The following is a 44,550-nucleotide window of genomic DNA, read 5'->3' on the forward strand; positions in this document are numbered from 1 at the left end:
GACGGTCAGATCTTCCTGGAAACCGACCTGTTCTTCCAGGGCATCCGTCCCGCGGTGAACGTCGGTCTGTCGGTGTCGCGCGTCGGTTCGTCGGCGCAGACCAAGGCCACCAAGAAGGTCGCCGGCAAGATCAAGGGCGAGCTCGCGCAGTACCGCGAAATGGCGGCGTTCGCGCAGTTCGGCTCCGACCTCGACGCCTCGACCCAGCGCCTGCTGAACCGTGGCTCGCGCCTGACCGAGCTCCTGAAGCAGCCGCAGTTCTCGCCGCTGAAAATGGAAGAGCAGGTCTGCGTGATCTGGGCCGGCACCAACGGCTATCTCGATCCGCTCCCGGTCAACAAGGTGCGCGCGTTCGAGGACGGCCTGCTGTCGCTGCTGCGCGGCAAGCACGTCGAGATCCTCAATTCGATCCGCGACACCCGCGATCTCTCCGACGACGTCGCTGCCAAGCTGAAGTCGGTGGTCGAAGGTTTCGCGAAGTCTTTTGCATAAGTAGGCCGTCAGGGCCGGGCTAAAGCGCGAAGCGCGTCTTCGCAAATGATGTCCCGGCCATCCACGCTCATTGCGTGGAAGACGGAGACGTGGATGCCCGGGACGAGCCCGGGCATGACGACTGGGATAGGCTAGCGGCTTGACCGTAAGGGTCGAACCGCCGGGGTGAACGAAGAATGGCGTCACTTAAAGACATGCGCGTCCGCATCGCCTCCACCAAGGCGACGCAAAAGATCACCAAGGCCATGCAGATGGTCGCGGCCTCGAAGCTGCGCCGCGCGCAGACCGCCGCGGAAGCTGCACGTCCCTATGCCGACAAGATGAGCGCGGTGATCTCCAACATCGCCGGCGCCGCTGCGGGTTCGCCCGGCGCGCCGGTGCTGCTGGCCGGCACCGGCCGTGATCAGGTCCATTTGCTGCTGGTCTGCACCGGCGAGCGCGGCCTGTCCGGCGCGTTCAACTCGTCGATCGTGCGTCTCGCCCGCGAGCGTGCGCTGGCTCTGATGAACCAGGGCAAGGAAGTGAAATTCTTCTGCGTCGGCCGCAAGGGTTACGAGCAGCTCCGCCGCCAGTTCGACAAGCAGATCGTCGAGCATCTCGACCTGCGCAGCGTGCGCCAGATCGGCTTCGTCAATGCCGAGGATATCGCCAAGAAGGTTCTGGCGCGTTTCGACAACGGCGAGTTCGATGTCTGCACGCTGTTCTACTCGCGCTTCCGCTCGGTGATCGCGCAGATCCCGACCGCCCAGCAGATCATCCCGCTGGTCGTCGAGGAGGGCGTTGCCGCCAACACGACGTCCTACGAATACGAGCCGGAAGAGGACGAGATCCTTACCCGTCTTCTGCCGCGCAATCTCGCGGTCCAGATCTTCCGCGCGCTGCTCGAGAACAACGCCTCGTTCTACGGCGCTCAGATGAGCGCGATGGACAACGCGACGCGCAACGCCGGTGAAATGATCCGCAAGCAGACGCTGGTCTACAACCGCACGCGTCAGGCGCAGATCACCAAGGAACTGATCGAAATCATCTCGGGCGCCGAGGCCGTCTGACCAAGACGTATCGGTACCCATCACACGCAACATCCCGGTCAGATTGATCGTGGTCTAGAAGTTCGGATCGAAGGAGACATTCAATGGCAGCCCAGTCCGGTCGCGTCACCCAGGTCATCGGCGCCGTCGTCGACGTGCAGTTCGAAGGCCACCTCCCGGCCATTCTCAATTCGCTCGAGACCAAGAACGGCGGCAACCGCCTGGTGCTCGAAGTCGCCCAGCATCTCGGTGAGTCCACTGTCCGCACAATCGCGATGGACACCACCGAAGGTCTGGTCCGCGGCCAGGAAGTGACCGACACCGGTTCGCCGATCCGCGTTCCCGTCGGCGAAGGCACGCTCGGCCGCATCATCAACGTCATCGGCGAGCCGATCGACGAAGCCGGTCCGGTCAAGTCGGAAGGCCTGCGCGCGATCCACCAGGAAGCGCCGACCTACACCGACCAGTCGACCGAAGCTGAAATTCTCGTCACCGGCATCAAGGTCGTCGACCTGCTGGCGCCCTACGCCAAGGGCGGCAAGATCGGCCTGTTCGGCGGCGCCGGCGTCGGCAAGACCGTGCTGATTCAGGAGCTGATCAACAACGTCGCGAAGGCGCACGGTGGTTATTCCGTGTTCGCCGGCGTCGGCGAGCGTACCCGCGAGGGCAACGACCTCTATCACGAGTTCATCGAGTCCAAGGTCAACGCCGATCCGCACAATCCGGATCCGAGCGTCAAGTCGAAGTGCGCTCTGGTGTTCGGCCAGATGAACGAGCCCCCGGGCGCCCGCGCCCGCGTCGCGCTCACCGGTCTGACCATCGCGGAAGACTTCCGCGACAAGGGCCAGGACGTGCTGTTCTTCGTCGACAACATCTTCCGCTTCACCCAGGCCGGCTCGGAAGTGTCGGCGCTCCTGGGTCGTATTCCTTCGGCCGTGGGTTATCAGCCGACGCTCGCGACCGACATGGGCGCGCTGCAGGAGCGCATCACCACCACGCAGAAGGGCTCGATCACGTCGGTGCAGGCCATCTACGTTCCGGCCGACGACTTGACCGACCCGGCGCCCGCGACCTCGTTCGCCCATCTGGACGCGACCACCACGCTGTCGCGCTCGATCGCTGAAAAGGGCATCTACCCGGCGGTGGACCCGCTCGACTCGACCTCGCGCATGCTCTCCCCGCTGGTCGTCGGCGAGGAGCACTACGCGGTCGCCCGTCAGGTCCAGCAGGTGCTGCAGCGCTACAAGGCACTCCAGGACATCATCGCCATTCTCGGCATGGACGAGCTTTCGGAAGAGGACAAGCTGACCGTGGCCCGTGCCCGCAAGGTCGAGCGCTTCATGTCGCAGCCGTTCCACGTCGCCGAAATCTTCACGGGCTCGCCGGGCAAGTTCGTCGACCTCGCCGACACCATCAAGGGCTTCAAGGGCCTGGTGGAAGGCAAGTATGACCACCTGCCGGAAGCCGCCTTCTACATGGTCGGCACCATCGAAGAGGCGGTCGAGAAGGGCAAGAAGCTGGCGGCGGAAGCCGCCTAAGGGCGAATGGCGAACGGGGAGTAGCGAAAAGACGCGCTGCTCCCACGATTCGCCGCTCACCATCAGCTATTCGCTACTCGCAGGTACACCATGGCCACCTTCCACTTCGATCTCGTCTCTCCGGAAAAGCTCGCCTTCTCGGGCGAAGTTGATCAGGTCGACGTCCCCGGCTGGGAAGGCGATTTCGGCGTGCTCGCCGGACATGCGCCTCTCGTGGCTGCGGTGCGGCCCGGCATCCTGACCATCATCTCCGGTGGCCAGAAGCAGAAAGTCATCGTGCTCGGCGGTCTTGCGGAAGTGTCCGACGACCGCCTGACGGTGCTCGCCGACGTCGCTACCTCGATCGACGAGATTGATCGCGCGCAGTTCGCCGACAAGATCGCGGAAATGCAGGACAAGCTGTCCGAGAAGGAAGGCGACGAGCTGGATAACGCGATCGCGCGGCTCGACCATTACAAGAGCATCCAGCAGGAGCTCAACACGACGGCGATGCACTAATCCCGCGCGTCGCATTTGCGATCGCGGCGTTACCCCGATCTCGCAAAAACTGTAATAGATTCAGCGCTCGTCACGTAAGTGGCGGGCGCTGAAACTTTGTTGCACCGCGCCGGAGATAGCGGCATTCTGCGCCCGCGAATTTGGTCCGGGGCGGGTCACAGATGAAACGCAAGATCGCAGCGATTTTCGCAGCCGATATTGCCGGTTACTCGAGGCTGGTCGCGGAAGATGAAGAGGAGACGCTGCGGCGTCTGGCCTCCTATCGCCTGGTCATCGACGATTTCATCGCCAAGTCCGGCGGGCGCATCTTCAATACCGCAGGTGATGCCGTGCTCGCGGAATTTCCGAGTGCCGTGGAAGCGGTGCGCTGCGCGATCGACATCCAGGAATCCCTGCGAACCCGCAACATGGCCTATCCGCCGAGCCGGCAGATGTCGTTCCGCATCGGCATCACCATCGGCGACGTCGTCGAGCGCGACGGCGACCTGCTCGGCGACGGCGTCAACATCGCGGCGCGCCTCGAAGGACTCGCCGAAGTCGGCGGCATCTGCGTCTCCCGCGCGGTGCATGAGCAGGTCGCCAACAAGCTGTCGGTGCAATTCGCCGATATCGGCGCACAGGAAGTGAAGAACATCCCGACGCCGGTGCACGCCTACATGGTGGCGATGCGTCGCGAGGACGGGACCTATGCCACGCCACAGTTGAAGAAGGTCGCGAAGGGGGAGCACGGGCCGAACTGGATGTGGCCGCTGGTGGTCGGCGTCGTCTCCGTCGTTGCCATCGGCGTCGGCGGCTTTCTCTATTTCACCAAGCTCGAGAGCGCTCAGGTCGCGACGACCGCGGCCGCGCCGTCGCCGAGCCCAACGTCCACAATGGCCTCGAAGGCACCGGCACCGTCGCCTCTGTCAACGGCGACTCCGACCCAAACGGCTGCCGCAACGCCGACGCCAATTCCGTCGCCGCTAGCCGCATCCAGCGGCAAGATCGCCGCGGACACGGTGCCCTTCATCAACGAGCGCCTCCGCACCTATCTCAGCACCGACTATTCCGCCGCCGGCGACCACAAGGCCTTCGCCCTGAATATCGCCGGCTTCACCGGCGCCTCGCTCAATCAGCCGAACGAAGAGGCCGCGCGCACCGCCGCGCTCGACCAGTGCCAGAAACGCGCGGACGCGGCGCAATCGCCGCGGCGCTGCGAGCTCTATGCGGTCGGCAACAAGGTCGTCTACAGCCATGGCGGCCCGCCGATGCCGCCGCAGCCCTGGGTGCGGCACGACAGCATCACCGAGCGCCCGGCCGCATCGAAGGATTTTCCGATGCTGCGTGACCAGGCCAGGAATCGCGTCGAAAACATTTACATGCCGGCGGCAAAGTCGCGCTCGGTCGCACTTGGTCCGGGCGGTCAGTACTACATGGTGATGGGAGCGTCGTCGGTCGACGAGGCGGCGCGGCGTTCGCTGGAGTCCTGCGGCGCGATCGCGGGCTCAGCCTGCATGGTCGTCGCCGCCGACGATGTCTTCGTCGTGCCGGTACCGACCCTGTTCAGGGCCAACGGCTTCTTCCACGCCGCGACCAATGCCTCGATCGTGGCCGATGCGCGCGACGATGTCGTGCGCAAGCTCGGCGACGGCATGGGCTGGAACGCGGTGGCCGTCGGCACAGCCGGTCGCCCGGGCCTTGGCCTGAGGGCTGCCGACGAGCAGACCGCCGTCAACGGCGCGCTCGCCGACTGCGTCAAGCACGACAGCGACTGCCACGTCATCGCGATCGGACCGTTCACGGTCGGACCGATCAACTAGCGCGCGCTTTCGCTGATTTCGCCCGAACTGTCAGGCGCTTCGCGGGAGCCACCGCGCAAAGCGCCCGCAAGCCCGCTCTACTGTGCATGGGGTTGTTTTCGCGATTTCAGTTGGCGAAGGCCGCGAACGCGCCCGCCACCGCGCGGTAGACGTCGCGGCGGAACGGCACCACGATATCGGCGACACGGTCGAGGCGTTCCCAGCGCCACGCGTCGAACTCCGCGGGCTGGCCATTGCGCGGCGTCAGCGGATCGATCTCGTCGTCCGTGCCGGTGAAGCGCAGCGCGAACCATTTCTGGCGCTGGCCGCGAAACTTCGCCAGCCGATGCGTCTGCGGTCCGTCATAGGGCGGGAATTCGTAAGTCAGCCAGTCGGTCTCGCCGAGATAGGCCGCGCTCCTGACGCTGGTCTCCTCCCAGAGCTCGCGCATGGCGGCATCGCGCAAGACCTCGCCCTCGTCGACGCCGCCCTGCGGCATCTGCCAGTCGAGCCCCGGCAGGATGATCTCGGGGCCGTCGCCCTTGAAGCGGTGGCCGATCAGCACACGGCCGGCGGCATTGAACAGCGCGATCCCGACATTGGGACGGTAGGGCTTTTCGTTCGTCACGCGGAATCTCTCATTGTCAGTCCGGCGATGCCTTAGCACCAAAGCCGGGGTGACAATTTGATTTAGTCGGCCGCGAGCGCGGAAAATTCCTTCACCACGCGCTCGTAGACCGGGCGCTTGAACGGGATGATCAGCCCGGTGAGGTTTTTCATCGGCTCCCAGCGCCAGCTGATGAACTCGGCCTTGTGGCCGCCGCCGCCGGGCTTCTCGACATTGATCTCGCTGTCCTTGCCGGTGAAGCGCACCGCGAACCATTTCTGGCGCTGGCCGCGGTAGCGGCCCTTCCAGGCGCGTCCCGCCACCGTGCGCGGGATGTCGTAAGTGAGCCAGTCCGGCACTTCGCCGAGCCGCTCGATCGAGCGCACGCTGGTCTCCTCGTAGAGCTCGCGTCTGGCCGCGTCCCAATTGTCCTCGCCGGGATCGACGCCGCCTTGCGGCATCTGCCAGACATGACCGTCGTCGACATGCTCGATACCGCCGGCGCGGCGACCGATGAACACCAGGCCTTTCGGGTTGATCAGCATCACACCGACACAGGTTCGGTAGGGCAGATCCTCATAACGCGCCATTCCGCCAAACCTCTCGCGTGCTGACGGCCGGGTCGTCGGGCCCGTGCCGCATCAATTCTTTGATTTAGCTGGATTTTGATTTCAGCATCGCGGTTGTCAATGGCACCAAAAGGATACCCCGGTCGCTCAAAGTCTTGATCCAGGCGCCGACCCGCTCGATCGAGACGGGGAGCGCAGAGGCGGTGCCGATGGCGACGCCGCGCTCACGGGCCACCGATTCCAGCTTGTTCAGGGCGCGGTCGATCTCGGTCGGGGTCGGCACCGCGTCGAGCGCAATATCACCCTTGCCGAACGGAACGGCGAAACTTCCTGCGGCCTGCGGCGCGATGCTGCGCGGCGAGGAACCGTCGTCGAAGAAGCCGAGCCCGCGCTTGGACGCCTCGCGGATGATCGGCTGCATCGCCGCGTCCGTCGCGATGAAGCGGGCGCCCATGAAATTGGTGATGCCGGCATAGCCCTGCATCCGGCTGAGGTGCCAGTACAGGCGGTCGGTGTTCTGGTCCGGGGTGAGCGAGGTCAGCAGCGTCTGCGGCCCGGGATCGTTGTCCGGGAAATCGTAGGGCTCCATCGGGATCTGCAGGAAGATCTCGTGGCGCTGGGCGCGGGCGCGCTCGGCAAGCTTGCCGGGGGCGGAGCCATAGGGCGTGAAGGCGAGCGTCACCGCGCCCGGCAGCTTCATGATGGCATCGGTGGTCTTGGCGGCGCCGACGCCGAGGCCGCCGATCACGATCGCCACCACAGGCATTTTCGCGGCCTTGGCGCGGTCGGCCTCGGCGGCGTAGACGTTGAACGGCTTGAGATCGCCCGAGATCGCGGGGATCATGCCGTAGCGCGACTTCTCCAGCAGCTTTGGGTCGATTCCGGCCATGACGGGCGGGGCCGCGGACGCCGCCTCGCCCTTGTCGGCGGCGTCGCCCGCGCCGATCACCACGTCGTGGCGCGCGCCGGTCGAGCCGTCGATCATGGTGACGGTCTTGTGGTCGCCGGGGGCGGCCTCCTTCGGCGCTTCCTTGGTCGCGTGCTTGCTCTCTTCGCCATGGCCGGCGGCGGGCTTCTCGTCGGCCGCCTTGTCAGCGGTTTTGGGATCGCGAATTGCGATCCGCGTCATCGGCTCGCCGCCGAGCGGATCCTTGTTGAAGATGGCAAAGCCGGCAAAGGCAACCAGGAACAGCCCGAGCATCACGGCCAGCGCCTGCATGGCGGTGAACGGCAGCCGCAGCCGCCGCTTCCGGCGCGGCTTGTCCTGTCCGAGCGGGGCGCTCAGATCATCGGCCGTTTCAGTCATGCGAGATCCCGAATCACTGGCACCGACGATACCACGCCGAGGTCAAGTGGCGGCAGGCCGGGATAGGCCGGGGGCGCCGGGAATTCCAAGCAAAAAGGGCGGCTCCCGGAGCCGCCCTTTTTCGTCAAATCGGATGGTGCGCCTAGTTCGCCGCCTTGGGCTTGTCCGCGGGTGCGGCCTTGTTGTCGCCGCCCGGCGCAGGTGCTGCGGAGGCGCTGTTCTTGATGCCGTGGAGCAGGTCGTCGGCGAGCTTGAGCGCCTTGTCGTCCTTGGCATCCGGCGGAACGTAGGACTGCGAGCCGGTCTTCTCGTCGCCGTCGTTCTTGAGATGGCCGCGCAGCGAAGCCTCGCCCTTGGTGTCGGTGCGCGACTTCAACTCGTCCGGCACGTCCTGGAGCACTTCGATGTCAGGCACGATGCCCTTGGCCTGGATCGACTTGCCCGACGGCGTGTAGTAGCGCGCCGTGGTGAGACGCAGTGCGCCGTTGCCCGAACCGAGCGGGATGATGGTCTGCACCGAGCCCTTGCCGAACGAGCGCGTGCCGACGATGGTCGCGCGCTTGTGGTCCTGCAGCGCGCCGGCGACGATTTCCGACGCCGAAGCCGAACCGCCGTTGACGAGCACGATGACCGGCTTGCCCTTGGTGAGGTCGCCCGCATGCGCGGTGCGGCGCTGGGTTTCCTCGGCATTGCGGCCACGGGTCGACACGATCTCGCCCTTCTCCAGGAACGAGTCGGAGACGGTGACGGCTTCCTCGAGCAGGCCGCCCGGATTGTTGCGGAGATCGATGATGTAGCCCTTGAGCTTGTCGCCGATCTGGGTCGAGAGGTTGGCGACCTCCTTCTTGAGGCCCTCGGTGGTCTGCTCGTTGAAGGTGGTGATGCGGATATAGGCGATGTCGTCGGCCTCGACGCGCGCGCGCACCGAGCGGACGCGGATATTGTCGCGCACCAGCGTGACGTCGATCGGATTGTCTTGGCCCTTGCGGATGATCTTCAGCTTGATCTTGGTGTTGACGGGGCCGCGCATCTTCTCGACCGCCTGGTTCAGGGTCAGGCCCTGCACCGCTTCGTCGTCGAGATTGGTGATGATGTCGTTGGCCATGACGCCGGCGCGCGAGGCGGGCGTATCGTCGATCGGCGAGACCACCTTGATCAGGCCGTCTTCCATCGTGACTTCGATGCCGAGGCCGCCGAACTCACCGCGGGTCTGCACCTGCATGTCACGGAAGCTCTTCGCATCCATGTAGCTCGAATGCGGATCGAGGCCGGTGAGCATGCCGCTGATCGCGGATTCGATCAGCTTGGTGTCGTCGGGCTTCTCGACATAGTCGGAGCGGACGCGCTCGAACACGTCGCCGAACAGATTGAGCTGGCGATAGGTGTCCGCGGTCGCGGCTCGCGCGCTGGAGCCCATGAACACCGCACGCGGCTGAGTCACGAACAGCGTCAGCGCCGCACCGGTGGCCGCGCTGAGGAGGATAACTGAAGTCTTGCGCATCATCCGCGAACCTTCTCGCCTTCATTTGTGGCCCACCATGGGCCTGGATCGATTGGAGTGCCGTCTTTGCGGAACTCGACATACAGCACAGGTTGACTCGCGTTGGTGGCGAGAATGGAGGCGACTTGAGATGTCGACCCCATGGTCGCGACCGGCTCCCCCGTGAGCACAAACTGTCCGATGTTTACCGAAATGCGCTCCATCCCGGCGATCAGGACATGATACCCGCCCCCGGCATTGAGGATCAAGAGTTGTCCATAGCTGCGGAACGGGCCGGCATAGACCACCCAGCCGTCGCACGGCGTTGTGACCTGCGAACCGGGCTTGGTGGCCAGCGAAATGCCCTTCTGGACCCCGCCGACCCCGTCGGAACCGCCAAAATCCCTGATCGTGTTACCGTTAACCGGAAGTGGCAGAAGTCCCTTGGCCGAGGCGAACAGGATGGCCGGGCTGGTCCGGGAACGGTCCTTGAAGACGGCCGGGCCGGGTTTGGCGTTCGCGACAGCGTTTGCCGCGGCCTTGGCCTCCTTGGCCTCGGCCAGCCTTGCGGCTTCGGCGGCCTTCTCGGCCGCCTTGGCGGCGCTTTGCAGGTCCTGCTCCATCTTGGCGATCAGCCCCTGGAGATCGCCGACCTGCTTTGACAGCGTGATCGCGCGCGAGTTCTCGGCGTCGAGGTCCTTTTCGCGCGAGGCCTGCTGGCGCTGCCGCTCATCGACCAGGGCGGCGAGCCGGGTCTGGTCGCTGCGGATCTTGTCGCGGTCGGAGGCCAGCTGGTCGCGCTCTGCGGCGATGCTCTTGCGCAAGGCCACGAGACCGCCGAGCTCGCCCGCGATCTTCTCGGCGCGGCTGCGCAACTCCGGCACGACGGCGCCGAGCAGCATCGCGGTGCGCAGCGATTGTAGCGCATCTTCAGGCCGCACCAGCAGCGCCGGTGGCGTGCGCCGGCCGGCGCGCTGCAGGGCCGCCAGCACCTCGACAATGTCGGAGCGGCGCGAATCGAGCGAGGCGCGCGTCTCCTGCTCGCGGCCATTCAGCGTCCGCAGACGCCCTTCGGCCTCGTCGATCTTGGTCTCGACGGTGCGGACATTGGCGGCGGTGTCGATCAATTGCTGATTGAGCTGGGTGCGGTCCTGGCCGAGCGAGGTGATCTCGGCCTTCAGCTTGGCCTGTGCCTCTTCGGCGCTCTTCTGCCGGGCGCGCGCGGCTTCCAGCTCCTGCTCGCGCTGCTTGATGGCGTCGGGCGAGATGGCCGCCGTCTGAGGCGCCGGTGCCGCCGTCTGAGCTTGCGCGAGGCTTTCTTCGGCGAAGGGGCTTGCGCCGGCGCAGCTTGCAATCAGCAGCAAATTGAGGATCTGCGCTCGCATCTGTGGGGCAAGGTGCTCGTTGTGGCGCGAATCACGCGCGATGATAGGGGTGGCCGGCCAGAATGGTGGCGGCCCGATAAAGCTGTTCCAGAAGCATGACGCGGACCATTTGATGCGGCCAGGTCGCAGAGCCGAACGCGATCGCGAGCTTGGCCTTACGGCGCAATTCGGGCGAAAGTCCGTCCGCCCCTCCGATCATGAAGATAGTATGACCGGCGCCCTCGTCGCGCCAGCGCCCGAGATTCCGTGCGAATACGGTGGAATCGAGGTTTTGTCCGCGCTCGTCCATCGCCACCAGGATCGATTTGTCAGGGATATGGGCGGAGATCGCTGCAGCCTCCTCGGTCATCCGCGTCGCGGCGTCGCGCGCGCGGCTTTCGGGGAGTTCGTGGATGGTGAGTTCGCGGAATCCGAGCTTGCGGCCGGCCTCGTCGAACCGGTCGAAATAGCGGTCGGCAAGCTCCCGCTCGGGACCCTGTTTCAGCCGGCCCACCGCAATGACAGCAACGCGCATGATCTTTTCAGAGTCGTGTTCTCGAGACCGCACGCATTCCGCGCGCGCACGACGCTAGCATGCGCGTCAGCCGATTCGAAATCGGCCAGGTCGACCTAGATCGCCTTCGCCGCTCCAGGGCCCTGCGTGTACAATCTCTCCAGATTGTAGAACTCACGGACCTCGGGTCTGAATACGTGCACGACCACATCGCCGGAATCGATCAGCACCCAGTCGCAATTGGGCAAGCCCTCGACGTGGATGTTCTTGATGCCGTTTTCCTTGAGGCCCTTGGCGACGTTCTCCGCGATCGCGCCAACGTGCCGGTTCACGCGGCCGGTGGTGACGATCATGTAGTCGGAGTATGCCGATTTGCCGCGAAGGTCGATGGTGACCGTCTCTTCCGCCTTCATGTCCTCGAGGCGGGAGAGGATCAGGCTCAGCGTCTTGTCGGCGTCGGGTTGCGCCTTCAAGGCCGCAGCTTTGGTCGATGTTTTACGCGTCGGTTTCGTAGCCTTGGGTAAAACAGACTTCGATGAAGCTGACTTGGACAATACAGACGTGGCCAGGGACCATTCCTTTCACTGTATCGCGAACGCCGAATCCGGCCTTCGCTGGTTACACTACATCATGTGGGGTTAAGGGTTTCAATATGCCAGAGAGCCCGTAAAACCCCACACTCCGTCTCACTTCGTACCTTTCCAGCTCCCGTCCGGGTTCCGTAAGCCCGTCGAGGACAGGTTGAGCTTCAATCCGGTCAGGAAGACCCAGGCCGGCGCCGGCCGATCCGCAAGCAAGGCTGCCTCATTCTCCGGCAGACGATAGCGCGCGAGCGCCTGGGCGGCGGGAGAGGCAAGGGCGCGAAAACTCTGCGGCGGGCGATCAATGACTGCCATCGGGACCTGCGCGGCGATCCGCCGCCAGTCCTGCCAACGATGGAATTGAGCGAGATTGTCGGCGCCCATAATCCAGACAAAGCGCAGGCCGCTGAAGCGGCGGCGCAAGGTGTTGATCGTGTCGATAGTATAGCGGGTGCGAATGACGGATTCGAGACAGCTCACCTCGATCCGGGGATCATTGGCGACGTCGCGCGCCGCCTGCATGCGCGCGCCGAGCTCATGCAGATTGCCGTTCTTCTTGAGCGGATTGCCTGGCGTGACCAGCCACCAGACGCGATCGAGTTGCAATCGCTTGAGCGCAAACCGGCTGATCGCGCGATGGGCCTGATGCGGCGGGTTGAACGAGCCGCCGAGCAGGCCGATGCGCATCCCCTCGGTATGAGGCGGGACCGCTTGCGCCACGAAGCGCGGCACGTCGAAATTGTTACTCAATGCCCGCCCGCCCCGCGACGTTACTTACGGCCGCGTCTGCCCGGTGCCGTGAACGCGATACTTGAAGCTCGTCAATTGCTCGGCGCCGACAGGCCCGCGGGCGTGGAAGCGGCCGGTGGCGATGCCGATCTCGGCGCCGAAGCCGAACTCGCCGCCGTCGGCGAACTGCGTCGAGGCGTTGTGCAGCACGATCGCGGAATCGACCTCGCTCAGGAATTTCTTCGCGACCACGTCATTCTCGCTCACGATCGCATCGGTGTGATGCGATCCGTGATCCTGGATATGCGCGATCGCGCCGTCGACGCCGTCGACCACCTTCGCCGCGATGACCGCGTCGAGATATTCGGTGTCCCAATCGTCTTCGCTGGCAGGCTTTACGCGTGCGTCAGTCTTCTGCACGGCGTCGTCGCCGCGCACTTCGCAGCCGGCCTCGAGCAGCATCTCGACCAGCGGCTTCAGATTCTTGCCGGCAGCGGCGCGATCGACCAGCAGTGTTTCAGCCGCACCGCAGACGCCGGTGCGGCGCATTTTTGCGTTGAGCACGATCGACTTCGCCATGGCGAGGTCGGCGCTGCCGTCGATGTAAACGTGATTGACGCCTTCGAGATGCGCGAACACAGGTACGCGCGCCTCCTGCTCGACGCGCGCGACCAAGCTCTTGCCGCCACGGGGTACGATCACGTCGACGGCACCGTTGAGACCGGACAACATCATGCCGACTGCTGCGCGGTCGCGCGTCGGCACCAGCGTGATCGCGGCTTCGGGCAGAGCAGCTTCGCGCAGGCCCTGCACCAGACATTCATGGATGGCGCGGCAGGAGCGGAAACTGTCGGAGCCGCCGCGCAGGATCACGGCATTGCCGGACTTCAAACAGAGCACACCGGCATCGGCCGCGACATTCGGCCGGCTCTCGAAGATCACGCCGACGACGCCGAGCGGCACGCGCACGCGCTCGATGGTCATGCCGTTCGGGCGCTGCCAGCTTTCGGTGACGATGCCGACGGGATCGGCGATGCCGCGCACCACCGCGATGCCTTCGGCCATGCCCTCTACCCGCGCCGGCGTCAGCGTCAGGCGATCGATGAAGGACGAGGTCGCATTGCCGGAGGCGCGCGCCTCGGCGACGTCCTCGGCATTGGCGGTGAGGATCGCTGCGGCGTTGCTGCGGATCGCCCGCTCCATGGCTTCCAGTGCCCGGTTCTTCTGCTCCGGCGGCGCCAGCGCCAGCACGCGCGCGGCAGCGCGGGCACGGGTGGCGAGATCGGACATCAGGGCCAGAAGATCGGCATTGCCGTCGACGGCTTTGAGGGGGGCGGCCATGGGAGAGTTCAACCTTTTGCTAAGGCGGTGTCCTAGCACGGAAATCCCGCGTCTGCGAAGGGCGGGGAGAGTATGGCAGGTACCCCCGGTTGCACCTCGGCTGGGTCACCGGCCTGGCAAAAAGGGCCGCAGCGGCCCTTACCCGCCAACCACCAGATCGTCGCGATGGATCATCTCCGATCGTCCGCTGATGCCGAGGATGGTCATCACGTCGGGAGAGGAGCGGCCCCTGATCCGCTCGGCGACCTCGGCGTCATAGGCGATCAGGCCGCGGCCGACCTCGCTGGTATCAGGGCCGCGGACGATCACGGCGTCGCCGCGGGCGAATTGGCCCTCGACCTTGATCACGCCGGCCGGCAACAGGCTGGCGCCGGCGCGCAGCGCGGTCACCGCGCCGGCGTCGATGGTCAGCGTGCCCTTCGGCTCCAGCGTGCCCGCGATCCAACGCTTGCGTGAGGTGATGGGATTGGCCGGCGTCAGGAACCAGGTGCAGCGGCCCCCATTGGCGACCGCCTGCAAGGGATGCTCGATCTTGCCCGACGCAATCAGCATGTGCGTACCGCCTGTCGTGGCGATCTTGGCCGCCTCGACCTTGGTGCGCATGCCGCCGCGCGAGAGTTCGGACTCGGCATCGCCCGCCACAGCCTCGATCTCCGAGGAGATGCTGTCGACGACAGGAATGAGCTTGGCGTTCGGGTTGTTCTTCGGAGGCGCGTCGTAGAGCCCGTCGATGTCGGACAGCAGCACAAGCAAATCGGCGCTCGCCATGGTGGCGACGCGCGCGGCGAGGCGGTCATTGTCGCCGTAACGGATCTCGTTTGTGGCGACCGTGTCGTTCTCGTTGATGACGGGGATTGCGCGCCATTCCAGCAATTTGCCGATTGTGGAGCGGGCGTTGAGATAGCGGCGGCGCTCCTCGGTATCCCCAGGCGTGACCAGGATCTGGCCAGCGCCGATGCCATGAGCCCCGAGCACTTCGGACCAGATCCGCGCCAGTTCAATCTGTCCTACGGCAGCGGCCGCCTGGCTTTCCTCCAGCTTCAGCGGACCGCGCGGCAGCTTGAGCCGGCTGCGGCCGAGCGCGATCGAGCCCGAGGACACCACGAGCACGTCGCGGCCTTGCTTGTGCAGCTTGGCCATGTCGTCCGCGAGCGCAGCGAGCCAGGACGCGCGCACCTCGCCCCGGTCGGAATCGACCAGCAGTGCGGAGCCGACCTTGACGACGATGCGGCGGAATTGACTGAGTTCGGGGCTGGCCATGGGCGCTAGGTCGAATTGCTCTGGAAACGGCGGAGCGACGGGCGGCGCCGATGAGGCCTGCTTTTGCAGCAGGACGATGGCCGGCGCAAGGCGGGCGGAATGGTAAACGGCGAAGGTCGGCCTTGTCTTGAGCGCGGAGCCGGTTCTAATGCCGGCAATCACCAATGGGCTGGAGGGGAAGCGAATGGATCGCCGCAAATTCATGGCCGGATGTCTGGGTCTGCCGCTGCTGGCGCAAGCGGGTGAGGCGCAAGCTCAGGCCGGGTTGACGAAGATCATCTTTCCATTCGCGGCAGGGGCGGGAGGCGACACGCTGTGCCGCCTGGTTGCGCAGGAAATCGCCCCGATGCTGCAACGGACCGTCGTGGTCGAGAACCGCACCGGCGGCGACGGCCTGATCGGCATCAAATCGGTGAAGGGTGCGAATCCTGACGGCAGCATGGTGCTGGTGACGACGGGGCCCACCATGTACCTGCTGCCGATGGTGGAGACGACGCCGAGCTTCGACACAGCGAAGGATTTCATGCCGGTGTCGCTGCTGGCGCGGTACGAGTTTGCGCTTGTGGTGGGTCCGGCCATGGACGTCGCCGACTTCAAGGGGTTCGTCGCGTGGCTGAAGGCGCACCCCGACAAGACCTCGTTCGGCGTGCCGAGCAACGGCACCATTCCGCATTTCACCGGCTCGAAGCTGGAGAAGGATCTCGGCATTCCCTTGACCCGCGTGCCCTATCGCGGCAGCGCGCCGATCCTCAACGATCTCATCGGCGGGCATATCTCGTTCGGTATCACGACATTGGCGGATGCGCTGCCACAGCATCGCGCCAAGAGCGTGAAGATCATCGGGGTCTCGAGCGCGGAACGCTCGCCGTTCGCGCCTGACGTTCCGACGCTGAAGGAGGACGGAATCGATCTCGTTGCGGATGCCTGGTACGGCATGTGGCTTCCCGCCGGCAGTCCGCCGGAGTTTGCCAGCAAGCTCGGCGCAGCGGCAAGTGCCGCGCTGGCCAAGCCCGCAGTGAAGGAGAGGCTCACCGCGATCGGCCTGATCCCGGTCGGCAGCAGCGCGGACGGGCTGTCGAAGGAGCTCGCCGCGAACACGGCCTTCTGGCAGCCGATCGTGAAGGCGACGGGGTACAAGATCGAGAATTGAGTCTCCGCCCGGGCCTCATACTCCGGCGTCGTGGCCGGGCTTGTTCCCGCCATCCACATGCGTCGGCAATCTACGCAAGACGTGGATGCCCGGGACAAGCCCGGGCATGACGCGTTGTGAGAGACTAGCTTCGCTCACTCACATCTTGGCGCGCTGCGCGATGCCGTCCTTGATCGCCGCGAGTTCTTGCTCGTCCCAGATGCCGATCAAGATCCCGCCCTTCACCTGCAACTGATTGTCCGCATAGTTCGCGATCTTCTCGCGCGGCGTGGTGATGTGATCGTTGGGATGTAGCGCCCAGTCGAACAGCTCGGCCTGGAGCCGCGCGATGATTGCGGTACAATCCGGATCGTCGCCGCGATCCAGGAACTCTTCCGGATCGGTTTCGAGGTCGTACAGCATCGGGCGGAAACCGGAGGCGTGGATGTATTTCCAGCGGCCGTCAAACACCATGAAAAGGCGGCAGCGCTCGATCGGCTGGTTCAGCTTCAGCCGCACATCCTGCATGGCGTAGTCGTATTCCGAGAATGCCACCTTGCGCCAGTCGCCCGGCGTGGGGCCGCGCAGCAACGGCAGCAGTGAGCGTCCTTCGAGGATGTGACCCGGAACCTTGCCGCCGAAATAATCGACGAAGGTCGGCGCCAGATCGATGCCTTCCACAAGCGCATCGCTGCGCGTGCCGCGCGTGGCGTCGGCCTCCGCGGAGGGATCGATGATGATCAGCGGGATTTTTGCGGACTGCTCGTGGAACAGGTCCTTCTCGCCCATCCAGTGATCGCCGAGATAGTCGCCGTGATCCGAGGTGAACACGATCATCGTGGTGTCCAGCAGGCCGCGCTCACCCAAGAACTTCATCAGCACGCCCATCTGGTCGTCGATCTGGGTGATCAGGCCCATATAGGTCGGGATCACCTTCTCGCGGGCATCGTCGCGCGCCATGTTGCGGGAGTAGCGCATGTCCATATAGGCGCCGAACACCGGATGGGGATTTTGCCGCTCGCGCTCGGAGCGGATTACCGGGATCATGTCATCGGTCGAATACATGCTCGCATAGGGCTCTGGCGCGATGTAGGGCCAGTGCGGCTTGATGTAGGACAGATGCAGGCACCAGGGACGGCCGTCGGTCTCGGCCTCGCCGATGAAGTCCATCGCGCGCCGCGTCATGTAGGGCGTCTCGGAATGCTCGTCCGGCACGCGCGCGGCCTTGTCGGCGTGCACCAGCAGCCAGCCGTTCTGCAAGCTGCCGTCGTCCGCCGCACCTGAATTCGCCCAGTGCTCCCAGGGGTTGGTGGCTTCAAATCCCTGCTGGCGCAGATACGCGTCGTATTTTGGGCGTGGCCGCCCCGTGGGGTGCAGGCCGTCGTCGCGCTCATACGGTTCAAAGCCGCATTCGGCGACATGGACACCGATCATCGATTCCGGCGGGATGCCGAGCGCCTTCATGCCCTCGAGGTCGGGGGCCATGTGGGTCTTGCCGACCAGCACGTTGCGCACGCCGATCTTGTTGAGATGATCGCCGAGCGTGGGCTCGCCGACGCGCAGCGGCCAGCCGTTCCAGTGCGAGCCGTGCGAACGCATGTAGCGGCCGGTGTAGAACGACATTCGCGACGGGCCGCAGATCGGCGATTGCACGTAAGCCTTCGAGAACAGCACGCCACGCTTCGCCATGGCGTCGATGTTCGGTGTCTTCAGCGTGGGATGGCCGGTACAGCCGAGATAATCATAGCGAAGCTGGTCGCACATGATCCAGAGAACGTTCTTCGCGCGCGCCATGCCTCGCCCCTGTCGTTTCTTGATTTTTTGATGCTGCGCTATTGCGCTAGCGAAGACAAGCTGGTGATGCGCGTGCCCGGGTCACGCATTCATATGTCGTCCCGGTGAACGCCGGGACCCATAACCCCAGGGAGTAGTTAGGCGACGACTAGTGGTTCGGTACGACGACCGTTCGCATCGATAGATCACGCGGTATGGGTCCCGGCTTTCGCCGGGACGACAATCAAGCCGACCACGGCTCCGCTTCGGCGGCGCTCTTGGCCTTGGCCGACACCGGGGCTTCGCCGATGACGTCGACGAGCGCGCGGAGCGCGTCTTTGACGCCGTCGCCGGTGACGGCGGAGAGCAGCAGCGGGGTCTTCTTCGCCGCGCGCTTCAGCCGGTCCTTCTGCTTTTTCAGCTCGTCCGGCTCGACCGCGTCGATCTTGTTGAGTGCGACGATCTCGACCTTGTCGGTGAGCAGCCCGCCATAGGCGTCGAGCTCCTTGCGCACCGTCTTGTAGGCCTTGCCGGCGTGCTCGCAGGTGGCGTCGATCAGATGCAGCAGCACGCGACAACGCTCGACGTGACCGAGGAAGCGATCGCCGAGACCGGTGCCCTCATGCGCGCCTTCGATCAGGCCGGGAATGTCCGCGAGCACGAACTCGCGGCCGTCAGCGTTCACGACGCCGAGCTGCGGGTGCAACGTGGTGAAGGGATAGTCGGCAATCTTGGGCCGCGCCGCGCTGACCTTGGACAGGAAGGTCGACTTGCCGGCATTGGGCATGCCGACGAGACCGGCATCTGCGATCAGTTTCAGCCGCAGCCAGATCCAGCGTTCTTCGCCGGTCTGGCCGGGATTGGCGTTGCGCGGCGCGCGGTTCGTCGATGTCTTGAAATGCGCGTTGCCGAAGCCGCCATTGCCGCCCTCGGCAAGAACGAACTTCTCGCCAACATCAGTGAAGTCGTGGATCAGGGTCTCGCGATCCTCGTCGAAGATCTGCGTGCCGACAGGCACCTTCAGCACGATGTTCTTGCCGTTGGCGCCGTGACGGTCCGAGCCCGAGCCGTTCTCGCCCTTCTGGGCCTTGAAATGCTGCTGGTAGCGATAGTCGATCAGCGTGTTGAGGCCGTCGGCGACCTCGACGATGACATTGCCGCCGCGGCCGCCATTGCCGCCGGAGGGACCGCCGAATTCGATGAACTTCTCGCGGCGGAACGCCACGCAGCCGTTCCCGCCGTCACCGGAGCGGATATAGACCTTTGCTTCGTCGAGGAATTTCATCGGCCATAGGTAGGCCAGCCGGGCACGCCCGGCAACCCGGACTTATCCGCAAATGGGCCGAAATTCCGCGAATTTGACCCCTTGCTTAACCAACCGGCCGGCGCCGGATCAGGAATTTCTGCGTACCTTCAAGCACCAGCTCCTTGCGCTGGTTGAAGACAGTGCTCCGAAGCGTCACCGCGCCGGTCGTGCGGCCCGGCGCGAGCTCGGTGACTTCGAGCGCGGGATAGATGGTGTCGTCGGCGTACACGGGCTTGAGGAAGCGGCTCGACTGCTCGAGGAAGCCGACCAGGGACTCCTCGACCATGAACGGAAACAGGCCCGCTCCGGGCGCGGTGTGGATCAGCGTCTGAAAGCCGTGGGCCAGGAGATGCGGCATGCCGCGGCTGCGGCAATACTCCATGTCATAGTGCACCGGATGGGTGTCGCCGCTCGCGGTCTGGAACGCCGCGAACACGCCCGTGGTCTGGGTCCGGCTTGGCAGCACGAAGCGCTCGCCGACCACGAAATCCTCAAACCAGCGTTGCGCGCTGATCATGCGATGCTGGGCCGGGTCGAAGTCGGTCATGCCAAAGCTCTTTCATAAGTGAGATGCTTATCGCTACCGCGGCGCGAGGGGTGCGACAATCCGTTCAATTCGGCTTGCGCGGGCTTGTCGCGGCGGCCTGCTTCATTAAAACGGCGCTCGATGTCTCTCTTCAAAAATCTTTCCGCCTATGACGACCGCTCGGCGCGGCTGGCCGGCATCGCTCTCATGGTGCTGTCGATCTTCCTGTTCTCGTTCGGCGACGCCATGGGCAAGTTCCTGGTCGGGACGTATTCGGTCGGGCAATTGCTATTCCTGCGTGCCTGCGCGGCGCTGCTGTTGCTGTCGCCGCTGATCTGGAAGCAGCGTCACCAGTTCCTGCACCTGGAGCGGCCGCGCCTGCAGCTGTTTCGCGTCGTGCTGTCGACGCTGGAAGTGGCGGCGTTCTTCCTCGCGACTGTCTATCTGCCGCTCGCCGACGTCATCACCTACTATCTCGCCGGGCCCATCTTCGTGACTGCGATGTCGGCGATCTTTCTGGGCGAGAAGGTCGGCTGGCGGCGCTGGACCGCGATTTTGATCGGCTTTTGCGGCGTGCTGATCGCGCTGCGGCCGTCGGCGCAGACGGTGAGCCTGCCCGCGCTGATCGCGCTCGGCGGCAGCCTCTCTTTCGCAACCTTGATGCTGATCACCCGCAGCCTGCGCAAGACGCCTGACATCGTGATGGCATCCTCGCAGTTCATCGGCACGTTTTCGCTGGGCGCGGTGCTGTCGGCGTACCATTGGGTGCCGCCGACGCCGGGGAGCCTGGTGTTCTTCGCATTGGCCGGATGCATCTCGGTCACGGCGCTGTTCTGCGTCAACCGGTCGCTGAAGCTTGCGCCGGCGAGCGTGGTGGTGCCCTACCAATATTCGATGATCGTCTGGGCGGTGATCTTCGGCTTCGTCGTGTTCGGCGACGTGCCGTCCATTGCCACCATCATCGGCGCCGCGATCATCATCGGCGCCGGGTTCTACATCTATGTGCGAGAGCGCGATCTCGGCCGCCCCAGCGAAGAGGTCAATCCGCCGGTGTAGCTTCTCGTCGTCCCGGCCTTCGCCGGGACGACAGCAGAGACTGCCTACCTCATCCGTCGCGCGCTGCTCCAGCTCTTCAGCGACGACCACACGCCGCGCGACAGGCGGAAACAGTCCACCGGTGTCGACGAGCCCAGTGCAAGGAAGCGATGCAGCTGCACGCCGCTCCACTGGAAGCCGCACTTCTCCAGCACGTTGCGCGAGGCTGGATTGGTGACGCGTGCACCCGCATGGAGATGGTCGTCCTCGAACTCCTCGAAGAAGAAGTCGATCGCGCCGCGCGCGGCCTCGGTGGCAAAACCCCGGCCCCAATGCTCGACGCCGAGCCAGTAGCCGAGCTCGGCATTGTCAGGCGTGGAGCGGTCGATGCCGACCATGCCGACCGGTCCGCTGTCGTGCTCGATCAGGAACACGGTCTCGCTGCCGAGCTCGGCGGTGGCGCGGATGAATTCGACGGCGTCGTCCTGCGAATAGGGATGGGGGAGGCGGCGGGTGTTTTCAGCGACGCGGCGGTCGTTGGCGAGGCGGGCGATGGTCCTGACGTCGGCGAGGGTCGGCCGCCGCAAGGTCAGCCGCTCGGTGGCGACGACGCTGGGTCTCGCCTCCTGCAAGGTCACGCTCGAGAAATCCTGCAACATGTCCGGCTCCGTCAAAGTCACTAAGGGAAAAGTGAACACGACAAACAAAAGGGGAGGCCGGTTTCCCTGCCTCCCCTGGAGCCTTCGATCTCTTTTGATCTCTGGACTCCGCCGGTTCGGTCAAGGACCCGGCGGACTCCAAATAAGATCCACCGTCTATTCAGCAGCCTCTGCAAGCGGGAGTACCGCTACAAAGGTGCGGCCGTTGGCTTTGGCCTGGAATTCAACACGACCCTCGATCTTGGCGAACAGCGTGTGGTCCGTGCCCATGCCGACATTGAGGCCGGGATGCCAGGTGGTGCCGCGCTGACGCGCAATGATGTTGCCGGGAATCACGCGCTCCCCGCCGAACACCTTGACGCCAAGGCGCTTACCCTTGGAATCGCGACCGTTACGCGATGAACCGCCTGCTTTTTTGTGAGCCATGGCTCGTCTCCGAAATCCTGCGTATTTCTAGGTCAATTCCTTGACGGAATCATTTCAAAACGTCGCACGCATCAATTCGTGAATTGGCGTGATCAGTTTTCGTTACTCGGCAGCTTCTTTCGCGACCTTTTCCTTCTTCGGACGCGGGCCCTTGGTCGGCTTCGCATTGTCCGTCAGGATCTCGCTGACGCGTAGCACCGTGATTTCGTCGCGGTAGCCCCGCTTGCGGCGCGAATTCTTGCGGCGGCGCTTCTTGAACGCGATGACCTTCGGTCCGCGCTTGTGGTCGAGCACCTCGACCGCAACGGACGCGCCTGCGACCGTCGGCAGACCCAGGATCGGCGTGTCGCCGCCAACCACCAGGACCTCGCTCAGCTGCACGATCGTGCCAACTTCGCCTTCGATCTTGCCTACTTCCAAGACATCATCCGGAACGACGCGGTACTGCCGGCCGCCGGTTTTGATGACTGCGAACATCGTTTTTTCTCCGTGTTCAATCCCGGCCTCGAGACTGGTACGTCCGGGCCGGCTTTTTGATCAGTCGCTATGGGTTTATTGCGAGTTTTGTGCGGGCGGGAGTTATCCCTTTGAAAACCCACGCAAAAACAAGCGGCGCGAGAAACGCCCCGCGCCGGTTGTGCGGACTTATAGCCGCCGGCTGCGAAGAGTCAAGGAAAACTGCCGAAAAGAGCCCGGATTTGAAGGATTTGGGCCAATTTCGCGGCCGCTGCTGAATCTCGGCCGACCCTGCAACCAACGGGTTCCCGCACCGTTGTCCTCGCGATCTGGCATTCGGGCAAGGGCATCCATGGCAACGGACGAACTGGTCAAGACGACGACGGGCATCGCCCATCATGGCGCCGAGCGGCTGCCGTCGGTCGACATCGACAGTTTCAACATCGAGATGAAGGACGAGGATGGCTTCCTCGGCGACCGCGCCAGCAAGGGTGCGTTCCGCGAAATCCTCGACCGCTGGCGCAAGCCGTTGCGCAAGACCGGCGAGGATCCGTTCGGCGACGAGCCGTCGGAGAACATCAGCAAGAAGACGCTGGATTCGATCCTGATCAGCGACGACGTCGAGGCCTCGGCGGTGGTGCACAGCGCGATCGAGGAGTTTGCCCAGGAGCTCGCTTACGTCACGCGCCGCTTCCTGAAGACGAAGGCCTGGGCCAAGACCGAGCGCATCGTGGTCGGCGGCGGCTTTCGCGATTCACGGCTCGGCGAGCTCGCGATCGCGCGCACCGAGATCATTCTCAAGGCCGAGGATTTCAAGATCGACATGGTGCCGATCCGGCATCACCCCGACGAAGCCGGCCTGATCGGCACGCTGCATCTGGCGCCGTCCTGGATTTTCGAGGCCTATGACAGCATCCTCGCGGTCGACATCGGCGGCACCAACATTCGCTGCGGTCTGGTCGAGACCGTCTGGAAAAAGGGCAAGGATCTGTCCAAGGCCAAGGTCGTGAAATCAGAGCTGTGGCGTCATGCCGACGACGAGCCGACGCGCGAAGGCGCGGTGAAGCGGCTCACGAAGATGCTGAAGTGGCTGATTGCCGAGGCCGAAAAAGACGGCTTCAAGCTCGCGCCCTTCATCGGCATTGCCTGTCCCGGCGTGATCAACGAGGACGGTTCGATCGAGAAGGGCGCGCAGAATCTGCCGGGGAATTGGGAGAGCAGCAAATTCAACCTGCCGGCGAGTCTGATCGAGGGCATCCCCACGATCGGCGAGCACGACACGGCGATCCTGATGCACAATGACGGCGTGGTTCAAGGCCTCTCCGAGGTGCCGTTCATGCAGGATGTCGATCGCTGGGGCGTGCTCACCATCGGCACGGGCCTTGGCAATGCGCGCTTTACCAACCGCCACAAGGACAGGGACGGCGGCAAGGACGGGTCGGAGAACGGGAAGAAAAAGGCCAAGGAAAACAACAAGAACGACTAGCTGGCGTTTTCAAGCGAAGTGGATGCCGGTTCGCGTCAAGAAAACGCGCAAAACCAGAATCTGGAGCCTCGGGACTCCAGAGTAACCTTGACTGGTTAGGTTAAGGGACGGATTGCGTTGCGACGCGGCAGCTACACGCTACGGTCGAATGGTCGTCTCACGCAGGCCTGCGAAGCCGCCCTTCCTGGCCAGCATTTCGATGAGCGGCACGGGACCGCCAGTGTTTACCGCGTCTGGCGGTCCCACCCGTTCTTTGCCGCTTCTCCAGCGGCTCAGCTCCAGCCGATGCGCTGAAAGAACGCTGCGATTTCCGTCGCCGCGCGATCCGGATTCTCGCGATGCGGGAAGTGTCCGACGTCGGGAAACATCGCGAGATCGAGTTCGGCAAAAGTTTCTCCCAGCCGGTCGGTCCAGGCGTAGGGAAACAGCGGATCGTGCTCGGCCCAGCGTACGCAGGTCGGCACCTTGATCGGCGGTAGCGGTAGTGCCTCGCCCTTCATCATCGCAACGCGCCCGGCGTGCGACGCGCGATAATGCGCAAAGCCGCCGGCGAGGTTGCCATCCCTGAAGTAGGTGTCGCCGAAGAGGTCGAGGACGTCGTCGAAGGCGTCCTTGCGATGTGCCCAATTCTTCAGGAAGTGCGCGATATAGAGCCGGCAGCTCTCGCGGCTCGCACCGACGAGCCGCGGCGCCATCTCCATCTGCTGGAAAGATTGATACCAGATGTGGTTGAGTCGATCAGGCGCCGCCATCCGCGGACCGATGCCGGGATAGACGAAATCGAAGAAGAACAGCCCGGCGAGTTGCTCGGGCGCCTTCCGCGCCAGCGGCTGCATCACGGCACCGCCGACATCGTGGCCGACGACGCCGAATCGCTCGATGCCGAGCCGGTCCATCAGGGCCAGCATGTCCGCCGCATGGCGATCAGGCCCGTAAGGACCATCCGGCTTGTCGCTGTCGCCAAAGCCGCGCAGATCGGGCGCTACAAGCATGAAACGGTCCGAGAGCCTTGAGATCACCGGCTCCCAGGTCAGCCAGAATTCCGGCCATCCATGCAGCAAAAGTAGCGGTTTTCCACGTCCGGCACGGACCACGTGGAAGTTAGCGCCATTGGCGGAGATCGTCAGGTGCTCCATGGCAGTTCCTCCCAGTGGCGAGGTCTGGGGCAAAAGAGGCAGCGGATTTTCCCCTTTCGCGCCTTGTCTGGCCCGCCATCCTCGCCTATTAACGCCCCCAACCACAGGGGCCGCAGCTCCTACCATGGCGCCTTCAGGAGAGGTGGCAGAGTGGTTGAATGCACCGCACTCGAAATGCGGCATAGGTGCAAGCCTATCGGGGGTTCGAATCCCTCCCTCTCCGCCATAATAAAACGGCTTCGAGAAAGCCCCGTAAATCAGGCCTTACTACATGCCAGAGGCCTCTGGTGTAGCCCCAAGGTCGGTCTAGCCGCCATGGCGAGCCGCAAGTTTCAGCATGCGTGGAATGGCAGGCTTTGCGGGCATTGAAGCGCAACTACGCTCGGCTTGCTGGCGTTGCCGTCCATGATGCGGTGAAGCCGCCCCAAGTGGTCGAGCCCTCGCACACCGTAACGGGGACAGGGTGACCTCGCGACAGGCAGCGATTTCGCGCCAGCCGGGAAACCTCCCAGCGGCGCACGACCTCTTAGAACTGTTGACCCAGATCAAACGTCGATCGCAGCCCCCTGCACCATAGCGTTGGTGCGCAGCCCAGACTGGAGCGGGGATTGATGTTTTTTCGCCGTTCTGCGCCCCGTCCTTTCAAGGGTTCAAAGCGGGCCTTATGGCTGCTCCCGCGCTGGGCGATGAGGACCTCAGGCGCCTTGTTGGTTTGGGCGATTACGTTCGACCCGGGTGCTGCCAAGGCGTTGGAAAAGGTTTCGTTGCAGCTCAAATGGCTGCATCAATTTCAATTCGCCGGTTACTACGTGGCCCTGGAGCAGGGCTACTACCGGGATGCCGGGCTCGACGTTGAGATTCGTCAGGGCGGCCCATTTATCGACGCGATGGTAGACGTCGGGTCCGGCAAGGCCGATTTCGGCGTTTGCGCGAGCGGCGTGGTCCTGCCCCAAGCCGCAAAGAACAAGGTGAGCGTGCTGGGCGTGATCTTCCAGCACTCCGCGGCGAACATCCTCGTGCCGAGCCGTACGCGTATCAACGCCCTCTCGGAATTGACCGGCCATCGTTTGATGGATGCCTCTGGCAGCGAAGACCTCGCCGCCATGCTCAAGCAGCAGGGCGTGGACTACGCGGCGCTACCGCGCGTCCAACATACGGGCAATCCGCTCGATCTGCTCGACGGCAAGGCGGATGCAATGGTTTCGTACGTCACCAACGAACCATTCATATTCGAGCAGCACGGCGTTCCCTTCCGTTCCTTCACGCCGAGGACCTTCGGATTCGATTTCTACGGAGACAATCTCTGCACCAGCGAAGCGCTGCTGCACCGTAGCCCGGCGACGGTCCAGGCGTTCCTTGCAGCGAGCCTGAAGGGCTGGGAGCAAGCGCTGGCCGACAAGCAGGGCACGGTCGAATTGATCCTGCGCGACTATCCCACTATCAAGTCGCGCGAAGCATTGATGTTCGAAGCGGTTCGAACCGAGGCCCTGATACAGCCGGGGCTCATCAAGCTGGGGAGTCAGACGGTCGAGCGGTGGAATGCGATCGCACGAATCTATCAGAGCCTCGGGATGCTGCCCAAGGGCCGTCTGCCAGACCCGCCATTCCACCAGCCCTTTGAGGACAAGCTTCGTGGTTGGCTTAAAGCGATCGTGCCCGCGGCAGTCCTGCTGTTGGTCGTAATCGTCGCAGTCGCGATCTATCGAAGACTCGGCAAGCGAGCTTCTCGCCAATTGCGGTTAAGTATGGTGATGGCCGGGCTGTTCGTATCGCTCAGCATTCCGATCCTGATCTTCATTCTCGGCTTCAATCACCAGAAGAACAGCGAAGCGATCATTGCGCTGCTGCAAGAGCACATCGGAAAATCGCGAGCTGCGACCATCGAGAGTATCGAGAACCTGATGCGCGGCGTCGGCGGTGTTCTCGGCTTACTCGCGGAATCGGCGGCCGCGCAACCGTCTTTCTTCCGGACCAAGGAGAGCAATGAGGCGCTCTATCGTGTGCTCATCTCCTCAACCCAGATCGACGCTGCGTATGTCAGTTTTGAGGGCGGCTACCATCGCATTGTCACGCGCGCCGACGAAGACCGGAAGCGATCAGATCGACAGATACCCGGAGAGGCCAACTGGCACTCGACTTACGTCGATGCATTCTCCGCAGGGGACGTTCGCCAGCGGCACCGCACATTCTACGACACCTGGCCGCATGCGATTGCCCAATCCAGCACTCCTATCGCATTCGATTTTCGGACGCTGCAGGGCTATGCCGCTGCAAGAGAGTCCCGAGCACTGTACGTGACGCCGCCGTTTATCAACCCCGACACCGGAAATCCCATTATTGCGGCGCGTTATCCAATATACCGTGGCGATAACGAATTCCTGGGGTGCGCATCCGTCAACATCACCTTTGCGGTCCTGTCACGCTATCTGTCCAAGCAGCGGCCAAGCCAGAACAGCGTTACAATCATTGCCGACCCCAACGACGGCAAGGTGGTCTCATCATCAGAGAGCGAGAGGCTGACCAGTCTCAAGGCCGGTTCTCTGCAGATCGTAACACTCGCGAACATCGAAAATCGGGATGTGCGGGAAGCCTACCGGATTCATGTCGAGACCAACAACGATGATTTCGTGTTCAACTCGCCGTTGGATGGTCGCGAGATAAGCGCCTCGTTTGCGCGCTTTCCTGAAAGTTTCGGCAGCCCATGGCAGTCGGTGATCCTGACGCCGACGAACGATTTCGTGGGACAACTGCGCCAGACCAATCAAAAGATCATCGTGACGATCGTCGTACTGACCGTGATCGAGCTTGCCCTTATATTCGTTCTGGCCCGGCGGCTGACGCGGCCGCTGGAGCGGGTGACGCGGGAACTGGAGGCGATCGAGGACCTGTCGTTCGAGAAGCGTGAAAATCCGTCTTCGAAGATCAAGGAGATCGCCCGACTGCAGGCCGCGGCAACGTTGCTGCGAAGTTCGCTGCAGTCGTTTTCTTCGTTCGCTCCAGTCGAAGTCGTGAAGGGCCTGGTGAAGTCGGGAATACCGCTGCAGCTCGGAGTCGAGAGGCGATGCCTGACGATATTCTTCTCCGATGTCGAGAGCTTCTCGACACTTGCCGAGCACTCGGACTCCGACTCCCTGCTCGATCAGATGTCCGCCTACTTTGAGATCATCTCGAGGGCGATCGGCGAAGAAGAAGGCACGGTCGATAAGTTCATCGGCGATGGCGTGATGGCCTTCTGGGGCGCGCCCGTCGCGCTACCTAACCCGGCATTCAGCGCATGCCGCGGCGCGCTGCGTTGTCGGCGCCGCCTCGAAGGTCTCAACGCAAATTGGCTCGCGCAAGGGCGCCCGCCGTTCCGGACGCGGATCGGGCTCAACACCGGTGACGTGCTGGTCGGCAACGTCGGTTCTGCCGAGCGCTTCAGCTACACCGCGATGGGCGACCACGTAAACGTAGCGGCCCGGCTGGAAGGCATGAACAAGCAGTTCGGCACTGGGATCTGCGTAAGCGCGAGCGTGGTGAGTGCGGCCGGCGATGCAATCCTGGTGCGGCCACTTCGCCGCGTGGCGGTTAAAGGACGCGAGCAACGCTTCATGGTCTATGAATTGTTGGGCATAAGAGGCAGCGACGATCCGGAACTGAGGGAAGAAGACGGCGCCGCTGAGTTGAGCCGGTTGACCGGGGAGGCTTCCGCCTTGTTCGAAGCAGGAAGATTCAAGGAAGCAAGCGTTATCTATGAGGAAGTGCTTGTTCGCTATCCCGGCGATCCAGTTGCAAGGGCGATGCTGGCGAATGCGACAGACGAGCAGGAACAATTGAACGCCGGCGGAGCTACGGTCTCAGCCTAGAATTAAGCGCCAACGGTGATCTCATGCGCGCGAGACTCAGAACCGTGCTGCCAGTGTGACTCCCACCGCACGGGTCTCTGCCGGATGAACATGACGATCGGCGACTCCATCGATAGGTTCGCCCGGTAGTCGTAACAGATAGTAATATTCGATCTGGTTCGTCTGGGAAGAGATTGAGCACGTCGAGTTGCACGCAGTCCATTATCGAAACGATACCCCGCTCGTGCATTGAATATGAGCGAGGCCAGAGATCGGACGCTGGCGTCCTCAATAAGTGGCCGGGGACCGAAATAGCGAGCGCTTCAAAGCGCCAAACCAGCCGGTCTCGTTGCCAAATGTGAAGGCGGCGCTTCCTACCCATCCAGGCGCGCCGGGAATACGATCGCGCGCGGGGTCAAAGTCCGTGAAGCGCGCGCGAGTGTAGGCGACATCAAGATCGAACGACAGGGCAAGACGGCTATCTCGGCCGAGAATTAGGTCGGTTGAGCGCCAATCTTGAACTCTTGGACCCGAGAGTGATCGGGCATTGTGATCCACGTCCGCGCTTTCGGTTAGCACCTCGCCCGGCTTGTACGTCCGGTCCGGACTCCCCTTCCGGTGCTCTGTGAGTTCACCTTTGACAATGTAGCTCAGCGCGGGGCGGAGCTTGTGACTGTGAAAGCCGACGACACCGCCGGATTCGATGGTGATCTGCCGGATACGCATCTGCCGCCGCGTGAAGTCGTCGAGGCCCTGCTTGCCAAGTGGGAAGTCCGACAATGCCACGGCCTTCATTCCCTTGTTGTCCGTGGGCGGCTGCTGCGCGGGCGCGGCGGTCGTGCCGCCGCCTGCAGCGAGAACGGAGAGCACCATGTCAATCTTGCGATCATGTCGTCCTCCCTTGCCGTGTCTCGATCTCCCGGAGCCGAGAGGCTGCAAACGGTTCCTCTTTTGCGTAGCCAGCGACGTTGTCGCCGAGGAATTCGGTGTTGTTCTGTCTGATCCTGGCAGCGTCATCGTCGTAGATGAACGGCAGGTAAGCGTAGCGCCGGCCGCGCGTCACCCTCGAAACCGAATGCAGGAGGGAGCACGAGAAGATGACCGCGCTTCCCGGTGCTGGCTTGAAGCCGCGCGGGCCGTACTCGGGAAAGTTCACCTCGCCGCCGTCGAAATCGGAATTCAGATTGATGGAGGCTGCGAAACGACGATGCGCGGTGCCTTTGGTGGTGTTGTCGCGATGAGCAACGAAATGACCGCCGTCCGCGGCGGAGTAGCATCCGACAACATGCCGCTCCATGCGCGTCGCCTTGTATTGGTAGGCCTTGAGGAGCTCAGGCGCGACGGCACGTGCGAAGCGCTGCCTGATTGCCTGTATGAGACGTTCGTTCTTGATGACGTAGTCCCTGCGTCGCTTGTGTCCGTGATCCTGGATCGCCACCGTCCTGCCTGCGACTTCACGCATAACCCCGGTTTCGAACCCGCCGTCACGCGCATGTCTTTCTACCAGCTCGTCGCAGAAGCTCGTCTCGAACACGTTGGGCAAGAGAAGAATTGGCGCCTGCATTTCCACGCCGGCGTGTTTGGCGGGCGGCGGTAACGACCGCAGATAAGTCACGAGCTCGCAGGCGTCTCCGCCATCTTGAATGAAGGGAATGACCTTCAGGACACGCAGCGTCGGATCCAGCACGATCCACATCCTGCGAACCGGCACATTCGTAATGACCGGTCCGGCATCGTGCGGGACTGCGCCGTAAAGTCTGCAGATCTCTCCGGTGAAATCCCAGAAGAAGCGATAGCCTCGCTGCCGCGTCGGGAGTCTCTGGCGCGTCTCGTCGCTTGGATCGATGCTTACGCCGAAGAAGGAAGCTGTCGCGTCGTCGAACAGGTCGGGGTACTCCAGCGCGGCCCTGATCGCCGACATGCCTCTCGCATCGGCGGTCGCAAAAAAGCACAGCACGAGATATCGGCCACCCGCCGTATCGAAAGCGTACTGTTCGCGCGTCGAGGCCCGCGCGATAAACCACGGTGCAGGTTCTCCAGACATCAAGTTTCTGTAGGACGGCATCTCGAATTCGCTTTCCCACGAGGCAGGTGCGCGAAAGTTGGATGGTTTTATCCGAGCTATACAGTGAAAACAATACTATCCGGTGCGGAGGCAACGCATCGCAGCGGCGTCACTTGTTCGATGTCAGCTCGATCTCGGCGCTTTTCCCCAGCAGCGCCGCTCCATCCCGCGTGACAGAATACGAGATTCTGTAGCGGCCCGCCGGCCACGACGACTCCTGCCGTTTCCTTCCGGCGTAGAGCAGGTGCTGGGCCTGATCCCGCGCGAGCGGCTGGGGGCGATGCTCAACGATGGCGTTTCCATCGGGACCATACAGCGAGAGGGATTCCTGGTCGCCTTGTTGCAGTCCGATCACGCGCACATAGGCGACAATTGCGCTCGATTCCGTGCTCGCCTGAAGCGGCCCCGTCTCTCCCGACTCGATCAATTCCATCGTCGGCGGATCGCCTGAAACACCCAGGTTCAGGATTTCCCGCGGCCGGTATCCGATTTGCTCGCGGGTTGTTTCTTTCCAGAGCGACTGGCCGCTGCCGCAGACGTCGGCGAGGGCGCCATACGCGAAGGGATCCACGATCTTGCCGAGGTGCCGAACGGTGAAGTGAAGATGGGGAAATTCGGTCGCACCGGAAAGACCGACCAGTCCGATAACGTCGCCGGTGTCGAGCCGGTCGCCCGTCTTGATGCGCACGCTGCCCTTGGCGAGATGACAGTACTGAGTCTGCCATCCCCCTTGGTGATCGATCACGGCTCCATTGCCGCATTCCTTGCCGGCGACCGCCGCCCGTCCGGTGGTTCGGATCGAAACCTCGTCCATCCCGTCTCTGGTAGCGACCACAATGCCGTCAGCGGCCGTCAGGACCGCTACGCCATCGCGCTTGGCCTTGAGATCGAGAAGTCGAATATCGGTGCCGTCGTGACCGTCGTAGCTGCGTCGGCCACACTCGTAGTCACGTACGCCCGCCGATGAATCGTGGTCGACATAGTTTTGGATAAAGCACGTCTCGCCTGGCTGGCACCGCAGGGGAAAATCGAATTTGATCTCACCTGCGGCCGCGAACGCGGGAAGGCTGGCGACTGCCAACGTGATGAATCGCAGGCGTCTCGCCGTGATCACGATCGCGGTCCAAGGGCCATGGAGAGGCTCCTACATCAAATCGGTCGTGGGACGCGGCGCCTAGTCAAAGGTATTGATCGGACGGCACAGACAATGCCCGGCAAAAATGCTAAGCGGGCCTTGCGAGTGGCTCGGCGGCGTCCTCGACTTGAATTCCGGCGCGTTCGGACTCTGCCGATTTTGGAGAGCGACCCCGACACGCGGATAACTGGGCTTGCATCGGGGTCGCCCAGGCCAGCCGAGATTGCTCACGGCAAGACCCTAGATAGGAACACCGGCGGGCTACAACTTCTTCCAACCCGCCTTCGGTAAATCAAATCTCTCGGTTTTTCAAAATCGCGCCAACGCTAGAAGCGGTACAGTCACTTGTCAGCGCCAGCGGAACGGGTGCCGCAGATCGCTTGATCGAAAGCAGGGCGGTCTATCTGGTTGATCGTCCACGCCGTTAGAAACAACGGCAAGGCCGTGCACAGCACAAGGATGCACCATTTGCGGCCGCGCGGACGGCTCTGCAAAATCGTCCCGACCGAACCTGCATTGCGATAGTTTCGCAGATACATCAGCGCCTTCCTATCAAAGGAGGAACTGTCAAGCTGCAGCAGATCAGCCTCGTGGAGGCTGTCTGCAGAATGAGTCTCGATAAAGCTCAACCAAATCCCGAATTTCCGAGCCACACATCGTTTACGGGCCGGGTCAGGTCGCGATTGGGCATAGCCAGACGCTCGAGAAAGGTGCGCACGACCTCGGACAGGACGTTGCCAATCGTCCCTTCATCTCCGAAGGGCACGCATGCGACATACGTTTGGCCCAATCGTGCAAAGTGAACGATGACCTGTCCTTCATCATCGCAGAAGACGAGCCACGGCTCGTATTCGTCCGTAATCCCGAACTCAGCATCGACATCGAGGCCGCGCTGCTTCAAATTTCTCCGAGCTTGATCAAAAATGCAAAGTTCAAAAAGAGACCAATCATGTGGTCCGCCACACTTCGTGGCGTTGCTGGTAATCCCACGCATGAACGCCCCCGCCTAACGGGATGGAATGCCCATGTCGCTCGAAAGCACTATCCGCATAGCAACTGTCAGGTAGATGCATGGAACAAGGCAAGGCAATTTCACGAGATGCGACATTGTGGCACGTTCAAAATCGGGAAAAATCTGCAATCGGGTGATCGATGAAGCCCGCAGCAATCGGCTGGTTAAGTCAGCCGTCATGACCGACCGACGTTGATTCAGGCTCGCCGAGGTGCCTTCGGTTTTCCGGCCTTCGCGCCGAAGAGGATGCCGTAAGTGACGGGATCGTAATAGGACATCAGCGTGCGCACGAAATCCTGAGGGTCGACATCCAGCGCAGTCGCCCAGACAAGATAGCGGTCCGGGGGGATGCGGCCCCGCCCAGTCTCCAGCTGAGATATGAACGTATAATATTCGGCACCGACCTTAGCCGCCAGCTCGCGCTGCGACAGTCCCCGCTTCTCCCGCAGTTCGCGCAACCACGATCCTGCCTGACCCCGAAGCTCCTGTGTCGCCTTGCTCGAGAGGCGCTGTGGGTGTGAATACATCTTGGATCGTCTCGTCCAAATTTGATCGCGCAAGCCTCGCCAGCGCCAAGGCCGCATCCATGTGCTGTCGTGTCTAGAGCTTAGCTGCTGCCCAAAACCCGCACGCATCCTAGTGCCAGCCTTCCCGAAGCACAACTTCGTCGTTCGTCGTGCCAGATGGTTTGTCGACCGCAGTCCCGCGCCTTCCCTTCATTTTGCGCTCACAGACAGGCGCGGCGGCGCTGTATAGATTTCACTGTACATCCGCGCTCGATGAGTATTAACTTTGCTGTACAGAGATATTTTTCGTTTTTTTAACATAGGGGCTTGCCATGGCTGTTCAGTTCATCCGCTCCGATCTCGAATTCATTCTGGATCAAATTCTTATTGCGGAAAGGAATGCAGCCGGCGAGGCCCTTCTGGACATTCTGCCGAATGTCCAGGTGCCGTGGGGGCTTCGAACGGTCGACGGCTCCTACAACAATTTGGTTTTCATCGACAGCCTGGGAATTGACCAGACCCATTACGGCGCAGCGGACACGATCTTCCCGCGCATGCTGACGCCGACGTTCCGCATGGCGGACGCCGGTACCTCCTACGCTCAGACCAGCGGGATGGTCGTGGACGCGCAGCCGCGCATCATTTCAAACTTGATCGTCGATCAGACCGACAACAATCCGGCGGCCGTGGCCGCTGCGGCGAGCAACGGCACGCAAGCCCTCACGCCGAGCCCCGGCAGCCTGGTCACCAGCCCGGGGCTTGATGGCGTCTTCGGCACCCCCGATGACCAGCAGGTCTTCTTCATTCCGAACGTGACGCCTGACTTTGGCCTGACGGTGCCGTTCAACGGGTGGTTCACGTTCTTCGGCCAGTTCTTCGATCACGGCCTGGATCTGGTGACCAAGGGCGGGCAGGACTTCATTTTCATTCCATTGCAGCCGGACGATCCGCTCTATGTCCCTGGCAGTCCGACCAATTTCATGGTCGAGACACGCGCCACCAACGCCGCTGTCCATCCCGGTCCCGACGGCGTGCTCGGCACTGCCGACGACGTTCACGACCATATCAACACGACGACGCCCTTCATCGACCAGAACCAGACCTATACGTCGCACCCGTCCCACCAGGTGTTCCTGCGTGCCTATCAGCTCCTGACCGTCGATCCCGACGGCAACCCCGCCACCGACAATTCGATCACCGGGGCTTTTGCCACCGGCAAGCTGATCGAGAACCGCGGGGCAGGTGTCGATGGTGGCCTGTTTACCGGAAATGACGATGTCTTCATCGGCGGCATGGCGACTTGGGCCGTCGTCAAGGCGCAGGCGAACAAGGTCCTCGGCATCAACCTGACCGATCGCGATTTCGACGACGTTCCCCTGCTGGCAACGGACGCGTACGGCAATTTCATACCGGGCGCGCATGGCCTGCCGCAGGTCGTCATGCGGACAGCCGGTGCGGACTTGACCTACGGAACTGCCGATGACGGCACGACGCTGGTCGAAGGCAATTTGGCGGCGCCGATTGACCTTACCCATGCCATGCGCACCGGCCATCAGTTCCTGATTGATGTTGCGCACAACGCAGTCCCGGTTCTCGGACCGGGTGGCGAACTGGCTCCCGACAGCGATAGCGACATCGGCAACGTGCAGCCGACCGACGCATTTGGCAATAACCTCACCTACGACGACGAACTGCTGAACGCGCATTACATCGCCGGCGACGGCCGCGCCAACGAGAATATCGGCCTCACGGCCGTGCATTCCATCTTCCACTCGGAGCACAACCGGCTGGTCGAGCACACCGAGCAGGTGTTGATGCTCGACGCACTCAAGACCGGCGACGTGACGTTCCTGAACCAGTGGCTGCTGGCGCCGACGACGCTTGCCGCGGTCAATCCCGACCATCCCGAGAACCTGATCTGGAACGGTGAGCGATTGTTCCAGGCGGCACGCTTCGGGACCGAGATGCAGTATCAGCATCTCGTCTTCGAGGAGTTCGCGCGCACGGTGCAGCCGAATGTGGACGAGTTCCTGGCGCCGTTCGGCTACGACACCACCATCAATCCGGCGATTGTCGCCGAATTCGCCCATACCGTCTATCGGTTCGGCCACTCGATGTTGACCGAGACGGTTGATCGCTTCGATCCGAACTTCGACCTCGTCAACGATCCGAACAGTCCCGACCATCAACTCGGCCTGATCGCTGCGTTCCTCAATCCGCTCGAATTCGTCGCCAGCGGCCCCACGCCTCAGGAAGCGGTCGGCGCCATCGTTCGGGGCGTTACGCGCTCGGTCGGAAACGAGATCGACGAATTCATTACGGAGGCGCTGCGCAACAACCTTCTTGGCACGCCGCTCGATCTGGCAGTGCTCAATCTCGCGCGTGGCCGCGATACCGGCATTCCGTCCCTGAACGAAGCGCGACGCGAATTCTACAACATGACGAACAACAACGATGTCGGCGACGAGAACGTCAAGCCGTACATCAGTTGGGTCGACTTTGTTCAACATCTGAAGCACCCGGAATCGCTCATCAATTTCATCGCGGCTTACGGAACGCATTCAGCGCTGACTGCGGTTGGCGTCGATACCCTGGCCGAGAAGCGCGCTGTCGCCGCGGCCCTCGTGCTGGGTGGCTCCGCCGTCATCAATGCGGGCGCAGCGGACGAGTATACTTTCACGGCGGACGACGCCGACCGGCTTGATTTCCTCAACAGCACGGGCATCTACGCCAACGTCAATCTTGCCGGCGCCGACGGCATCATGGGAACGGCCGACGACAAGATCGGCGTGACCACGACGGGCGTGGACGACATCGATTTCTGGGTCGGGGGCCTCGCCGAGGAACAACAGCCCAATGGCGGCCTGCTGGGTTCGAGCTTCAATTTCGTGTTCGAGAACCAGCTCGAAGCCCTGCAGAACGGCGACCGCTTCTACTACCTGTCGCGCACGGCAGGCCTGAATTTCGGCACCGAGCTCGAGAACAACACCTTTGCCTCGCTGGTGATGGCCAACAGCGACGCGACGCATCTTCCTGCCGACGTCTTCCAGACGCCAAAATTCATTCTTGAGGTCGATCAGTCGCACCAGTTCACCGGTCTGGGTGCCGATAACCGTGCCGATCCGACCGGTGGCATCACCATCAATGGCGTGGAAGTCACGCCGCTGGTGATCCGCGACAATCCGGACACGGTCGGTCCGGACAGCAATTACCTGCATTATACCGGCGGCGAGACCGTCGTGCTCGGCGGCACGGCAGGCAACGACATCCTCATTGCCGGCTCGTCGGACGACGACACTGTCTATGGTGACGGCGGCAACGACAGGATCGAGGGCGGTTTCGGCAACGACAACCTGTTCGGCGGTGACGGCGACGATATCATCACCGACATGGGCGGCACCGACGTCATTCACGGCGGCGCCGGCAACGACGTCATCATCGACAGCCATTCGCTGCTGCCGCTCGAAGTTCCCAACATCCTGCTCGGCGGCTTCGGCAAGGACTTCATTGCAACCTGGGATGACATTTCCACCATCTTTGCCGGCGGCGGCGACGACTTCATCTACGGCTCCAAGCCGAATCTGCCCGAGACGGGCAACGAAGGTGACGACTGGATCGAGCTCGGGACCCAGGACGGCGCGCCGGGCGACAATTTCAGTCCTCTGCTGGCGGACGAAATCGACGGCAACGACATCTTCGTTGGCGGCGGTGGCTTCGACGAAATGATCGGCGAGGGCGGTGACGACATCTTCGTCGGTAGCGATGCCCAGGACAAGATGGACGGCATGTCCGGGTTCGACTGGGTGACGTACTTCAAGGACCGCGTCGGTGTTACGGTCGACATGGAATTGGCTGCCCTCAACGAGCCGCCGGTTGCGGCGTCGCCGGCGTCGATCCTCGATCGCTTCGCCGAGGTGGAGGGGCTCTCGGGCACCAAATACGCCGACTATCTGCGCGGCAGTGAAGCCGATGCCAACGTCATCGCGACTACCAACGCCAAGACCAGCGCGCTTTCCGCCGAAGGCATCGCGCGTATCCATGGTCTGCAGGAGGTGCTCGACCATGCGTTCGGGATTGCGCCCGGTGGCACCGGGCATGTCACGCAATTCGGCACCGGCAATATCATCCTCGCCGGCGACGGCAGCGACATCATTCTCGGCCGCGGTGGCGACGACATCATCGATGGCGACGCCTGGCTCAACGTGCGCGTCAGCGTGCGCCAGAACATCGACGGCACCGGCCCCGAGATTGCCAGCTATGACAGTCTCGCTCCGCTGATCCCGTTGATGGAGGCGGGAACTTACAACCCCGGCCAGCTCGTCGCGGTGCGTGAGGTGCTGCCGGGCAGCGGTGGTTTCGACACCGCCGTATTCCAGGGCAACAGCAGCGACTATGCCATTTCGATCAACGATGGCGGTACGCCGCTCAACTTCTCCGACGACGTCGTGACGGTTACCGACAGCGTCCTGGGGCGCGACGGGATGGACCGCCTGACGCACATCGAGCGGCTGCAGTTTGCCGACCTCTCGATCGAGCTCACGAACGGCGAGGACGACCTGCCTCAGGGTGACCTGACCATTACCGACCTCAACGGGGGCGATATCCTGACGGGCGATTTCCTCAGGGCATCGATCGCGGGCGTGACCGATCCCGACAACGTGAGCGCGGCCAATCCGACCGGAGCGATTACCGGCCCGGTGCGCTACACTTGGCAGTCTGAAGCCGTTGCAGGTTCGGGCGTGTTCGACGACATCATCCTGCTGCCGGGCGGCGATCTCGCGTTCGAAAGCGCGAGCGGCGTGAACTTCCGGGCGCTTCCGCTGGTCGACGGCCTACGGCTGCGCGTCAAGGCCATCTATGAAGACGCTCACGGCGTCACCGAGCAGGTCTTCTCCGCGGCGACGGATCCCGTCGTTGCTGTCCCGGTGGCTCCGCCGGTGACCCCTGTCGCGGCGGTTCCCGATGTTGTCAGCGGCGGTCCGGGCGTTCACCTGATCCGTTCCGACCTCGACTTCATCCTCAAGCAAATCAAGATCGGGGAAGCTCATGCCGCGGGCACCCCTCTGCAGGATCTGATCCCGAACATCCGCGTGGCCGCCGGTCTGCGCAGCGTCGACGGCAGCGAGAACAATCTGCTTCAGCTCAACGGCATCAACCAGACCGACTTCGGAGCGGCGGACACGACGTTCCCGCGACTGCTTGATCCGCAATTCCGGAACGCCGAGGCGGGCACCTCGTACACGCAGACCAGTGGGACGGTCATCGATTCGCAGCCGCGCACCATCTCCAACCTGATCGTCGACCAGACGTCGGACAACCCGGCTGCGTATGCGAGCGCGTATGATCCGGGCGCCAACGGTCATCTCGACTTCGGCGCAGCAGGTAGTGACGACGTGCTCAAGGACGGCGTCGAAATCGTCAAGAGCCCCGGCCTGGACGGTGTGTTCGGCACGGCAGACGATGCCGATGTGTTCTACTTCCCCAACGTGAAGCCGGACTTCGGCCTCACCGCCCCGTTCAACGCGTGGTTCACGTTCTTCGGCCAGTTCTTCGATCACGGCCTCGACCTGGTGACCAAAGGCGGAAACGGAACGATCTTCGTTCCCCTCAAGGCGGATGATCCGCTGGTCGCAGGCGCCGACGGCATCTTCGGCAATGCCGACGACCTGCCGCCGCAACTGCGGTTCATGGTGGAAACGCGGGCGACCATGCGGCCCGGTCCGGATGGCGTTCTCGGCACCGCGGACGACATTCACGAGCAGGAAAATACCACGACACCGTTCGTGGACCAGAATCAGACCTACACGTCGCATCCGTCTCATCAGGTGTTCCTGCGCGCCTACGCGATAGGGACCGATGGAGAGCCGCACGCCACAGGCAAGCTGATTACCAATCGCGATCTCGGCGCCGACGGCAAGTTCGGAACCGCCGACGACCACGAGATCGGCGGCATGTCGACCTGGAAGGTGGTCAAGGCGCAGGCACGCGACCTGCTCGGCATCAATCTGACGGACAAGGATTTCGACAACGTTCCGCTGCTGGCAACCGACCAGTACGGCAACTTCACAAAGGGTGACCACGGCTTGCCGCAGGTCGTGATGCAGACGGCTGGCGGCGACGGGATATTCGGAACGGCCGACGACGGCACGGTGCTTGTCGAAGGCAATCGAGCCGCCCCGATCGATCTGACCCACGCCGTTCGCACCGGGCACCAGTTCCTGATCGACGTCGCGCACAACGCGGTCCCGGTCGTCGATGCCGGCGGCAATCTTGTCGCCGACGCTGACCATGTGGCGGGAAATGCGGTCGCGTTCGATCCGCTGTCTGGCCAGAACCTCGAATATGACAACGAACTTCTCGATGCGCACTACATCGCTGGCGACGGCCGCGTGAACGAGAACATCGGCCTCACCGCCGTGCATTCGATCTTCCACTCCGAGCACAATCGTCTCGTTGATCAGGCCAAGGACACGGTCGTTGCGGCTGCGCAGGCAGGCGACATCGCCTTCCTCAACGAATGGCTGCTGACACCCGTCGTCAGTCTGCCGGCCGACCTTTCCACCCTCGAATGGAACGGGGAACGGTTGTTCCAGGTCGCCAAGTTCGGTACCGAGATGCAGTACCAGCATCTGGTGTTCGAAGAGTTTGCCCGCACCATCCAGCCGATGATCAATCCGTTCTTTGCACCGACGCAGGTTTACGACGTCGACCTCAATCCTGCGATCGTCGCGGAGTTCGCGCATACCGTCTACCGCTTCGGTCATTCGATGCTGACCGAGACCGTCGATCGCTTCGACGCCGATTTCAACGTCGTCGGCGATCCGAACTCAGCCGATCCGGATCAGCAACTCGGCCTGATCGCGGCCTTCCTCAATCCGCTGGCGTTCGCAGCCAGCGGCGATACGCCGGAAGAAGCCACGAGCGCCATCGTGCGCGGCGTGACGCGTACTGTCGGCAACGAGATCGATGAGTTCGTTACGGAAGCTCTGCGGAACAATCTGCTGGGCACGCCGCTCGATCTTGCCGTGCTCAATATTGCGCGCGGCCGCGACACCGGAATTCCGACGCTCAACGCGGCGCGGCTGGATTTCTATACGCAAACCGGCGACACCTGGGTCAAGCCCTATACGAGCTGGGCGGACATGGTGCAGCACATCAAGCACCCTGAATCCCTCGTCAACTTCATCGCTGCCTACGGCACCCACGTTGCGATCACGTCCGCAACGACGCTGGCGGACAAGCGCGCCGCGGCTCTGGCGCTGGTTCTCGGCGATGGCAGCGATGCCGATGGCACGACCATCAATGGTATTACGTACACGGATCGTCTGGACTTCCTGAACAGCGCGGGAGCCTGGGCGAACGGCGCGGGACATGCCAAGGATCTGGATAGCGTCACCACGACCGGCCTCGGCAATATCGACTTCTGGGTTGGCGGGCTCGCCGAGCAGGCAACGCCCTTCGGCGGGTTGCTGGGTTCGACGTTCAACTTCGTCTTCGAGAACCAGCTCCAGAAGCTGCAGGACGGCGACCGGTTCTATTATCTGGAGCGGACCGCCGGACTGGCGTTCGGAAACGAACTGGAGTTCAACTCGTTTTCCAAGCTGATCATGGCGAATACGACGGCGGTGCATCTGCCCGGGAACGTGTTCGAGGCCGCGGGCTTCACGCTCGAGGTCGATCAATCGAAGCAGTTGACCGGACTTGGTGCGGACGGTCGCGCCGACCCAACGGGTGGCGTCATCATCAACGGCGTCGAGATTTCTCCGCTGGTGATTCGCGACAACCCCAACACCATTGGGCCGGACACCAATTACCTGCAATATGCCGGCGACCACATTCATGCGGCGACCGTCGTCCTCGGTGGTACTGAAGGCGACGATATCTTGATCGCCGGCGACTCCGATGACGATACGCTCTGGGGCGACGGCGGCAATGACAGACTGGATGGCGGCTACGGCGACGACTTTGTCCGCGGCGGCGCGGGCGATGACATCATCACCGACTCCGGCGGGTCCGACGAACTCCAGGGTGGCGACGGAGACGACGTCATCCAGGCCGGAAACGGCACCGACCTCATCTTCGGTGGTTTCGGCAACGACTTCATCATTACCGGTGAGGACAACGATGAAGCCTTTGGCGGCACCGGCGACGACTTCATCCTCGGCAACAAGTCAAACGAGCAGGATATCGGCAACGAGGGTGACGATTGGCTGGAGAAGGGCACGTCCGACGGCGCGCCTGGTGACAATTTCGACCCGCTCGGCAACGACCCGATCATCGGAAACGACATCTTCATCGGCGACGGTGAGAACGACAAGTTCATCGGCGAGGGCGGTGACGATATCATGGTCGGCACCACCGGCTTCACGGACCGCATGTTCGGCGGATCCGGCTTCGACTGGGCCGATTACAAGGACGACAAGATCGGCGTGACGATCGATCTCGACGCGCGCTTCTTCGATCAGCCTCCGACACCGGGGTCGGGAGCCTCGGCGCTCGCCCGGTTCGACATCATGGAAGGTTTGTCAGGATCGTCGCACAACGACTATCTGTTCGGCGACAGCATCATCGATCTGGTCGGCGGAGAAGTCGGTGCCGGGGTCAACGGCAGTGCCCTTACCAATATCGCGCTGATCAACGGCCTGGGCAATCTTCTCGATACAGCGTACGGAACGCATGTGACCGCGTTCACCACTGGCAATATTCTGCTGGGCGGTGACGGAAACGACTTCATGATGGGTCGCGGCGGTGACGATGTCATCGATGGCGACGCCTGGCTGAATGTGCGCATCAGTGTCCGCGCCACGGTCGACGGCGATCATGACGGCAAGGCCGATCGCGATGCAGATGGCAGGCTCGTCCAGGGCGCTGAGATCGCGAGCTACGATCGGATGCAGGATATGGTTCCGCTGATGCTCAACGGAACCTACAGTGCCGGGCAGCTCAAGGCTGTCAGGGAAATCAAGTACGCCAACGGACCGGATTTCGATACGGCCGTCTTCACCGGACCGCTTGCAAACTATAGCTTCGCTGTGAACGGCATTGCGGTCGCGGCCGCCGATCTTGCCGGCATCGGCCTGAACTCGGTCATCACCGTGATCGACAATGTCGGTGCCAGCGGGATTGGCGACGGCACCGATCGGGTCATGCATGTCGAACGGCTGCAGTTCTCCGATCAGTCCATCGTTGTCGGAGGGCTGGACAATGGACCGCAGGGCACGCTGACCATTCTTGACGGCGTGACCGGGCTTCCTGACGACACGCCGACCGAGGATCAGTTGCTCCGCGTTTCGATCGCCGGCGTGACCGACGCCGACAATCCGGGCGGCGTGATCACCGGCCCGGTATCCTACTTCTGGCAGGCAGAGACGAGGCCTGGCTTCTTCGAGGACATCACCGTCTTCGCGGCTGGCGAATTGTCGCGTATCGAGGGACTCACGTTGACACCGGCCGAACCCTTCCCGGGCGGCATCGCGTTCGCATCCCTGGTCGGCCAGGCCTTGCGCGTGCGGGCCGTGTACCAGGACGCCAACGGCGTCATGGAGGAAGTGTTCTCGGCGCCCACGGCGCCGGTTGAGAACGTCAACGACCCGCCTGGCGGTACGCTGCTCGTCAGCAACTCTGCGCCGACGGAAGGTGATCTCCTGACGGTGGCCAACCTGATCACGGATGCGGACGGCCTGACCACGGCTGTCTTCACCTATCAATGGCAGCAATCGGCTGACGGCGTGACCTGGATTGACATTGCCGGCGCAGTCGCGACCAGCTTCACGCCGGGCAATGACCAGGCCGACATGATGCTGCGCGTGGTGGCAAGCTATACCGATGACCACGGTACGGCGGAGACGTTCTTCGGCACGGCGACGGATCCCGTCATCAATCTGGCGGGTCCACCGCTCGGGCTCTCCATCAGCAACGTGTTCGTGTTCGAGGATATCGCAGCGGGTGTGCCGATCGGCGCGATTACGGTCGACGACGACCCAGGCGATACGCACACATTCATCGTGTCGGATCCGCGGTTCGAGATCGTCAGCGGCTCGCTGCGGCTGGCGCCGGGTGCCCGGCTCGACGACAGCGACGTCGGCATGCTCGGCTTGACCGTCAATGTGACCGACAATGACGGCAACTCTGTCGACTTCCCGATCGGTCTGGTCGTGCTGAACGTCAACGAGGCGCCCGACGCGATTGCGCTGAGCAACGCGGCGGTGGCCGAGAATGCCGCCGGTGCGGCGATCGGGACTGTCAGCGTCTACGATCAGGATCTCGGTGACGTGCAGGCGATCACGGTCTCCGACGCCCGGTTCGAGGTGGTCGGCGGCGTACTGAGGCTGAAAACTGGTGTCAGTCTCAACGCCGAGGAAGGGCAGTCCGTGTTCCTGACCATCACGGCGACAGACCAGGAGGGCCTGTCGAAGACCACGAGGTTCACGATCCTTGTGCAGGACGTGGCCGACAGCGCGGCAACACAAACCGGGACGGCCGCGGGTAACACGCTGGCTGGCGGCGCCGGAGACGACGTGCTCCTCGGCCTTGGCGGCAACGACCTCCTGACCGGCGGTGCCGGCAACGACCGGCTGGACGGCGGTACGGGTGCGGACTCGATGACCGGCGGGACCGGCAACGACATCTTCATCGTCGACAATATCGGTGATGCGGTGGTCGAACTGGCCGGCCAGGGCAACGACACGGTTCAGACCAGCCTGACCAGCTACACGCTGGGCAACGATGTCGAGAACCTGATCTTCACGGGAACGGCCGCGTTCACCGGCAACGGCAACGCGCTCGACAATCTGATCGTGGGCGGTGCCGGCAACGACACGCTCAGCGGCAACGCCGGCGACGATACGTTGATCGGCAATGCCGGCAACGACACGCTCAACGGTGGTGACGGCAATGACGCGCTGTATGGCGGTACCGGCAACGACACGCTCAATGGTGCAGCCGGCAGCGACATCCTCGAAGGTGGCGACGGCGACGACACGCTGAGCGGC

At 63.0% G+C, this 44,550-nt stretch carries 33 protein-coding genes and 1 tRNA gene (1 of these 34 running past the window's edge); 11 read left to right on the top strand and 23 right to left on the bottom strand.

Annotation, left to right across the window (positions count from 1 at the left end):
- From atpA to JQ631_RS20170, 5 genes are all read left to right on the top strand, one after another.
- Nucleotides 1-492, top strand: partial view of a F0F1 ATP synthase subunit alpha gene (gene atpA, locus JQ631_RS20150; RefSeq protein ID WP_212328401.1) — the end only. It extends 1,038 nt beyond the left edge of the window; 492 of the gene's 1,530 nt are visible here — the last part of the coding sequence; the start codon falls outside the window, past its left edge; it ends in the stop codon at nt 490-492.
- Nucleotides 493-668: 176 nt separating this feature from the next.
- A complete protein-coding gene (locus tag JQ631_RS20155; RefSeq protein ID WP_212328402.1) occupies nt 669-1,541 on the top strand; it encodes a F0F1 ATP synthase subunit gamma in 873 nt (290 codons plus the stop codon).
- Between the two features lie 83 nt (nt 1,542-1,624).
- On the top strand, nt 1,625-3,058 hold the full coding sequence (gene atpD, locus JQ631_RS20160; RefSeq protein ID WP_011083272.1) for a F0F1 ATP synthase subunit beta: 1,434 nt from the start codon (nt 1,625-1,627) through the stop codon (nt 3,056-3,058).
- Between the two features lie 90 nt (nt 3,059-3,148).
- A complete protein-coding gene (locus JQ631_RS20165) occupies nt 3,149-3,556 on the top strand; it encodes a F0F1 ATP synthase subunit epsilon (protein WP_212328403.1) in 408 nt (135 codons plus the stop codon).
- 161 nt (nt 3,557-3,717) lie between these two features.
- The gene (locus tag JQ631_RS20170) at nt 3,718-5,355 is read left to right on the top strand and encodes an adenylate/guanylate cyclase domain-containing protein (protein WP_212328404.1); all 1,638 of its coding nucleotides are present in this window, start codon (nt 3,718-3,720) and stop codon (nt 5,353-5,355) included.
- Between the two features lie 106 nt (nt 5,356-5,461).
- Here the strand turns inward: JQ631_RS20170 and JQ631_RS20175 are convergent, their stop codons facing one another.
- The 10 genes from JQ631_RS20175 to proB all read right to left on the bottom strand — a co-directional run bounded on the left by JQ631_RS20175 (nt 5,462) and on the right by proB (nt 15,085).
- On the bottom strand, nt 5,462-5,962 hold the full coding sequence (locus tag JQ631_RS20175; RefSeq protein WP_212328405.1) for an RNA pyrophosphohydrolase: 501 nt from the start codon (nt 5,960-5,962) through the stop codon (nt 5,462-5,464).
- A gap of 62 nt (nt 5,963-6,024) precedes the next feature.
- Complete coding sequence (locus JQ631_RS20180) at nt 6,025-6,531, bottom strand: RNA pyrophosphohydrolase (protein ID WP_212328406.1); 507 nt, start codon at nt 6,529-6,531, stop codon at nt 6,025-6,027.
- 64 nt (nt 6,532-6,595) lie between these two features.
- Nucleotides 6,596-7,816, bottom strand: a complete 1,221-nt coding sequence (locus tag JQ631_RS20185) for a divergent polysaccharide deacetylase family protein (RefSeq protein ID WP_212328407.1) — start codon at nt 7,814-7,816, stop codon at nt 6,596-6,598.
- A 142-nt stretch (nt 7,817-7,958) separates the two neighbouring features.
- Nucleotides 7,959-9,320 carry a S41 family peptidase gene (locus JQ631_RS20190; protein ID WP_212328408.1) on the bottom strand — a complete coding sequence of 454 codons (1,362 nt, stop codon included), beginning with the start codon at nt 9,318-9,320 and terminating at the stop codon, nt 7,959-7,961.
- On the bottom strand, nt 9,317-10,681 hold the full coding sequence (locus JQ631_RS20195; RefSeq protein WP_212328409.1) for a murein hydrolase activator EnvC family protein: 1,365 nt from the start codon (nt 10,679-10,681) through the stop codon (nt 9,317-9,319). The genes JQ631_RS20190 and JQ631_RS20195 overlap by 4 nt, the downstream gene beginning before the upstream one ends.
- A gap of 31 nt (nt 10,682-10,712) precedes the next feature.
- Nucleotides 10,713-11,195 carry a 23S rRNA (pseudouridine(1915)-N(3))-methyltransferase RlmH gene (rlmH, locus tag JQ631_RS20200; RefSeq protein WP_212328410.1) on the bottom strand — a complete coding sequence of 161 codons (483 nt, stop codon included), beginning with the start codon at nt 11,193-11,195 and terminating at the stop codon, nt 10,713-10,715.
- A gap of 95 nt (nt 11,196-11,290) precedes the next feature.
- Nucleotides 11,291-11,647 (bottom strand): ribosome silencing factor, encoded by a 357-nt coding sequence (rsfS, locus tag JQ631_RS20205; protein WP_212328411.1) that lies wholly within the window; start codon nt 11,645-11,647, stop codon nt 11,291-11,293.
- A 213-nt stretch (nt 11,648-11,860) separates the two neighbouring features.
- Entirely contained in the window at nt 11,861-12,505 is a 645-nt protein-coding gene (locus tag JQ631_RS20210) for a nicotinate-nucleotide adenylyltransferase (protein ID WP_212328412.1), read from the bottom strand.
- A 24-nt stretch (nt 12,506-12,529) separates the two neighbouring features.
- Nucleotides 12,530-13,825: a glutamate-5-semialdehyde dehydrogenase gene (locus JQ631_RS20215; RefSeq protein ID WP_212328413.1), complete on the bottom strand. Its 1,296-nt coding sequence runs from the start codon at nt 13,823-13,825 to the stop codon at nt 12,530-12,532.
- A gap of 138 nt (nt 13,826-13,963) precedes the next feature.
- Nucleotides 13,964-15,085, bottom strand: coding sequence for a glutamate 5-kinase (gene proB, locus JQ631_RS20220; protein ID WP_212328414.1), 1,122 nt, complete (start codon nt 15,083-15,085; stop codon nt 13,964-13,966).
- A gap of 184 nt (nt 15,086-15,269) precedes the next feature.
- On the opposite strand from proB, the gene JQ631_RS20225 reads away from it, so the two are divergent.
- Nucleotides 15,270-16,235, top strand: coding sequence for a Bug family tripartite tricarboxylate transporter substrate binding protein (locus JQ631_RS20225; protein ID WP_212328415.1), 966 nt, complete (start codon nt 15,270-15,272; stop codon nt 16,233-16,235).
- A gap of 138 nt (nt 16,236-16,373) precedes the next feature.
- Here the strand turns inward: JQ631_RS20225 and JQ631_RS20230 are convergent, their stop codons facing one another.
- The 3 genes from JQ631_RS20230 to JQ631_RS20240 all read right to left on the bottom strand — a co-directional run bounded on the left by JQ631_RS20230 (nt 16,374) and on the right by JQ631_RS20240 (nt 19,840).
- Nucleotides 16,374-18,008, bottom strand: a complete 1,635-nt coding sequence (locus tag JQ631_RS20230; RefSeq protein WP_212328416.1) for an alkaline phosphatase family protein — start codon at nt 18,006-18,008, stop codon at nt 16,374-16,376.
- Between the two features lie 223 nt (nt 18,009-18,231).
- Complete coding sequence (obgE, locus tag JQ631_RS20235; protein WP_212328417.1) at nt 18,232-19,272, bottom strand: GTPase ObgE; 1,041 nt, start codon at nt 19,270-19,272, stop codon at nt 18,232-18,234.
- A gap of 85 nt (nt 19,273-19,357) precedes the next feature.
- Entirely contained in the window at nt 19,358-19,840 is a 483-nt protein-coding gene (locus tag JQ631_RS20240; RefSeq protein WP_212328418.1) for a MaoC family dehydratase, read from the bottom strand.
- Between the two features lie 120 nt (nt 19,841-19,960).
- Here JQ631_RS20240 and JQ631_RS20245 point away from each other — a divergent pair, with 120 nt between their 5' ends.
- Nucleotides 19,961-20,875 carry a DMT family transporter gene (locus JQ631_RS20245; protein ID WP_212328419.1) on the top strand — a complete coding sequence of 305 codons (915 nt, stop codon included), beginning with the start codon at nt 19,961-19,963 and terminating at the stop codon, nt 20,873-20,875.
- A gap of 44 nt (nt 20,876-20,919) precedes the next feature.
- On the opposite strand, the gene JQ631_RS20250 is transcribed toward JQ631_RS20245, so the two are convergent.
- From JQ631_RS20250 to rplU, 3 genes are all read right to left on the bottom strand, one after another.
- Nucleotides 20,920-21,513, bottom strand: a complete 594-nt coding sequence (locus JQ631_RS20250; RefSeq protein WP_212328420.1) for a GNAT family N-acetyltransferase — start codon at nt 21,511-21,513, stop codon at nt 20,920-20,922.
- A gap of 156 nt (nt 21,514-21,669) precedes the next feature.
- A complete protein-coding gene (rpmA, locus tag JQ631_RS20255; protein ID WP_027533352.1) occupies nt 21,670-21,939 on the bottom strand; it encodes a 50S ribosomal protein L27 in 270 nt (89 codons plus the stop codon).
- A 102-nt stretch (nt 21,940-22,041) separates the two neighbouring features.
- Nucleotides 22,042-22,416, bottom strand: a complete 375-nt coding sequence (rplU, locus tag JQ631_RS20260) for a 50S ribosomal protein L21 (RefSeq protein ID WP_212328421.1) — start codon at nt 22,414-22,416, stop codon at nt 22,042-22,044.
- A 331-nt stretch (nt 22,417-22,747) separates the two neighbouring features.
- Here rplU and JQ631_RS20265 point away from each other — a divergent pair, with 331 nt between their 5' ends.
- Complete coding sequence (locus JQ631_RS20265; RefSeq protein WP_212328422.1) at nt 22,748-23,881, top strand: ROK family protein; 1,134 nt, start codon at nt 22,748-22,750, stop codon at nt 23,879-23,881.
- A gap of 272 nt (nt 23,882-24,153) precedes the next feature.
- Here the strand turns inward: JQ631_RS20265 and JQ631_RS20270 are convergent, their stop codons facing one another.
- Entirely contained in the window at nt 24,154-25,017 is an 864-nt protein-coding gene (locus JQ631_RS20270) for an alpha/beta fold hydrolase (RefSeq protein WP_212328423.1), read from the bottom strand.
- Between the two features lie 136 nt (nt 25,018-25,153).
- Here JQ631_RS20270 and JQ631_RS20275 point away from each other — a divergent pair.
- Nucleotides 25,154-25,243: transfer RNA gene (locus tag JQ631_RS20275), tRNA-Ser, on the top strand.
- A 385-nt stretch (nt 25,244-25,628) separates the two neighbouring features.
- Complete coding sequence (locus JQ631_RS20280) at nt 25,629-28,862, top strand: ABC transporter substrate-binding protein (RefSeq protein ID WP_212328424.1); 3,234 nt, start codon at nt 25,629-25,631, stop codon at nt 28,860-28,862.
- Nucleotides 28,863-29,129: 267 nt separating this feature from the next.
- Here the strand turns inward: JQ631_RS20280 and JQ631_RS32580 are convergent, their stop codons facing one another.
- The 6 genes from JQ631_RS32580 to JQ631_RS20310 form a co-directional block, all read right to left on the bottom strand.
- A complete protein-coding gene (locus JQ631_RS32580; protein WP_349644993.1) occupies nt 29,130-29,714 on the bottom strand; it encodes a cupin domain-containing protein in 585 nt (194 codons plus the stop codon).
- Between the two features lie 13 nt (nt 29,715-29,727).
- The gene (locus JQ631_RS20290) at nt 29,728-30,906 is read right to left on the bottom strand and encodes a 2OG-Fe(II) oxygenase (protein ID WP_212328425.1); all 1,179 of its coding nucleotides are present in this window, start codon (nt 30,904-30,906) and stop codon (nt 29,728-29,730) included.
- Nucleotides 30,907-31,015: 109 nt separating this feature from the next.
- The gene (locus tag JQ631_RS20295; RefSeq protein WP_212328426.1) at nt 31,016-32,020 is read right to left on the bottom strand and encodes a M23 family metallopeptidase; all 1,005 of its coding nucleotides are present in this window, start codon (nt 32,018-32,020) and stop codon (nt 31,016-31,018) included.
- A 362-nt stretch (nt 32,021-32,382) separates the two neighbouring features.
- A complete protein-coding gene (locus JQ631_RS20300) occupies nt 32,383-32,670 on the bottom strand; it encodes a hypothetical protein (RefSeq protein ID WP_212328427.1) in 288 nt (95 codons plus the stop codon).
- Entirely contained in the window at nt 32,667-33,035 is a 369-nt protein-coding gene (locus JQ631_RS20305; protein ID WP_212328428.1) for a hypothetical protein, read from the bottom strand. The genes JQ631_RS20300 and JQ631_RS20305 overlap by 4 nt, the downstream gene beginning before the upstream one ends.
- A 215-nt stretch (nt 33,036-33,250) precedes the next feature.
- Nucleotides 33,251-33,580, bottom strand: coding sequence for a helix-turn-helix domain-containing protein (locus JQ631_RS20310; protein ID WP_212328429.1), 330 nt, complete (start codon nt 33,578-33,580; stop codon nt 33,251-33,253).
- Between the two features lie 311 nt (nt 33,581-33,891).
- Between JQ631_RS20310 and JQ631_RS20315 the strand changes: the two genes are divergently transcribed.
- Nucleotides 33,892-44,550, top strand: a 10,659-nt coding sequence (locus JQ631_RS20315) for a peroxidase family protein (protein WP_283841783.1), incomplete at its 3' end; no start/stop codon positions are given.

Origin of the sequence: Bradyrhizobium manausense (assembly GCF_018131105.1) — a bacterium.
GTDB classification, from domain to species: Bacteria; Pseudomonadota; Alphaproteobacteria; order Rhizobiales; family Xanthobacteraceae; genus Bradyrhizobium; species Bradyrhizobium manausense_B.

Bases quoted from the DNA above. Each gene is read 5' to 3' on its own strand.
- JQ631_RS20155 (WP_212328402.1), top strand. From the start codon at position 669: ATGGCGTCACTTAAAGACATGCGCGTCCGCATCGCCTCCACCAAGGCG.
- atpD (WP_011083272.1), top strand. From the start codon at position 1,625: ATGGCAGCCCAGTCCGGTCGCGTCACCCAGGTCATCGGCGCCGTCGTC.
- JQ631_RS20165 (WP_212328403.1), top strand. From the start codon at position 3,149: ATGGCCACCTTCCACTTCGATCTCGTCTCTCCGGAAAAGCTCGCCTTC.
- JQ631_RS20170 (WP_212328404.1), top strand. From the start codon at position 3,718: ATGAAACGCAAGATCGCAGCGATTTTCGCAGCCGATATTGCCGGTTAC.
- JQ631_RS20180 (WP_212328406.1), bottom strand. From the start codon at position 6,531: ATGGCGCGTTATGAGGATCTGCCCTACCGAACCTGTGTCGGTGTGATG.
- JQ631_RS20185 (WP_212328407.1), bottom strand. From the start codon at position 7,816: ATGACTGAAACGGCCGATGATCTGAGCGCCCCGCTCGGACAGGACAAG.
- JQ631_RS20190 (WP_212328408.1), bottom strand. From the start codon at position 9,320: ATGATGCGCAAGACTTCAGTTATCCTCCTCAGCGCGGCCACCGGTGCG.
- JQ631_RS20195 (WP_212328409.1), bottom strand. From the start codon at position 10,681: ATGCGAGCGCAGATCCTCAATTTGCTGCTGATTGCAAGCTGCGCCGGC.
- rlmH (WP_212328410.1), bottom strand. From the start codon at position 11,195: ATGCGCGTTGCTGTCATTGCGGTGGGCCGGCTGAAACAGGGTCCCGAG.
- JQ631_RS20215 (WP_212328413.1), bottom strand. From the start codon at position 13,825: ATGGCCGCCCCCCTCAAAGCCGTCGACGGCAATGCCGATCTTCTGGCC.
- proB (WP_212328414.1), bottom strand. From the start codon at position 15,085: ATGGCCAGCCCCGAACTCAGTCAATTCCGCCGCATCGTCGTCAAGGTC.
- JQ631_RS20225 (WP_212328415.1), top strand. From the start codon at position 15,270: ATGGATCGCCGCAAATTCATGGCCGGATGTCTGGGTCTGCCGCTGCTG.
- JQ631_RS20230 (WP_212328416.1), bottom strand. From the start codon at position 18,008: ATGGCGCGCGCGAAGAACGTTCTCTGGATCATGTGCGACCAGCTTCGC.
- obgE (WP_212328417.1), bottom strand. From the start codon at position 19,272: ATGAAATTCCTCGACGAAGCAAAGGTCTATATCCGCTCCGGTGACGGC.
- JQ631_RS20240 (WP_212328418.1), bottom strand. From the start codon at position 19,840: ATGACCGACTTCGACCCGGCCCAGCATCGCATGATCAGCGCGCAACGC.
- JQ631_RS20245 (WP_212328419.1), top strand. From the start codon at position 19,961: ATGTCTCTCTTCAAAAATCTTTCCGCCTATGACGACCGCTCGGCGCGG.
- JQ631_RS20250 (WP_212328420.1), bottom strand. From the start codon at position 21,513: ATGTTGCAGGATTTCTCGAGCGTGACCTTGCAGGAGGCGAGACCCAGC.
- rpmA (WP_027533352.1), bottom strand. From the start codon at position 21,939: ATGGCTCACAAAAAAGCAGGCGGTTCATCGCGTAACGGTCGCGATTCC.
- rplU (WP_212328421.1), bottom strand. From the start codon at position 22,416: ATGTTCGCAGTCATCAAAACCGGCGGCCGGCAGTACCGCGTCGTTCCG.
- JQ631_RS20265 (WP_212328422.1), top strand. From the start codon at position 22,748: ATGGCAACGGACGAACTGGTCAAGACGACGACGGGCATCGCCCATCAT.
- JQ631_RS20270 (WP_212328423.1), bottom strand. From the start codon at position 25,017: ATGGAGCACCTGACGATCTCCGCCAATGGCGCTAACTTCCACGTGGTC.
- JQ631_RS20280 (WP_212328424.1), top strand. From the start codon at position 25,629: ATGTTTTTTCGCCGTTCTGCGCCCCGTCCTTTCAAGGGTTCAAAGCGG.
- JQ631_RS32580 (WP_349644993.1), bottom strand. From the start codon at position 29,714: ATGGTGCTCTCCGTTCTCGCTGCAGGCGGCGGCACGACCGCCGCGCCC.
- JQ631_RS20290 (WP_212328425.1), bottom strand. From the start codon at position 30,906: ATGCCGTCCTACAGAAACTTGATGTCTGGAGAACCTGCACCGTGGTTT.
- JQ631_RS20305 (WP_212328428.1), bottom strand. From the start codon at position 33,035: ATGCGTGGGATTACCAGCAACGCCACGAAGTGTGGCGGACCACATGAT.
- JQ631_RS20310 (WP_212328429.1), bottom strand. From the start codon at position 33,580: ATGTATTCACACCCACAGCGCCTCTCGAGCAAGGCGACACAGGAGCTT.